The 54,867-nt window shown below is 71.8% G+C and carries 57 protein-coding genes and 1 riboswitch (1 of these 58 running past the window's edge); of the genes, 23 read left to right on the top strand and 34 right to left on the bottom strand.

Annotated features, from left to right (window positions below; all coding sequences use genetic code 11):
- The 4 genes in view from EAO75_RS40490 to EAO75_RS40475 are tightly spaced (at most 51 nt apart) and all read left to right on the top strand, a layout consistent with a single transcriptional unit that may run on beyond the window.
- Positions 1-1,212, top strand: the 3' portion of a protein-coding gene (locus EAO75_RS40490; protein WP_148000037.1) for a wax ester/triacylglycerol synthase domain-containing protein. Its footprint begins 36 nt before the window's first position; 1,212 of the gene's 1,248 nt are visible here — the last part of the coding sequence; its start codon lies off the left edge, out of view; its stop codon occupies positions 1,210-1,212.
- A 26-nt stretch (positions 1,213-1,238) separates the two neighbouring features.
- Positions 1,239-1,529 carry a phosphopantetheine-binding protein gene (locus EAO75_RS40485; protein ID WP_148000036.1) on the top strand — a complete coding sequence of 97 codons (291 nt, stop codon included), beginning with the start codon at positions 1,239-1,241 and terminating at the stop codon, positions 1,527-1,529.
- On the top strand, positions 1,526-2,734 hold the full coding sequence (locus tag EAO75_RS40480; RefSeq protein WP_148000035.1) for a beta-ketoacyl-[acyl-carrier-protein] synthase family protein: 1,209 nt from the start codon (positions 1,526-1,528) through the stop codon (positions 2,732-2,734). The genes EAO75_RS40485 and EAO75_RS40480 overlap by 4 nt, the downstream gene beginning before the upstream one ends.
- 51 nt (positions 2,735-2,785) lie before the next feature.
- Positions 2,786-4,069: a wax ester/triacylglycerol synthase domain-containing protein gene (locus EAO75_RS40475; protein ID WP_148000034.1), complete on the top strand. Its 1,284-nt coding sequence runs from the start codon at positions 2,786-2,788 to the stop codon at positions 4,067-4,069.
- On the opposite strand, the gene EAO75_RS40470 is transcribed toward EAO75_RS40475, so the two are convergent.
- The 3 genes from EAO75_RS40470 to EAO75_RS40460 are packed head-to-tail and all read right to left on the bottom strand — an operon-like array spanning position 4,066 to position 6,639.
- Positions 4,066-5,202: a DUF4037 domain-containing protein gene (locus EAO75_RS40470; protein ID WP_261989615.1), complete on the bottom strand. Its 1,137-nt coding sequence runs from the start codon at positions 5,200-5,202 to the stop codon at positions 4,066-4,068. The two genes, EAO75_RS40475 and EAO75_RS40470, sit on opposite strands and share 4 nt — an antisense overlap.
- A gap of 45 nt (positions 5,203-5,247) precedes the next feature.
- On the bottom strand, positions 5,248-5,742 hold the full coding sequence (locus EAO75_RS40465) for a GNAT family N-acetyltransferase (RefSeq protein WP_148000033.1): 495 nt from the start codon (positions 5,740-5,742) through the stop codon (positions 5,248-5,250).
- Between the two features lie 9 nt (positions 5,743-5,751).
- Positions 5,752-6,639 (bottom strand): aminoglycoside phosphotransferase family protein, encoded by an 888-nt coding sequence (locus EAO75_RS40460; protein WP_148000032.1) that lies wholly within the window; start codon positions 6,637-6,639, stop codon positions 5,752-5,754.
- 54 nt (positions 6,640-6,693) lie between these two features.
- Between EAO75_RS40460 and EAO75_RS40455 the strand changes: the two genes are divergently transcribed.
- Positions 6,694-8,100 carry an NAD(P)/FAD-dependent oxidoreductase gene (locus EAO75_RS40455; protein ID WP_187284771.1) on the top strand — a complete coding sequence of 469 codons (1,407 nt, stop codon included), beginning with the start codon at positions 6,694-6,696 and terminating at the stop codon, positions 8,098-8,100.
- A 78-nt stretch (positions 8,101-8,178) separates the two neighbouring features.
- On the opposite strand, the gene EAO75_RS40450 is transcribed toward EAO75_RS40455, so the two are convergent.
- The 3 genes from EAO75_RS40450 to EAO75_RS40440 form a co-directional block, all read right to left on the bottom strand.
- Positions 8,179-9,612 (bottom strand): MFS transporter, encoded by a 1,434-nt coding sequence (locus EAO75_RS40450; RefSeq protein WP_410092854.1) that lies wholly within the window; start codon positions 9,610-9,612, stop codon positions 8,179-8,181.
- 143 nt (positions 9,613-9,755) lie between these two features.
- Positions 9,756-10,736, bottom strand: coding sequence for a zinc-binding dehydrogenase (locus EAO75_RS40445; protein WP_148000030.1), 981 nt, complete (start codon positions 10,734-10,736; stop codon positions 9,756-9,758).
- An 80-nt stretch (positions 10,737-10,816) separates the two neighbouring features.
- On the bottom strand, positions 10,817-11,977 hold the full coding sequence (locus EAO75_RS40440) for an FAD-dependent oxidoreductase (protein ID WP_148000029.1): 1,161 nt from the start codon (positions 11,975-11,977) through the stop codon (positions 10,817-10,819).
- A 163-nt stretch (positions 11,978-12,140) separates the two neighbouring features.
- On the opposite strand from EAO75_RS40440, the gene EAO75_RS40435 reads away from it, so the two are divergent.
- On the top strand, positions 12,141-12,845 hold the full coding sequence (locus EAO75_RS40435; protein ID WP_148000028.1) for a pentapeptide repeat-containing protein: 705 nt from the start codon (positions 12,141-12,143) through the stop codon (positions 12,843-12,845).
- A 384-nt stretch (positions 12,846-13,229) separates the two neighbouring features.
- Here EAO75_RS40435 and EAO75_RS40430 read toward each other — a convergent pair whose 3' ends face one another.
- The gene (locus EAO75_RS40430) at positions 13,230-13,730 is read right to left on the bottom strand and encodes a hypothetical protein (RefSeq protein WP_148000027.1); all 501 of its coding nucleotides are present in this window, start codon (positions 13,728-13,730) and stop codon (positions 13,230-13,232) included.
- A 41-nt stretch (positions 13,731-13,771) separates the two neighbouring features.
- On the opposite strand from EAO75_RS40430, the gene EAO75_RS40425 reads away from it, so the two are divergent.
- Complete coding sequence (locus tag EAO75_RS40425; RefSeq protein ID WP_148000026.1) at positions 13,772-15,220, top strand: M1 family metallopeptidase; 1,449 nt, start codon at positions 13,772-13,774, stop codon at positions 15,218-15,220.
- Positions 15,221-15,235: 15 nt separating this feature from the next.
- On the opposite strand, the gene EAO75_RS40420 is transcribed toward EAO75_RS40425, so the two are convergent.
- The 3 genes from EAO75_RS40420 to EAO75_RS40410 all read right to left on the bottom strand — a co-directional run bounded on the left by EAO75_RS40420 (position 15,236) and on the right by EAO75_RS40410 (position 16,941).
- The gene (locus EAO75_RS40420) at positions 15,236-15,709 is read right to left on the bottom strand and encodes a hypothetical protein (RefSeq protein ID WP_148000025.1); all 474 of its coding nucleotides are present in this window, start codon (positions 15,707-15,709) and stop codon (positions 15,236-15,238) included.
- A 5-nt stretch (positions 15,710-15,714) separates the two neighbouring features.
- Positions 15,715-16,257, bottom strand: coding sequence for a GNAT family N-acetyltransferase (locus EAO75_RS40415; RefSeq protein ID WP_148000024.1), 543 nt, complete (start codon positions 16,255-16,257; stop codon positions 15,715-15,717).
- Between the two features lie 108 nt (positions 16,258-16,365).
- Complete coding sequence (locus tag EAO75_RS40410) at positions 16,366-16,941, bottom strand: TerD family protein (RefSeq protein WP_148000023.1); 576 nt, start codon at positions 16,939-16,941, stop codon at positions 16,366-16,368.
- Between the two features lie 181 nt (positions 16,942-17,122).
- On the opposite strand from EAO75_RS40410, the gene arfB reads away from it, so the two are divergent.
- Both arfB and EAO75_RS40400 read left to right on the top strand, forming a co-directional pair.
- Positions 17,123-17,560 carry an alternative ribosome rescue aminoacyl-tRNA hydrolase ArfB gene (gene arfB, locus EAO75_RS40405; RefSeq protein WP_148000022.1) on the top strand — a complete coding sequence of 146 codons (438 nt, stop codon included), beginning with the start codon at positions 17,123-17,125 and terminating at the stop codon, positions 17,558-17,560.
- An 84-nt stretch (positions 17,561-17,644) separates the two neighbouring features.
- Positions 17,645-18,577 carry a sigma-70 family RNA polymerase sigma factor gene (locus EAO75_RS40400; protein WP_148000021.1) on the top strand — a complete coding sequence of 311 codons (933 nt, stop codon included), beginning with the start codon at positions 17,645-17,647 and terminating at the stop codon, positions 18,575-18,577.
- A 60-nt stretch (positions 18,578-18,637) separates the two neighbouring features.
- On the opposite strand, the gene EAO75_RS40395 is transcribed toward EAO75_RS40400, so the two are convergent.
- Both EAO75_RS40395 and EAO75_RS40390 read right to left on the bottom strand, forming a co-directional pair.
- Positions 18,638-19,111 (bottom strand): GNAT family N-acetyltransferase, encoded by a 474-nt coding sequence (locus EAO75_RS40395; protein ID WP_148000020.1) that lies wholly within the window; start codon positions 19,109-19,111, stop codon positions 18,638-18,640.
- 67 nt (positions 19,112-19,178) lie between these two features.
- Positions 19,179-19,778 carry a flavin reductase family protein gene (locus EAO75_RS40390; RefSeq protein WP_405584584.1) on the bottom strand — a complete coding sequence of 200 codons (600 nt, stop codon included), beginning with the start codon at positions 19,776-19,778 and terminating at the stop codon, positions 19,179-19,181.
- A 338-nt stretch (positions 19,779-20,116) separates the two neighbouring features.
- Here EAO75_RS40390 and cdgB point away from each other — a divergent pair, with 338 nt between their 5' ends.
- Together cdgB and EAO75_RS40380 are read left to right on the top strand one after the other, a co-directional pair.
- Positions 20,117-21,772, top strand: a complete 1,656-nt coding sequence (gene cdgB / locus EAO75_RS40385; RefSeq protein ID WP_148000018.1) for a diguanylate cyclase CdgB — start codon at positions 20,117-20,119, stop codon at positions 21,770-21,772.
- Between the two features lie 118 nt (positions 21,773-21,890).
- Entirely contained in the window at positions 21,891-22,838 is a 948-nt protein-coding gene (locus EAO75_RS40380; protein WP_148000017.1) for a CBM35 domain-containing protein, read from the top strand.
- Between the two features lie 74 nt (positions 22,839-22,912).
- On the opposite strand, the gene EAO75_RS40375 is transcribed toward EAO75_RS40380, so the two are convergent.
- The 4 genes from EAO75_RS40375 to EAO75_RS40360 form a co-directional block, all read right to left on the bottom strand.
- Complete coding sequence (locus tag EAO75_RS40375; protein ID WP_148000016.1) at positions 22,913-23,311, bottom strand: hypothetical protein; 399 nt, start codon at positions 23,309-23,311, stop codon at positions 22,913-22,915.
- A 94-nt stretch (positions 23,312-23,405) separates the two neighbouring features.
- Positions 23,406-24,335, bottom strand: a complete 930-nt coding sequence (locus EAO75_RS40370) for a 1-phosphofructokinase family hexose kinase (protein ID WP_148000015.1) — start codon at positions 24,333-24,335, stop codon at positions 23,406-23,408.
- A 144-nt stretch (positions 24,336-24,479) separates the two neighbouring features.
- Positions 24,480-25,586 carry an N-acetylglucosamine-6-phosphate deacetylase gene (gene nagA, locus EAO75_RS40365; protein ID WP_148000014.1) on the bottom strand — a complete coding sequence of 369 codons (1,107 nt, stop codon included), beginning with the start codon at positions 25,584-25,586 and terminating at the stop codon, positions 24,480-24,482.
- A 104-nt stretch (positions 25,587-25,690) separates the two neighbouring features.
- The gene (locus tag EAO75_RS40360) at positions 25,691-26,635 is read right to left on the bottom strand and encodes an ROK family protein (RefSeq protein WP_148000013.1); all 945 of its coding nucleotides are present in this window, start codon (positions 26,633-26,635) and stop codon (positions 25,691-25,693) included.
- A gap of 110 nt (positions 26,636-26,745) precedes the next feature.
- Here EAO75_RS40360 and EAO75_RS40355 point away from each other — a divergent pair, with 110 nt between their 5' ends.
- Genes EAO75_RS40355 through otsB form a run of 3 tightly spaced genes read left to right on the top strand, consistent with a single transcriptional unit; the run spans position 26,746 to position 29,274 of the window.
- Positions 26,746-28,050 (top strand): ABC transporter substrate-binding protein, encoded by a 1,305-nt coding sequence (locus EAO75_RS40355; RefSeq protein WP_148000012.1) that lies wholly within the window; start codon positions 26,746-26,748, stop codon positions 28,048-28,050.
- Positions 28,051-28,095: 45 nt separating this feature from the next.
- Positions 28,096-28,341, top strand: a complete 246-nt coding sequence (locus tag EAO75_RS40350) for a DUF3263 domain-containing protein (protein WP_148000011.1) — start codon at positions 28,096-28,098, stop codon at positions 28,339-28,341.
- A 45-nt stretch (positions 28,342-28,386) separates the two neighbouring features.
- Positions 28,387-29,274 carry a trehalose-phosphatase gene (otsB, locus tag EAO75_RS40345; protein WP_148000010.1) on the top strand — a complete coding sequence of 296 codons (888 nt, stop codon included), beginning with the start codon at positions 28,387-28,389 and terminating at the stop codon, positions 29,272-29,274.
- 1,004 nt (positions 29,275-30,278) lie between these two features.
- Here the strand turns inward: otsB and EAO75_RS40340 are convergent.
- Both EAO75_RS40340 and EAO75_RS40335 read right to left on the bottom strand, forming a co-directional pair.
- On the bottom strand, positions 30,279-31,736 hold the full coding sequence (locus tag EAO75_RS40340) for a trehalose-6-phosphate synthase (RefSeq protein WP_148000009.1): 1,458 nt from the start codon (positions 31,734-31,736) through the stop codon (positions 30,279-30,281).
- Between the two features lie 108 nt (positions 31,737-31,844).
- On the bottom strand, positions 31,845-32,789 hold the full coding sequence (locus EAO75_RS40335) for a glucosyl-3-phosphoglycerate synthase (protein ID WP_148000008.1): 945 nt from the start codon (positions 32,787-32,789) through the stop codon (positions 31,845-31,847).
- 150 nt (positions 32,790-32,939) lie between these two features.
- Positions 32,940-33,109, top strand: a riboswitch (SAM riboswitch).
- 18 nt (positions 33,110-33,127) lie between these two features.
- Between EAO75_RS40335 and thrC the strand changes: the two genes are divergently transcribed.
- The 5 genes from thrC to EAO75_RS40310 all read left to right on the top strand — a co-directional run bounded on the left by thrC (position 33,128) and on the right by EAO75_RS40310 (position 38,713).
- Positions 33,128-34,414 (top strand): threonine synthase, encoded by a 1,287-nt coding sequence (thrC, locus tag EAO75_RS40330; protein WP_148000007.1) that lies wholly within the window; start codon positions 33,128-33,130, stop codon positions 34,412-34,414.
- Positions 34,415-34,481: 67 nt separating this feature from the next.
- Positions 34,482-34,757, top strand: a complete 276-nt coding sequence (locus EAO75_RS40325) for a MoaD/ThiS family protein (RefSeq protein ID WP_148000006.1) — start codon at positions 34,482-34,484, stop codon at positions 34,755-34,757.
- Between the two features lie 450 nt (positions 34,758-35,207).
- Entirely contained in the window at positions 35,208-35,414 is a 207-nt protein-coding gene (locus EAO75_RS40320) for a cold-shock protein (protein ID WP_007493268.1), read from the top strand.
- A gap of 328 nt (positions 35,415-35,742) precedes the next feature.
- Positions 35,743-37,365: a chaperonin GroEL gene (groL, locus tag EAO75_RS40315; RefSeq protein WP_148000005.1), complete on the top strand. Its 1,623-nt coding sequence runs from the start codon at positions 35,743-35,745 to the stop codon at positions 37,363-37,365.
- A gap of 220 nt (positions 37,366-37,585) precedes the next feature.
- Complete coding sequence (locus EAO75_RS40310) at positions 37,586-38,713, top strand: NADH:flavin oxidoreductase (protein WP_148000004.1); 1,128 nt, start codon at positions 37,586-37,588, stop codon at positions 38,711-38,713.
- A gap of 50 nt (positions 38,714-38,763) precedes the next feature.
- Here EAO75_RS40310 and abc-f read toward each other — a convergent pair whose 3' ends face one another.
- Entirely contained in the window at positions 38,764-40,461 is a 1,698-nt protein-coding gene (abc-f, locus tag EAO75_RS40305) for a ribosomal protection-like ABC-F family protein (protein WP_148000003.1), read from the bottom strand.
- 344 nt (positions 40,462-40,805) lie between these two features.
- Here abc-f and EAO75_RS40300 point away from each other — a divergent pair, with 344 nt between their 5' ends.
- Positions 40,806-42,179, top strand: a complete 1,374-nt coding sequence (locus tag EAO75_RS40300; RefSeq protein ID WP_410092852.1) for an MFS transporter — start codon at positions 40,806-40,808, stop codon at positions 42,177-42,179.
- A gap of 3 nt (positions 42,180-42,182) precedes the next feature.
- Here EAO75_RS40300 and EAO75_RS40295 read toward each other — a convergent pair whose 3' ends face one another.
- The 4 genes from EAO75_RS40295 to EAO75_RS40280 all read right to left on the bottom strand — a co-directional run bounded on the left by EAO75_RS40295 (position 42,183) and on the right by EAO75_RS40280 (position 44,498).
- Complete coding sequence (locus EAO75_RS40295) at positions 42,183-42,752, bottom strand: hypothetical protein (protein ID WP_148000001.1); 570 nt, start codon at positions 42,750-42,752, stop codon at positions 42,183-42,185.
- Positions 42,753-42,873: 121 nt separating this feature from the next.
- Positions 42,874-43,407 (bottom strand): DinB family protein, encoded by a 534-nt coding sequence (locus EAO75_RS40290; protein WP_148000000.1) that lies wholly within the window; start codon positions 43,405-43,407, stop codon positions 42,874-42,876.
- Between the two features lie 55 nt (positions 43,408-43,462).
- Positions 43,463-43,675 carry a DUF397 domain-containing protein gene (locus EAO75_RS40285; RefSeq protein ID WP_147999999.1) on the bottom strand — a complete coding sequence of 71 codons (213 nt, stop codon included), beginning with the start codon at positions 43,673-43,675 and terminating at the stop codon, positions 43,463-43,465.
- Positions 43,659-44,498, bottom strand: a complete 840-nt coding sequence (locus EAO75_RS40280; protein ID WP_147999998.1) for a helix-turn-helix domain-containing protein — start codon at positions 44,496-44,498, stop codon at positions 43,659-43,661. The genes EAO75_RS40285 and EAO75_RS40280 overlap by 17 nt, the downstream gene beginning before the upstream one ends.
- A gap of 116 nt (positions 44,499-44,614) precedes the next feature.
- Here EAO75_RS40280 and EAO75_RS40275 point away from each other — a divergent pair, with 116 nt between their 5' ends.
- On the top strand, positions 44,615-44,878 hold the full coding sequence (locus tag EAO75_RS40275; RefSeq protein WP_147999997.1) for a hypothetical protein: 264 nt from the start codon (positions 44,615-44,617) through the stop codon (positions 44,876-44,878).
- Here the strand turns inward: EAO75_RS40275 and EAO75_RS40270 are convergent.
- The 8 genes from EAO75_RS40270 to EAO75_RS40235 form a co-directional block, all read right to left on the bottom strand.
- Positions 44,875-45,720 carry an aldo/keto reductase gene (locus EAO75_RS40270; RefSeq protein ID WP_147999996.1) on the bottom strand — a complete coding sequence of 282 codons (846 nt, stop codon included), beginning with the start codon at positions 45,718-45,720 and terminating at the stop codon, positions 44,875-44,877. The two genes, EAO75_RS40275 and EAO75_RS40270, sit on opposite strands and share 4 nt — an antisense overlap.
- 9 nt (positions 45,721-45,729) lie before the next feature.
- Complete coding sequence (locus tag EAO75_RS40265) at positions 45,730-46,404, bottom strand: hypothetical protein (protein ID WP_147999995.1); 675 nt, start codon at positions 46,402-46,404, stop codon at positions 45,730-45,732.
- Positions 46,389-47,888, bottom strand: coding sequence for a hypothetical protein (locus EAO75_RS40260; RefSeq protein WP_147999994.1), 1,500 nt, complete (start codon positions 47,886-47,888; stop codon positions 46,389-46,391). Before EAO75_RS40260 ends, EAO75_RS40265 begins: the two co-directional genes overlap by 16 nt.
- A 110-nt stretch (positions 47,889-47,998) precedes the next feature.
- Positions 47,999-48,871 (bottom strand): ATP-binding cassette domain-containing protein, encoded by an 873-nt coding sequence (locus EAO75_RS40255; RefSeq protein WP_147999993.1) that lies wholly within the window; start codon positions 48,869-48,871, stop codon positions 47,999-48,001.
- A complete protein-coding gene (locus EAO75_RS40250) occupies positions 48,871-49,788 on the bottom strand; it encodes a zf-HC2 domain-containing protein (RefSeq protein WP_147999992.1) in 918 nt (305 codons plus the stop codon). The genes EAO75_RS40255 and EAO75_RS40250 overlap by 1 nt, the downstream gene beginning before the upstream one ends.
- 37 nt (positions 49,789-49,825) lie before the next feature.
- The gene (locus EAO75_RS40245) at positions 49,826-50,419 is read right to left on the bottom strand and encodes an RNA polymerase sigma factor (RefSeq protein WP_187284768.1); all 594 of its coding nucleotides are present in this window, start codon (positions 50,417-50,419) and stop codon (positions 49,826-49,828) included.
- 90 nt (positions 50,420-50,509) lie between these two features.
- The gene (murQ, locus tag EAO75_RS40240; protein WP_147999990.1) at positions 50,510-51,445 is read right to left on the bottom strand and encodes an N-acetylmuramic acid 6-phosphate etherase; all 936 of its coding nucleotides are present in this window, start codon (positions 51,443-51,445) and stop codon (positions 50,510-50,512) included.
- 114 nt (positions 51,446-51,559) lie between these two features.
- A complete protein-coding gene (locus EAO75_RS40235; RefSeq protein WP_147999989.1) occupies positions 51,560-52,462 on the bottom strand; it encodes a MurR/RpiR family transcriptional regulator in 903 nt (300 codons plus the stop codon).
- Positions 52,463-52,517: 55 nt separating this feature from the next.
- On the opposite strand from EAO75_RS40235, the gene EAO75_RS40230 reads away from it, so the two are divergent.
- Positions 52,518-52,904 (top strand): hypothetical protein, encoded by a 387-nt coding sequence (locus tag EAO75_RS40230; protein ID WP_147999988.1) that lies wholly within the window; start codon positions 52,518-52,520, stop codon positions 52,902-52,904.
- On the top strand, positions 52,901-53,164 hold the full coding sequence (locus EAO75_RS40225) for a DUF4031 domain-containing protein (protein ID WP_147999987.1): 264 nt from the start codon (positions 52,901-52,903) through the stop codon (positions 53,162-53,164). Before EAO75_RS40230 ends, EAO75_RS40225 begins: the two co-directional genes overlap by 4 nt.
- Positions 53,165-53,174: 10 nt before the next feature.
- On the opposite strand, the gene EAO75_RS40220 is transcribed toward EAO75_RS40225, so the two are convergent.
- The 3 genes from EAO75_RS40220 to EAO75_RS40210 form a co-directional block, all read right to left on the bottom strand.
- Positions 53,175-53,648, bottom strand: coding sequence for a carboxymuconolactone decarboxylase family protein (locus EAO75_RS40220; RefSeq protein WP_147999986.1), 474 nt, complete (start codon positions 53,646-53,648; stop codon positions 53,175-53,177).
- A 92-nt stretch (positions 53,649-53,740) separates the two neighbouring features.
- Positions 53,741-54,178, bottom strand: a complete 438-nt coding sequence (locus tag EAO75_RS40215) for a PPOX class F420-dependent oxidoreductase (protein WP_147999985.1) — start codon at positions 54,176-54,178, stop codon at positions 53,741-53,743.
- Positions 54,179-54,218: 40 nt separating this feature from the next.
- Positions 54,219-54,867: GNAT family N-acetyltransferase (locus tag EAO75_RS40210; RefSeq protein ID WP_148000567.1), on the bottom strand; the 649-nt coding region annotated here is incomplete at its 5' end.

Genomic DNA, 54,867 nt, shown 5'->3' with positions numbered 1-54,867 from the left:
AACGGTTGTCCGGGAGTCATCGGCCTGGCGGCGGTCCTCTCCGGCGAGCGGCCCGATGTGGAGCGGGTGCGGGCCCGGGTCGTCGAGCGGTGGGCGGGCCTGGAGCGGATGAGCTGTGTGCTCGACAGGTCGTGCGGGCGGGGCGGGTGTGCGCGGTGGGTCGTGCCGGGGCCGTTCGATCCCGTCGCGCAGGTCGCCGTGGCTCGGGCCACGCTGGACGAGCTGTGGGCGCGGAGTGTGGACCGGCCGCTCGCCGACGGGGCGCCGCCCTGGCGGCTGTTCGTGATCCCGGACGCGACGCACGGCGGTGACTTCGCCCTGGCGCTGGTGGCCCAGCACGCGCTGCTGGACGGGCGGTCGCTGGCGACGCTGATGCGGGCCCTGATGGACGACCCGGGGCCGGCGAGGGGGCCGGAACGGGCGGTGCCGTTGCCGCGCAGCGGGCTGCGCGCGGCCGGCCGGGAGCTCAGGGCGATGTCGGCCGCGGGGCAGGCCCTTCCGACGCGGGCGCCGGGGCAGACGTACACCTCCGTCGCGGTGAGCGAACTGCCCGCGCACACGGTGCGATCCGCGCGCCGGCAGCCCGCCGACGGGCGCGGCGCGACGCTGAACGAGCTGCTGGTGGCCGCGGTGGCCGGGGCAGTGCGGGCCCGGTACGGACCGGTGCCGCGGTGGCGGGAGCGGGACGAGCCCGTGTACACGGCCGTGCCGTGCGATCTGCGCGGCCGGGGGAACACGGGCGAACTCGGCAACAGCCTCACCGTGGTCCGCGTTGCGTTGCCCGTCGACGTGGACGGGCCCGTGGCGCGGCTGCGGGCGTGTCAGAACGCGCTGGCCGGCGTCCCCGACCGGGCCGCCGTGCACGCCACCGTGCTGTTCCCGGCGGCGGAGGCGGCGCGGCGCGCCGGCCCCTGGGTGACCAGGCTGCTCAACCGCCGGGGCCGCCACTCCTGTTTCGCGGCGACCGCGACCACGGCCATGAAGTGGCCCGGCGGGCCGAGCACCTTCCAGGGCCGCCGGCTCGTGCGCACGGTCGGGCTGCCGCCCTTGCAGCACCCGGGCACCGTCAGCTTCGCCCTGGCACAGGCAGGGGACGCGTTCACGCTCACGGCGGTGGGCAACGCGGGCCCGGACGATGCGAGTCGGCTCGCCGACGCGGTCGTCACGGAGTTCGAGACATGGGCTCGGACGGCGACGCCGTCAGTGCTCTGACGGCACCAGGAGATGGAGGCAGTTGCATGGAAGCCGAATGCCGGGACACAGGTGACGTATGGGAAGCGCTGCGCCCGCTGTGCGCGCGGGTGATGTCGGTGCCGCAGGAGGCAGTCGTGCCGCAGGCCCGGCTGGTCGCCGACCTGGGAGCCGACAGCCTGGACATCACCGAACTGGAGGCGGCGTCCGAGGAGTTGTTCGGGGTGTCCCTGCGGGGGACCGACAAGTCCGCCGTGGCCACCGTGGGTGACGTCGCCGAGCTCATCGTGCAGCTGCGCACCGGCACCCCTGACGCCCACAGCACCCTGGCCCGATGACTGGCCGGCACGCCGTCGCCGTCACGGGTCTGGGCGTCCGCTGTGGCGCCGGGGCGACGCCGGAGGCGCTGTGGGAGAGCCTCGTCCGCTGCCGTTCGGCGATCTCGCTGCACGCCTTCGACGACGAGGGCACCGTCGTACATCCCGCCGCTCCGATGACCGGCTTCGACCCAGCCGGGTATCTGACGGTCAAGGAGACGCGGCGGGCGGACCGGTCGGTGCAGCTGGCCGTGTGCGCGGCCGCGGACGCCGTCGAGGACGCCGGGGGGCTGCATGTCCCTTCCGCGCGGCGGGCGGTGGTCACCGGTACCGGCTACGGCGGGGTGATCAGCCAGGAGGCCGGCATCGGGCATCCCGACGTGCTCTACGCGCCCCGGCTGATGAACAACGCGGGGGCGTACTGGATCAGCGCCCGGCTCGGTGTGACCGGGCCCAGTCTGACGATCTCCACCGCCTGTGCCTCCGGAACGCACGCCGTGGGTGAGGCCATGCAGATGATCCGGGCCGGGTGCGCGGACGTCGTGGTGGCGGGCGGGCACGACAGCCCCCTGACCCCCACCACCGCACTGGCCTTCGGGCGGGCCGGTGCGATGGTCACCGAGTGCGCGGATCCCGTTGCCGCGTCACGGCCGTTCGACGCCGGGCGGCAGGGCTTCGTCCTCGCCGAAGGGGCGGCCTTCCTGGTGCTGGAGCGGCTGGACCTCGCCCGTGCGCGGGGCGCCCGTGTGCACGCCACGCTCACCGGGTACGGGCGCACCTCCGACGCCCACCACCTCACCGCACCGCATCCCGACGGGGCGGGGGCCGCCGCGTGCATGCGGCAGGCGCTCGCCGACGCCCGGGCGACCGCCGACGCCGTCAGCCACATCAACGCGCACGGCACCGGCACCGAGCTGAACGACCTCGCCGAGGCGCGGGCCATCACGGCCGTGTTCGGGTCCCGTGCGGTACCCGTGACCGCCCCGAAGGCGGTGACCGGGCACGGGCTCGGGCTGGCGGGGGCGCTGGAGGCGGTGATCACGGTGATGTCGGTGCGGGAGGGTTTCGCGCCGCCGACCGCCCATCTCACGCAGCTGGACCCCCGGTGCGAGCTGGACGTCGTCACCGGCGAACCGCGCAAGATCCCGGACGGGCCTGTGCTCAGCAACAGCTTCGCCTTCGGCGGCCACAACGCCTGTGTCGTCTTCGACTCACCCCACGTCTGAGCGGCGAGGGCGGGGACCTTGGGGGGACTTGGGAACGGGAGGCTGTGGAAGATGAGGCTGACGGCCATCGAGGAAGGGCATCTGCGCAACGGGATGCCGGGGACCATCGGTATCGCCGCGGTGTTTCCCGGAGAACCGTTCGATCCGGCGTGGGTACGGACCCGGGTGCGTGACCGATGGGGCGGGCTGGAGCGGATGAGTCTGGTCCCGGTGCCCCCCGCCGGGCCGTCGGCCGTCTCCGGCCACCGGTGGTCGGCCACCCGGCCGTTCGATCCCGCCGCGCACATCGCCGTCACCGACCAGGACGTGGACCTGCTGCTGGCCGACGGTGTCACGCACCCGCTGCCGGGCGAACGGCCCCCGTGGAAGCTGCTGGTGACGCGGCGGCCCACTCCTGCCGGCGAGCACGCCGTGGTGCTGCTCGCCCATCACGCGCTGCTGGACGGCAGGTCCCTGGAGACCCTCTTCCGGATGCTGATGGACGACGCCGCGCCGCCGCGACTGCCCGTGCCTGCCGAGGGGACGCGACAGCGGCCGTCCGTCCGGCTCGCCAGCGTGGGCGCGGAGTTGCGGCGCATCGGGGTTCCCGGTCAGCCCGTCCCGGCGTCGTCCGGCGGCGGACCGGGGCCGTCGGTGGCCGTGGTCCGGATCGACCCGGAGGTGATGCGGGCGGCCCGGCGCCAGCCGGCGGGCGGGCGCGGGGCGACGCTCAACGAGCTGCTGCTGAGTACGTACGCCGGTGCCCTGCGCGCCTGCCACGGGCCCTTGCGTTCCTGGCCGAAGGGGCCGACCCCGCTCTATGCCACGGTGCCGGTCGACCTGCGGACCCGGCACAACGCAACGCAGCTCGGCAACGGCGTCACCGCGCTGCGCGTCGCCCTGCCCGTCGACCTCGACACCCCGGTGGCCCGGCTGCGGGCCTGCCAGGACCAGGTCGCGGCGTTCGAGCACCGCTGCGAGGCGCACCGTGCGATCCTTCCCGCGCTCCAGGCGGCCGCGCGCACCCTGCCGTGGCTGGCCGGGGTGATGGCCAGGCGCCTGGCACGTCCCGAGCTGACCACCAGCCTGTGCACCGCCTTCAAGTGGCGTGACATCCCCAGCCACTTGCACGGACGCCCCCTCGCACGCGTCGTCCCGCTTCCGCAGCTCTCCCCGCCGGGCACGGCGAACCTGTGTCTCGTGCACACCGCCGACGCCTACACCCTCACCGTCGTCAGCCATCTGCGGGCGGGGGACGCCGAGCTGATCGGTGCCGCCGTGGTCCGGGAACTGGAGGCGGTCGCGGGGGCCGGGGCGCCTGCCGCGCGGGCCGTTCAGGGCTTTCGTGCGGTCTAGGGCTTTCGTGCGTCGTGGCTCAGGGCGCGGGCCAGTGCCGGGCGGGTCAGTGCGTCCGTGTTGTCGACGAACTGGTCCACCGACCCGACCGGCGGCAGGTCCTTCAGGGTCGGGTCGCTGACGCGGGCGAGCAGGGCTGTGGTGAAGCGGTCGGCGCGCAGGACCTTGAAGGGGCGGGAGTGGTACGGGCGGGTGGTGGGGGCGACGCGGTCGGTCAGCCGCAGGTCGTTGTGCTGGTGCGCGACGATCTCGTAGGCGTGCTCGAGATGGCGTTCGCGGGTGTGCCAGTCCGTCGCGGCGAGCGTGGCCGTCAGGACGGGGGTGAGGCGGGGGCCGGCGGCGGTGCGGGCGAAGGCGCTGCCGAGCCACTTGCCGTACGGCGGGTAGCGGCGGTCCATCAGCAGGCACAGCCGCATCAGGTCGCGGACCAGGCGGGCGGCGGTGACGGCGGAGCCCAGTTCGTCGCCGACCTCGCCCGCGCGGCCCACGAAGGCCTCCTCCTGCGCGATGCGCTGCCACTGGCAGGCCAGCACGTACAGCCAGACGTCGTGGGGGTACCAGCGCAGCGTGCGGCGTAACGGGGTGAGGGTGTGCAGTCCGTCGTGGAAGACGGCGCCCGCGGTGACCTCGGCCAACAGCTGGGTGGGCGTGGCCAGCCAGTCGGCCGGGGTGAGGCCCTGGGCCGGGTCGAAGCCGAGGGCGTCGGTGAACCAGGTGGACGTGCCGGTCACCTCGACGCGGTGGTGGACGGGGCCGTCGGTCGTGCGCATCACGCGGATGTCGCCGCTCTCGCCGGTCCGGGCGAAGTGCGTGGGGTGGCCCAGGAAGGTCTTCGGGAGGTGCTCGGACAGCATGTGTCTGATGCGGGCCGCGTGCCGGGGGACGTCGTGGCGGTGGAGGAAGACCTGCAGGCGCGGGCCCCATTCATGGTCGGCGGAGCGCGGGGTGTCGTGGCCGAGGACCTCGGAGCCGCTGCCGATGCGGGCCGCCGAGTGGGGGACGCCCGGGGCGGCCTCCTCCAGCAACGGGCGTACGGCGTCGGTGTAGAAGCGGCGGGAGAGTTCGAGGCCGGGGACGAACTCGGCCTCGGATGTGGGGGTGTTGGAGGGTGGGCGCATATTCGTGGGGCTCATGCCAGGAAGCCGTGCCCATTAGATGGCGGGTCATGCGCAGGACGTTCACACCGTCGTGCGCCCGGGGTCGGAGCCCAGCTTCGCCAGCGGCTCGTCGGTCAGGCGGTACACCGTCCACTCGTCCTGGGGGAGCGCGCCGAGGGACTCGTAGAAGGCGATGGAGGGGGTGTTCCAGTTCAGTACGGACCACTCCAGGCGCTGGTAGCCGCGCTCCACGCACAGCCGGGCCAGCTCGGCGAGCAGGGCCTTGCCGTGGCCGGCGCCGCGGGCGGTGGGGCGGACGTAGAGGTCCTCCAGGTAGATGCCGTGGACTCCGCGCCAGGTGGAGAAGTTCAGGAACCAGAGCGCGCAGCCGACGGTCTCGCCGGTCGCGTCGTCGGCCGCGATGTGGGCGTAGGCGGCGGGGCGGTCGCCGAACAGGGCCTCATGGAGCTGTTCCGGCGTGGCCTTCGCCTCCTCCAGCGCCTTCTCGTACTCGGCGAGCTCTCGGATCAGGGCGTGCAGAGCGGGGATGTCGGCGGGCGTGGCGGGTCGGATCATGGTGCGAGGCTAGCCGGAGTGGCTCCTCAGACGCCGCGCGATTTCCAGGTGGGCGGCGAGCGGGGCGTGGCCCTCCTCGATCTGCCACAGGGAGTTCTGCAGGACCCGGCCCAGCGTCCAGGCGCGCGCCCGGGCCCGGTCGAGGCCGAGGACCTCCGTCATGGCGTCGAAGCGCCACACCACCTCGTCCGCGTCGAAGCGGTTCCACAGCGCCGGGAAGAGGTCGAACCCGGGGTCGCCCGCGAGCGGTTTGGGGTCGATGGCGAGCCAGGGGGCCCGGTCGGCGGCGAGGACGTTCTCGAAGTGCAGGTCCCAGTGCAGCAGCCGGTCGCCGGGCGCGTCGGCGACTTCGCGCACCGCCGCCGCGCAGTCGGTGATCAGGCGGCGGGTGTCCGGGTCCGGGAGGAGCTCCAGGGCCGCGGGTGTCCGCTCCAGCATGGCCGCGGCGATGTCGCCGAGGCGGCGCAGGCCTGCCGGGGCCGGGGTGGTGGTGAGGTGGGCCAGCAGCCGGGCGACGATCAGCGTGGCCTCGCGGGAGTCCGGCAGGTCGTCCAGGAGACGGTCCGGGTCGAGCCGCTCCAGAAGGAGCGTGCCGGTCTCGTCGTCGGTCTGAAGGAGCCGGACCGCGCCGTCGCCGCCCCACGCCCGCAGCGCGACCGGCTCGCCCACGGTCTCCTCGTCGACGTCCTGGAGCTTGAGCACGGCCCGTGTCCCGTCGGCCCGCAGCACGGGCAGGACCAGCGCGCAGCGGCCGTACATCGTCGGGCCGTCGAGGCTCAGCCGCCAGTGCTCCAGGAAGCGCTCGGCCCGCTGCACCAGCGTGGCGACGTAGGCGCGGCCCGCCTCCCCGTCGTACTCCACATGCTGGGCGATGAGCTCGTCCGGAATGTCGATCACTTTGCGACCCTACCGGGGTGCCGGAATCGGCTCGCGCGAATTAACGTCCTCGCCATGAGCAGCTCGGTCAGTGACGCCGTGAACGGCGGGATCTCCTTCTGGTACGCGGACGACGGCCTCCCTGCGGCGCGGGAGCCGCTCGACGGGGACGCCGCCGCGGACGTGGTGATCGTGGGTGGTGGGTACACGGGACTGTGGACGGCCTATTACTTGAAGAAGGCGGTTCCCTTCCTGCGGATCACCGTCCTGGAACAGAAGTTCTGCGGATACGGCGCCTCCGGACGCAACGGCGGCTGGCTGTACAACGGCATCGCGGGCCGCGACCGGTACGCGAAGCTGCACGGCCACGAGGCGGCCGTACGGTTGCAGCGGGCCATGAACGACACCGTGGACGAGGTCATCCAGGTCGCCCGGGACGAGGGCATCGACGCCGGCATCCACAAGGGCGGGGTGCTCGAAGTCGCCCGTACACCGGCCCAGTTGGCGCGGTTGAAGGAGTTCCACGCGCAGGAGCTGGCGTACGGCGAGAAGGACCGGGAGCTGTACGACGCCCGCCGGACCGCCGAGCGGATCCGGGTGGCCGACGCGGTCGGCTCCACGTGGACGCCGCACGGCGCGCGCGTGCACCCGGTGAAGCTGGTCAAGGGGCTCGCGGCGGCCGTCGAGGCGCTCGGCGTGACCATCCACGAGCTGACGCCGGTCACGGAGATCCGGCCCAAGCACGCGGTCACTCCGTACGGCACCGTCCGCGCCCCCTATGTCCTGCGCTGCACCGAGGGCTTCACGGCGAACCTCAAGGGCCAGCACCGGACCTGGCTGCCGATGAACTCCTCGATGATCGCCACCGAGCCGCTGACCGACGAGCAGTGGGAGTCGGTCGGCTGGGACGGGCGCGAGACGCTGGGCGACATGGCGCACGCCTACATGTACGCGCAGCGCACGGCCGACGGGCGGATCGCGCTGGGCGGGCGCGGGGTGCCGTACCGCTTCGGGTCGCGGACGGACAACGACGGGCGCACGCAGCCGGAGACCATCGAGGCGCTGCGGGAGATCCTGGTCGGCTTCTTCCCGTCGCTGGCCGGGGTGCGCGTCGAGCACGCGTGGTCGGGGGTGCTGGGTGTGCCGCGCGACTGGTGCGCGACCGTCACGCTGGACCGGACGAGCGGGCTGGGCTGGGCGGGCGGTTACGTCGGTTCCGGCGTCGCCACCGCGAATCTCGCGGCGCGGACCCTGCGGGACCTGGTGCAGATCGACTCGGGGCAGGGCGTGCGCACCGAGCTGACCGAACTGCCGTGGGTCGGGCACAAGGTGCGCAAGTGGGAGCCGGAGCCGCTGCGCTGGATCGGCGTGCACGGGCTGTACGCCGCGTACCGGGCGGCGGACCGGCGGGAGCTCGCCACGCCCAGCGCCGAGTCGTCGCGGGCGGCGCGGCTGGCCGACCGGATCTCCGGGCGTCACTGACGGCACAGAGGGTGGGGGAGGGGCTCCGCGGTCCGAGGGGCCCCTCCCCCCGTCCGTGGGGTCGCCGGTGGGCCGTGCTCAGGTCACCGGCTCCGGTGTCGGCGCCTCCTGGGGTGCCCCGTGCCGCGGGGCCTTCGCCGTCACCATCAGGGTCGCGACCAGGCCGGCCAGGAGCATGATGGCGGCGGCCCACCAGATGGCGACCGTGTAGCCGTGCACGATGCCCTCCCTGGTGACCAGGGCCCGCCGGGCCGGGTCGGTGAGATGGGCGGTGATGTAGGCGGCGCTGCTGGTGGTGGCGATCGTGTTGAGCAGGGCCGTACCGATCGAGCCGCCCACCTGCTGCGAGGTGTTGACGGTCGCCGACGTCACGCCGGAGTCCTGCGGGGCCACGCCCGCCGTCGCCGTGGCGAACACCGGCATGAAGATCAGGCCCATGCCGAGGCCCATGAGGATCAGGGCCGGCAGGATGTCGGTCGCGTACGAGGAGTGCACCGTCAGCCGGGTCAGCAGCACCATGCCGATGGCCGCGAGCAGGGCGCCCGGGCCCATGAGCATGCGGGGCGCCACATGGTCCAGGAGACGGGCGGCGATCTGGGTCGAGCCGATGATGATCGCCGCGGTGAGTGGCAGGAAGGCCAGCCCGGTCATCACCGGCGAGTAGTCGAGGATGACCTGGAGGTAGTAGGTCATGAACAGGAACAGGCCGAACATGCCGATCACGGCGAACGCCATCGTGAGGAAGCAGCCGGCGCGGTTGCGTTCCTTGATGATGTGCAGCGGCAGCAGCGGCACCGGAGCCCTGGTCTGCCACCAGACGAAGGTCGCGAGGAGCACGACCCCGAGCACGAACAGGGCGAGCACCATCGGGTCGGTCCAGCCGCGTGGCTCCGCCTCGGCGAACCCGTAGACGATGGCGACCAGTCCGCCGCAGCCGAGCAGCACGCCGGGCACGTCGAGGCGGGCGCCCGGGTGGCCGGGGCTGTCGTGGATCAGGGCGAGCGCTCCGAAGACGGCGATCACGGCGATGGGCACGTTGACGTAGAGGCACCAGCGCCAGTTCAGGTACTCGGTGAGCAGACCGCCGACGATGAACCCGATCGCGCTGCCGCTGCCGGCCAGGGCGCCGTAGATGCCGAAGGCCTTGCCGCGCTCCTTGGGGTCGGTGAACGTCGTCGTCAGCAGCGACAGGGCGGACGGGGCCAGTACGGCGGCGAAGGCGCCCTGGAGCGCGCGGGCGCCGAAGAGCATGCCGGCCGTGGTGGCGGCGCCGCCCAGCGCGGAGGCGGCGGCGAAGCCGACGAGGCCGATGACGAAGGTGCGTTTGCGGCCCACCAGGTCGGCTATGCGGCCGCCGAGCAGCAGCAGTCCGCCGAAGGCCAGGGTGTAGGCGGTGATCACCCATTGGCGGTTGCCGTCGGAGATGCCGAGGTCCTCCTGCGCGGAGGGGAGGGCGATGTTCACGATGGTCGCGTCGAGGACGACCATGAGCTGCGCGAGCGCGATGATCACCAGACCCCACCAGCGGCGGGGGTCGGCATCCCGGGCGGATTCACCCGTTCGGGTGACGGTCACCTGGCCAGAAGACCATGGTTCGGTACGGGTCGCATCTGGGGAGCGGTGGCCGCTCGGACGGGGCGGGCGCTTGTGGCCGGTCATGGCTCCAGTACCACCTTTCCGGTGGTCGCGCGGGTTTCGAGGGCGCGATGGGCGGCCGCCGCCTCGGCCAGCGGGAAGCGCTGCACGGCCGGGGTGAGACGGCCCGCGGCGGCCTCGGCGAGGGCGCGCAGTTCGAGGGTCTGTACGGGGTTGGGGCCGCCGGCCTTCCGCATCATCGCGGGGCCGAGGACGTTCTCGGAGACGCCGTCGACGAGGTAGGGCTCGCCGTCGCGCAGCCCTGCGCCGGACCAGCCGAAGACGAGGTGCCTGCCGCCGGGCCCGAGCAGGGCGACGGACTCGCGGGCCACGTCGCCGCCGACCCCGTCGAGGACGACGGTGGCGCCCCGGCCGCCCAGGAAGGCGCGCACCTTCCCGGGCCACCCCGGGTCGGTGTAGTCGACGGCGAGGTCGGCGCCGTTCGCCTGCACGCGGGCGACCTTCTCCGGCCCGCCCGCGAGACCCACGACGACCGCGCCGGCGTTCCTGGCGTACTGCACGAGGAGGGTGCCGATGCCGCCGGCCGCCGCCGGGATCACGGCCACCGCGTCCGGGCCGAGCTCGGCGAACTGGAGGATCCCCATCGCCGTACGGCCCGTGCCGATCATGGCGACGGCCTCGGCGAAGTCGAGGCCCGCCGGGATCTCGTGGACGCGGTCGACGTCGGTGACGGCGAGCTCGGCGTAGCCTCCCGGCGCGAAGCCGAGGTGGGCGACGACGCGCTTGCCGAGCCAGAGCCGCGCGACGCCCTCGCCGAGGGACTCGACGACGCCGGCGACCTCACGGCCGGGGATCGTGGGCAGCGTGGGCGGCTCGGGCGCCGGGCCCTGGACGCCTTCGCGCAAGGCCGTGTCGAGGAGGTGGACGCCGGCCGCCGCCACGGTGATGCGGACCTGGCCGGGTCCTGGTTCGGGGGCGTCGGCCTCCTCGTAGGTGAGGTTCTCGGCCGGGCCGAAGGTGTGCAGGCGGATGGCGTGCATCGGGGTCCCCCATCTTGTGGAACTCGGTTCTGTCGGGCCGCCCGTAGCGTCACCGGAGGCGGCTCAACGATGCTCCAACCTCAAGCTTGCTTGAGGTCAAGGGCGTGCCGGCCGAGGGCCAGGGACACGGCCGTGAGCGCGCTGTTGAAGGAGACCTCGGACAGGACACCGGGGGCGGCGACCTGATCGCCCGCCAGATAGACGCCGTCGCCGCGGTCGACGGCCGGACGGTCGCGCCAGCTGGTGCCGGGCAGGTCGACGGCCCCGGTACGGCCGCCCGCCACGGCCCCCCTGCGCCAGGTGACACGCTCGCGCCAGCCGGGGAAGCCGAGGTCGAGGAGCCGCTCGGCGCGGGCGATGCCGGCGGCCCTCGACTCGTGCGGGGCGAGCGGGATCTGCCCCTGGATCAGCTGTTCGCCCGCCGGGGCCAGGGAGCGGTCCTGCGCGGTGAACCGCTCCAGCCACCCGGTCTCGTCGAGGTCGGAGACGACGAAGGCGTCCCCGCGCCGGGTGCGCACGGCGAGGTCGATGAGCGCCGTACGACCGCTGGTCCAGGTCAGGGAGTCGTCCCCGAGGAGGCGGCGGGCGGCGTCGAGGGAGGTGGCGACGACGACGGGCGTGTCGGCCGGCAGGGTGTCGACGCGGGAGAGCGTCTCCATCCGCACCCCGAGGTTCCACGCCCGGGCCGCCATCCGGTCGATGAGGTTCGCCCATCCGCCCTTCGGATAGTGGGCCTCGGGCGGCAGCTTGGTGGCCCGGCGCAGCCGCTCCTGCACGAACGCGGCGGACAGGGCGCCGGGGTCGTGGTGGAACAGGGCGACGGCGGAGTAGTGCGCGGCCGCACGGGCGCCCTCCTCGCCGGCGATGCCGGTGGCCCACGTCAGGAAGTCCATGTCGACGGGTGCCTGCGGCAGGGCGGGCCGCAGCAGCTTGAGCATGGCGAACGGCGGGGTGCGGCGCAGGACGCCACGGTGCCGCAGCCGCAGCCGGGCGGCCTCCAGCGGTGGGATCGGCGCGAGCGGGCCGATGAGGTCCCGCTGCTTGAGCCAGGCCCAGTGCGGGCCGCCGCTGTACAGGGCGTGCGGGCCCTCGTTGGTCCGGTACGGCCCCTCGGCGGTCCGGGCCCGTCCGCCGAGGGTGTGGTGGGCTTCGTACATGGTGACCTTGGCGCCCGCCTCGGCGGCGGTGATGGCTGCGGTGAGTCCGGCGAAGCCGCCGCCGATGACGGTGATGCGATGCATGGCTGGGGGTCTCCCTCTTGCTCGGGGTCGCCTGTCTTGCCTTGTTCTGTGAGTACGACGGCCGGGCGCCCCCGGAATGTGACATCGCCGGTGTTCGCGCTGGTCACGGGCGCGTCGGGGGCGGGCCCGGGTGATTGTCAGTGGCGGGGTGCAGCATGGGGGCATGGCGAGGAGAGCGATGGGTGCGGGCGGCGGCGCGGGCGGGCCCGGCAGGGGTGGAGCGAAGGGGGCGCGGCGCCCCGAGCTGCGGTTGCCGGCGCTGGAGCCGTTCCGGGACGGGGAGTTGGAGCCGGACGGGGACTACGACGGCCTGGAGTTCCGGGAGGAGGACCTCACCGGGCACGACGGCGCGGGCGCCCGCTTCATGGACTGCGCGCTGAAGGGCTGCGTCCTGGACGAGACGCGGCTTCATCACGCCCGGATCCTCGACTCGGTCCTCACCGCGCCACGGGGTGTCGGCACCGACCTCGCCGAGGCGAGCCTGCGCGATGTCGAGCTGGTCGACGCCCGGCTGGGCGGGGTGCAGCTGCACGGCGCCGTGCTGGAGCGGGTCGTGATCCGCGGCGGCAAGATCGACTATCTGAACCTGCGCAAGGCCAGGCTCAGAGACGTCGTCTTCGAGGGCTGCGTCCTGGTCGAGCCGGACTTCGGGGGCGCCCGGCTGGAGCGGGTGGAGTTCGTGGACTGCGCGGTGAAGGGGGTGGACCTCACCGGGGCGACCCTGACGGACGTGGATCTGCGCGGGGCGGCGGAGCTGGAGATCGCACGGGGCGTGGACCGGCTGGCCGGAGCGGTGATCAGTCCGGGTCAACTGCTGGATCTGGCACCGGTGTTGGCGGCGCAGCTGGGGATTCGAGTGGAGGGCTGACGACCGTTCGGTGGGGTGTTGGTGGGGTGTCGTTAGGGGCAGGGCGCGGTCGGTCAATGCGGTGAACGGACCGTAGAGGGGCGGGCGTTCGAGTCAACGGGTCCGGCGCCGGCGTGCGCGAACAGGGGCCGGTGCCGACGGCCGCCGCGCCCGGGCCGAGCTCGGCGTACTGGAGGATCCCCCGCCGTACGGCCCGTACCGGGGCCGTCGCCCCGCCCCGGCACCTGCCGGCGCGACCGTCCGGCAGCCGACGCGGCGAAGGCGTCCCCGCTGGGCCCGATCAGCGGCGACGGCGTCCCGGCTGGGCCCGATGAGCACCGGCTGAGACATCGTGTCCGGTCACCGGCCGGGCCGCTCCGAGCCCTGGCGTCGCCCCGGGTGGGTTCACGTCACCCGGGGATAGCGGGCCTGGAGTGTCCAGATTGCTGGGTTCTCGCCCAGGTCGTCGTGCAGGTCGATCAGGTCGGCGAGCAGGTCGTGCAGGAAGTCGCGGGCCTCGCGGCGCAGTTCGCTGTGGGAGAAGGTCAGCGGGGGTTCCTCGGCCGGCATCCAGTCCGCCTCGATGTCCACCCAGCCGAAGCGGCGCTCGAAGAGCATGCGGTCGGTCGACTCGGTGAAGTCGAGTTCCGCGTGCTGGGGCCGGGAGGCGCGGGACCCGGCCGGATCCCGGTCCAGCCGCTCGGCGATGTCGCACAGGGCCCAGGCGAAGTCGAGCACCGGCACCCATCCCCAGGCTGTGGACACCTCCCGGTCCTCCTTGGTGTCGGCCAGGTAGACGTCCCCGCAGAACAGGTCGTGGCGCAGGGCGTGGACGTCCGCGCGGCGGTAGTCCGTCTGCGGGGGGTCGGGGAAGCGGGTGGAGAGGGCGTAGCCGATGTCGAGCACGGAGGTGATGGTGTCACGGCCGCGCTCATAGGATCACTGACGTGTCCCGTTCCGTACTTGTTGTCCAGGCCCGTCCGACCGCACGGGTCCCCTCGGCCGCACGGATCCTGCGGGCCGGCGCCTGTGGCGCCCTCGCCCTCGCCCTCACGGCGTGCGGCGGAGTGCACGGCACCCCCGGCAGTTCCGGCGTGCGCGACCCGTACTTCCCCAAGGCCGGCAACGGCGGCTACGACGTCACCCACTACGCCCTCGACCTCGACTACGACCCCGACGACCGCCACCTCACCGGCACCGCCGAGATCACCGCACGCGCCGGCAAGGACCTCTCCGCCTTCGACCTCGACCTGAAGGGGCTGGACGTCGAGCGGGTGTCGGTGGAGGGCAAGCGGGCCCGCTGGAGCCGTAACGGTCAGGAACTGGTCGTCCGGCCGCACGACGACCTCGACGAGGGCGAGACCTTCCGGATCACCGTCCGCTACTCCGGGACCCCGCAGACCATCACCGACCCCGACGGCTCCGAGGAGGGCTGGCTGCCCACCGACGCGGGCGCGCTCGCCCTGGGGGAGCCCACGGGGTCCATGGCGTGGTTCCCCGGCAACCACCACCCGTCGGACAAGGCGTCGTACGACATCTCGGTGACCGTGCCGGAGGGGCTGGAGGCCGTCTCCAACGGGGAGTTGGCCGAGCGGAGCACGCGAGAGGGCCGTACGACGTTCCACTGGCGTACGGCGGAACCCATGGCCAGCCATGTCACGGCCCTCGCCATCGGCGACTACGACATCGCCCGCTCCACGGTCACCACGACCGAGGACGAGCTGCCCGTCTACACCGCCCTGACCCCCTCGCAGGCCGGCCCCGGCCGCAAGGTGCTCGCCCGGCTTCCCGAGATCATGGAGTGGGCGGAGTACAACTTCGGTCCGTACCCCTTCTCCTCCACCGGCGCGATCGTCTCCGGCAAGGAGGACGCCGCCTACGCCCTGGAGACCCAGAACCGTCCCGTCTTCCCGGGCGCCCCCAGCACCGAACTCCTCGTCCACGAGCTCGCCCACCAGTGGTTCGGCAACTCCGTGACGCCGAAGAGCTGGCGGGACATGTGGCTGAACGAGGGCTTCGCGACCTACGCCGAGTGGCTGTGGGAGGAGGACAACGGCGGCGACAGCGCCCAGGAGACCTTCGACGCCCTGTACGACCACGGCGAGGACGACCACGAGGAACTCTGGGACTTCCCGCCCGCCAAGCCCACGAGCGCCGCGCACATCTCCGACTCGCCCGTCTACGAACGCGGCGCGATGGTCCTCCACAAGATCCGCCGGACGGTGGGCGACGACACCTTCTACGACATCGTCCAGGGCTGGGCCGACGAGCACCGCCACGGCAACGCGGACACCGCCGACTTCACGACGTACGTGGAGAAGATGGCGCCGGACGAGGACTTCACCGCCCTCTGGAAGGACTGGCTGTACGGGGACGGACGCCCCGAACGCCCGTAGCGGCGGGCCCTGCCGTCAGCCCGCCCGCTCCAGGTCCCGCCGCATCTCCGCCCGCGCCGCCCAGACTGCCTCGGCGTGCCTGAGCCGCCGCTCCTGCAACTCCGGTGAGCCGAGCGGTGGATCACCGGCGGCGAACACCTCCAGCAGGTCCCGCAGGGTCGAGTAGACGTCCTCCAGGACGTCTGACATTTCCTGCGGAGCGCAGATCAGCGCGGTCTCCCGGGCCTCGTCGCAGCCCGACGCCCGGAACGCCTCCTGTACGGCCGTCTCCCTTGTCCCGTCCGCCCCGCGGCCGGCGGCGACGGCCGCCGCGTGCATGGCCTCGTAGGCCAGCCGGTACTTGGTCAGGACGGTCACATAGATCTGCCGGCGTTCCTGCCGGGTCCGGTCGGCCAGGTCGCGGCGCCAGCGGGCCCGGTCGGCGAGCAGGGTCGAGCCGACGCCGACGAGCGCGCCCAGGGCGGTGCCCGCCAGGGTCGTCCAGTCCACGTCGTTCAGGCCCCGTCGGCGCCCGGGGAGGGGGCTGTCAGCTGCTTCTGGAGGACCGTGCAGGGGCGGTCGCGTTCGCGGTCTCGGCCGTAGGCGATGGTTTCGTAGCCGAGGGTCGTCCAGAAGGCGAGGGCCTTGGGGTTGTTGTCGAGGACGGCCAGGCGCACGGCGGTGCGGTCCTGCGCGCGGAAGCGGTCCTCGATGAGGGTGGCCAGTCGCTTGCCGTATCCCTGGCCCTGGGCCACCGCGTCCACCATCAGCAGCCCGATCCACGGATCCGGGTCGACCGGGTCCGGATGGTCGGCCAGCGTGATCGCGATCCCGACCAGGCGGCCCTCGCTGCGGGCGAGCAGCACCTGCGCCCCGGGCATCAGCAACTCGTCGGCCAGGGCGGCGGCCACCTGCTCCGGGCGGATGTCCTCGGGGTCCGGGAACTCGCCGGTGAGTGCGAGGAAGTCGCGGTTGGAGGCGTACAGGGCGGTGAGCTCGGTGAGGACCGGGGACGGGATGTCGTGGTCCGGGGTGAGAGGGAGCGGGTCGAGGATCATTCGGGCAACCTATCGAAGGGGGTGGGGGAGGCCTGTGGCCGCCTGACGCACCCCCGAACGCCGGAACCCCCGGCCGAAGCCAGGGGTTCCGGTACAGCGCGGCGTCCGTCAGACGTTCACGCCGAAGTCCTGCGCGATGCCCACCAGGCCCGAGGCGTAGCCCTGGCCCACGGCGCGGAACTTCCACTCGGCGCCGTTGCGGTAGAGCTCGCCGAAGACCATGGCGGTCTCGGTGGCCGCGTCCTCGGAGAGGTCGTAGCGGGCGATCTCGGCGCCGCCGGCCTGGTTGATGATGCGGATGTAGGCGTTGCGGACCTGGCCGAAGTTCTGCGAGCGGTTCTCCGCGTCGTAGATCGAGACCGGGAAGACGATCTTCTCGACGTCGGCCGGGAGGCCGGCGAGGTTGACGTTGATCGCCTCGTCGTCGCCCGCGCCCTCGCCGGTGCGGTTGTCACCGGTGTGGACGATGGTGCTGTCCGGGGTCTGCTTGTTGTTGAAGAAGACGAAGTGTCCGTCCGAGTAGACCTTGCCCGTGGGGTTGACCGCGATCGCCGAGGCGTCGAGGTCGAAGTCCGTGCCGGTGGTGGTGCGGACGTCCCAGCCGAGGCCCACGGTGACGGCGGTCAGGCCCGGAGCCTCCTTGGTGAGCGAGACGTTGCCACCCTTGGACAGGCTTACAGCCATTGTTGGGAGTCCCTTCCCTCGTTGCGGTACGGCTAGAAGCTACAGCTACCCCTATGAACGCAGAGAGGGGTACCTCAAGTTCCAAGTGTCTTTACTTTCTTTGCCAAAGAGCACCCGTAGGGGAGACATGAGAACTCCGTCGGCGATATTGGGGTGACGTGGACCGGACAGACGCGGGACCATGTACGGCATGTCTGGTCCTCACGTCATCCGTGGCTCCGTCTCGCTCCCCGAGGCCGAGCTCATCTGGCGTTTCTCCAGGTCGGGCGGTCCGGGCGGCCAGCATGTCAACACCAGTGACTCAAGGGTGGAGCTGAGCTTCGACCTCGCGAGCACCGAGGCGCTGCCCGAGGTGTGGAAGCGGCGGGCGCTGGAGCGGCTGGCCGGAAAGCTCGTCGACGGCGTCGTCACCGTGCGCTCCTCCGAACACCGCTCCCAGTGGCGCAACCGCGAGACCGCCGCCGTACGCCTCGCCGCGCTCCTCGCCGAGGCGACGGCCCCGCCGCCCAAGCCGCGCAGGCCGACCCGCATTCCCCGCGGCATCAACGAGCGGCGGCTGAGGGAGAAGAAGCAGCGCTCCGACACCAAGCGGGGGCGCTCCGGGCGGGACTGGGGGTAGGTCCCTGGGCCGGCGGTCACATTCTCGCCGCGCGATCCGTCAGGCAGGTGACGACGGACGGACCGCGACGAGAGGCTGCGACAGATGAGCGCCGATGGCAACCACGGCACCGACGACACTGACGACACCGACTTCCTCGCCCGGCGCTTCGAGGCGCACCGCGGCCATCTGCGTGCCGTCGCCCACCGCATGCTCGGGTCGACCGCCGAGGCCGAGGACGCGGTGCAGGAGGCGTGGTTCCGGGTGAGCCGTTCCGACACCAGCCGGGTCGACAACCTCGGCGGCTGGCTGACCACCGTCGTCGGCCGGGTCTGCCTGGACATGCTTCGCTCCCGCAAGTCCCGCGCGGAGGAGCCCCTGGACTTCACGGCACCCCCTGCCGCCGCCTCGGCCACCGGCTCCGCCGCCTTCGCCCCGCTCCCCGTCGACCCCGAGCAGGACGCGCTCCTCGCGGACTCGGTGGGCGTCGCCCTGCTCGTCGTACTGGACACCCTGACGCCGGCCGAGCGCCTCGCGTTCGTGCTGCACGACCTGTTCGGGGTGCCGTTCGAGGAGGTCGGCGCCGTCGTGGACCGTACGCCGGCCGCCGCGCGGCAGCTCGCCAGCCGGGCCCGGCGCCGGGTGCAGGGCGCCGAGGTGCCCGAGAACGACCGGGCCCTTCAGCGTCGGCAGCGGGAGGTCGTCGGCGCCTTCCTCGCCGCCGCGCGCGACGGTGACTTCGAGGGGCTGCTCGACGTCCTCGACCCGGATGTCATCGTGCGCACCGAGGCCGGGGTGACGACCGGCGCCGCGGCGGTGGCGCGGGGCGCGTCGACGTTCGGGTCCGCCGCCCTGGCCGCCCGGCCCGCCGTGGTGTCCAGGCACGCGCTGGTCGACGGCGCGGCCGGGTCCGTGGTGCTGGTCGGCGGGCGGGTGGAACGGGCGTTGAGGTTTGCGTTCGTACGGGATCGGATCGCCGTGATCGACATCGTGGCCGACCCGGACCGGGTCGCCCGGCTGGACATCGAGCCGGTCTAGAGCCGGCCGGCCGGGAACGGGACGGCCGAGGGGCGGGGCGGGTGCCGCCGCCCGCTCCGCCTACAGTTCCAGCACGCCCACCGTCTGGTCCCCGGACGTCTCCGCGGTCACGCGAAAACCCAGGCCGGTGTAGAAGCCCTCCGGGCCGTCGGGGCCGGGGTGCCAGGTGACGTAGAGCTCGCTCACGCCCCGGCGGCGCAGCTCGCTGGCCACGGACTCGACCGCGAAGCGGCCGTATCCCCGGCCCTGCTCCCCGGCGGCGATGTTCAGCCGCCACAGGCCGGAGCGGCGGACGCTGCCGTCGCCGCGCCAGTCGATGTCGAGGAAGGCCATCAGGAAGCCGACCGGGCGCTCGCCGTCGACGATCAGGCGGGGCCAGGCGACGCCCGGTGGATGCACGTATGCCTCGGCGAGGGACTGCATCACGGGGGAGACCGCGTGTTCCTGATCGGGGCGTACTCGTATGCCGGTCGCCGCCTCGAAATTTCCAGGTGTGATGTTTTCGAGGCGCGGCGCGGAAGTCGTCGACGTCATCCCGGCACGGTATGCCGAGTGATCAAACGTCGGCCACGGGAATTGCGTTCCGTATCCGCCGCGGAGATCATCCCAACTGCCGGTAACGGCCCCGGAAATAGGTCAGTGGACGACCGTCCGCACTCGGCAGAGAGGCCGACAGGACGCGGCCGATCACCAGGGTGTGGTCGCCGGCCGGCACCCGCTGCTCGGTGCGGCACTCCAGCGTGGCCAGGGCGCCGCCCACCAGAGGCGCGCCGCTCTCCTTGCCGCGGACGTAGGGGATGTCGGCGAACAGCAGGCGGTCGCTGACGCGGCCCTTCATGGCGAAGCGCCCGGCGATGTGGCGCTGGCTCTCGGTGAGGACGGAGACCGCCCACAGCGGCTGCTCGGCGAGCAGGTCGTCCATGCGGGCCCCCTCACGCAGGCTGACCAGCACCAACGGCGGGTCCAGGGACACCGACATGAACGCCGTGGCCGTCATGCCGACGTCCTCGCCGGCCGGGGCGTGCGGGTCGTCGGGGTCCAGGGGCGGCTCCAGCGCGGTCACCAGGACCACGCCCGCGGCGAGCCGCGACATCGCGGCTCGGAACTCGTCGTTGCTCACTGACTCAGCATGCCGGGCGGCGCCGCGCGAGGCGGGGAGGTCGGCGGTCACGGGCGGAGCGGGAGGTGAAGTGTTCGGCACGGCGAAAACGCTAATGTCGGTCCTGCGCACCGCACATCGGGCCTGCGCCCGAGAACGGACCTAGGTCTCCCGACGGAGTCGTGCGGAACTGTTCGCGGTCGTTTCGTGCCATCTCCACGCGCGCACTCAGTTTGCGTTCAGTAAACACACAGGAAAAACGCAGAAACACCGCTCAATTGTTCACGTTCAGCTGTGACTTGAGTCACAAGAGCCATTAATTGTTGACCCTGTGTACCGAGTGGGCAGCGCGCTGTGATTCAGTGGCGGGGAACTAGCAAGGGAAGTTACGCCGAAGTAGAACCCTTGATTCGCTGCGAGGTCTCGGGGGGAGGGCGAGCATGGAGACCGAGTCGGAGCCGTATGTCCGCCTTGCGACCCTGCGACAGTTGCACCAGGTCATGGCTGACATGAACACGGCCCGTAGTCTGGCGGACACACTACAGACTGTCGCCGACGGTGTCGTCACCGGCCTCGGGTTCGAGCTCGCGTGCGTCAACCTCGTACGCCCCGACGGCGATCTCGTCGTCGCCGCCTTCGCCGGGAACCCCGCCGCCGAGGCCCTCATCACCGGCCGTGTCGGCTCGCGCGATTCGTGGGACCGTCGGTTGAACATGGGGCAGCACTGGGGCGACCTGGTCTTCATACCGCACACCGAAGGCTGGATCCTCGACGACGACGACGTCCCGCAGTGGTACACCGACGGGCCCGCGCCCCGCTTCGAGGACGAGTGGCACCCCTCGGACCGCCTGTTCGCGCCGATGTACACGCCCGGCGTGCAGGGCGGCGCCTGCGGTGAGCTGATCGGCGTCCTGTCCGTGGACCGGCCGCGCAACGGCCGGCTGCCGGGCGCGTGGGGGCGCGAGGCGCTCCAGATGTACGCGTTCCAGGCCGCCATCGCGATCAGCAACGCACGTCTACGCGCGAATATGCAGCGGGCGCTCGTCAGGCTCGAACGCGACCAGCAGGCCCTGCGCGCCAGCGAGGAGAGCTTCCGGCAGGCCTTCGAGTACGCCCCCTCCGGCATGGCCATCGCCGAGATGGGCGGCGACCAGCACGGCCGGATCCTGCGCACGAACGACGCCCTGTGCCGTCTGCTGGGCCGCCCCGCCTCCGCGATGCGCCGCTACTCCTTCTCCGACCTCGTCCACCCCGAGGACATCGGCACGCTGCTGCGGACCTCGGCGGAAGGGGGACGGGCGGAGCTCCGCCTCGGCCGCCGCGACGGCACGTACGTCTGGGTGTCCCTGCGCAACAGCGTCGTCGCGGACGCCGCCGACGGGCCCCGCTTCCTGCTCACCCACGTCGAGGACATCGAGGAGCGCAAGCGCCGCGAGCTCCAGCTCGCCCACCGCGCCTCGCACGACTCGCTCACCGGCCTGCCGAACTCCGCCGAGCTGCGCGCCCGCCTCGCCTCGCGGCTGTGCAGGCGCCCCGCCCACGCGGGCGCCCTGGAGTCCATGGACGCGGCCTACGGCCACCCGGCCGTCTTCGACGCCAACGGCCACGGCTTCGATTTCCCGGGCGCCGCGGCGCTGGAGGCCTACGACCACCACGTCCACAGCGTGTCCCCGGACGAGGCCGAGCGCGACGACGGCACCAAGGGGCTCGCGGTGCTCTTCTGCGACCTCGACGGCTTCAAGTCGATCAACGACCGGTTCGGGCACAACGCGGGTGACGCGGTGCTCATCGAGGTGGCGAGGCGCCTGTCCCGCCAGGTCCGCGACGGCGACACCGTCGCCCGGCTCGGCGGCGACGAGTTCGTGATCCTCGCCGACGGCCTCGGCCGCGCCGACGCCCAGGACCTCGCGGTACGCCTGCGCAACGAGATCATCCAGCCGATCCGGGCCGAGGGGCGTGCCGTGCGTGTCGGGGCCAGTTTCGGCATCGGGTGGGCACATTGTGGGATGACCGCGGACGAAGTGTTGAAGTCCGCTGACGAGCGGATGTACGTAGAGAAACGATCTCGTCCCAAACAACACAGACGGGCGGGATGAATCCCAGGTCAGCGAGCTGATGCGGTCTGAGTCACCCGTTTGGGCCAGCAGGAGCGGGTAGGCTCGCCATTCTGACCGACCTACCGCAACGCCCGCACCTGGTGAGGAGTACCAAGGGATGACGTCCGGCAACAACGGCGCCAGCACGCCTGAGGACGACGACCCGTTCGGCTACCTCTACGCCGACGGCCAGGCCAACGGGGCACAGCCGCCGTCCGGTGGCGGGGGCTACGGCTACCCGGGCTCGGTGAACCGTGTGCGAGCGGTCGGAGAGCGCCAGTACGGCCAGCAGGCACCGACGGCCGCGTACGGCCAGGTACCGCAACAGCAGGGCACGTACGGCCAGCCGAACGCGCACTACGCGGCACCGGAGACGCACCCCGGCGGCGCGACCACGGCCCAGACGTCCTACAGCGGCGGCAGCGGATCCGGTGCCGGCCGCGGCGGGGGCCCCAACACCAAGGGCCTGCTGATCGGCGCGATCGCGGTCGTCGCGGCGGTCGTCATCGGCATCAGCGTGGCCATCCTGGGCGGGAACGACGACAAGGACAAGAAGGACGACGCGGGATCTACGCCGACGCAGTCCGAGAGCGCGGAGTCGAGTCCTTCGGCGAGCAGCAGTGACGGAGCGAGCGGCGCGGATCTGCCGGCGATCGACGCCAAGGCGCTCCGCCTGGAGGGCGGAGCTGCCACGGCCTCCGACTTCAAGGGCGCCGAGGCGGACGGCGGCGTCTACGTCACGAACTTCAACCAGGTCGGCGCCAAGGTCATCTGGACTGCCAACGGCATCGAGAAGGCCGGAACCTACCGGCTGTACGTGCGCTACGGCGTCCCGGGCAAGGACGCCAACGCGACGCTGGTGGTCAACGGCACGGCCAACGCGCAGCCGCTGAACATGGAGAACTTCGGCAACACGCCCGAGGGTGACTGGGAAAAGGGCTGGAAGAGCACCTGGGCCAACGTGAACCTGAACAAGGGCACGAACACGATCGAGCTTGCCTGCAATGACGGCAACCAGTGTGACGCGGTTCTCGACCAGATGTACCTCAGCGAGGGCGAGAGCTGATCGATGCGAGGGCGGCCGTTCCCGGCTCGGTGCTGGGAACGGCCGCCGTCGTCAGCAGAGGATCAGCGATCAGATCAAGCGACGCGGCCCCACGTGAGGCAGCTCGTCGCGGCGTAAGCCTTCTTGCCGTTCCATCGCACCTCATGCCAGCGCTTCTCGGTGGGCGAGGTGCTGGTGCACTTGTAGCTGCCGCCGTCCACCGCGCTGCAGCCGGCTACCCAGCACTTGACGATCTTCCCCTTCTTCAGGGTGCCGACCTTGCGTGAGGTGGTGCTGGGCTTCTCCCGGATGCTGACGTCCCGGTCGTCGTTCGAGCCGCCGCCCCAATCCCAGCCTGCCGCACTGAAGGTCAGGGCGTCCGCAGTGGCGGCGGTCCCGACGTCCGCTGTCGCCGAGCTGTTCATGGTGACGACGAGGCCCACCGAGGCCACGCCGACGGCAGCGAGTCGCGCGAACTTCCTTGCTTTGTGCATTACTTCCCCCAATAAGGTGTGGATCCCTGGTCAGGTGGATCCGTGGTCGCCCTTGATCATATATGGGCGACAGGGGCATGCCAGGAGGGATTTCTCAGGCCGCGCTGACCTCCCCCGTCACCGCCACCCGCCCCAGCAACTCCTCGTAGGTCCCCCGGTCGAACTCCCCCGCCACGGGTGCCACGACGCTCGCCGCGCTCAAAGCCGTTGCGCGGGCCAGTCGTTCCGGCCATGGGAGCTTCTCCACCAGGCCTGACAGCAGGCCCGCGACCGCCGCGTCGCCGGCGCCGGTTGGGTTGCCGTGGAGGCGGGTCGGTGGGGTGGCTTGCCAGCGGCCCTCGGGGGTGACGGCCAGGAGGCCCGACTTGCCGAGGGAGGCGACGACCGCGCGGGCGCCGCGTCTGCGGGCGTCCTGCGTCGCGCGCAACGGCTCGTGGGAGCCGGTCAGTTCGGCCAGTTCGTCGGCGTTGGGCTTGATGATGTCCGGGCGGGCGGCGACGCCCCGGCGCAGTGCCTCGCCGCTGGTGTCCAGGAGGACGGGGACGTCGGCCGCCTTCGCGGACCGTACGAGAGCGGCGTACGCCCCCACCGGCACCCCCGGAGGCAGGCTGCCGCACAGGGCCACCGCCGATGCCGAGGTGAGGAGGTCCTCGTACGCCTCCTGGAAGGCGGACCACTCGGCGGGGGTGACTGTCGGGCCGGGCTCGTTCAGCTGGGTCGTGTCGCCGGTCAGCTCGTCTACGACGGCGATGGTGCGCCGGGTCGCTCCGGTGACCGGGAGCAGGGCGTCCACCACGCCGCGGGTGGTGGTGAGCTGTTCCTGGACCACGCGGCCCGTCGCGCCGCCCGTGAAGCCCGTGACCGTCACCTCGTGGCCGAGGGCCGCCAGCACCCGGGCCACGTTCAGCCCCTTGCCGCCGGGGCGTTCGGTCACCTCGGTGACGCGGTGGGAGGCGTGGGGGCGCAGGGATCGTACGCGATAGGTGATGTCGAGAGCGGTGTTCAGCGTGACCGTGAGGATCACCTGTACTCGACCTCCCCCGAAGAGTTCAGCATGCGTGTGCCGTCCGTCTGCCGGTTGTTCCCTCCGGCGGATGCCGATCATGCCAAACGGGCGGCAGTCGTCCCAGTCTCGCAGGACAACTGTCGCCCCCAACAGGCGGACACATCACCCCAGTTGGGGATCGATCACCCATTCTCCCCGGCGCATGACGCCCTTCACGTCGAAGTCGGAGTCCAGTACCACCAGGTCGGCGTCCTTGCCGGGCTCCAGTGAGCCGATGCGGTCGTAGCGGCCGAGCAGCTTGGCGGGGTTGGCGGACAGGGCCGCCACCGCGTCCTCGACCGGCAGCCGGTCGATCGTCACCGCGCGCTTGAAGGCGCGGTCCAGGGTGAGGGTGGAGCCCGCGATCGAGCCGCCCTCGACCAGGCGGGCCACCCCGTCGGCGACCTCGACCTCCAGCGGGCCGAGCATGTAGCGGCCGTCGCCGAAACCGGCCGCGTCCATCGCGTCCGTGATGAAGGCGACCCGGTCCGCGCCCGCGTGATGGAACGCCAGTTGCAGGGACGCCGGGTGCAGGTGCGTGCCGTCGTTGATCAGCTCGACCGTCACCCGCTCGTCCTCCAGCAGGGCCGCGATCGGGCCCGGCTCGCGGTGGCCGAGCGGCGGCATCGCGTTGAAGAGGTGCGTGGCGACCGTCGCGCCCGCGTCGATCGCCTCCATCGTCTGCTCGTACGTGGCGTCCGTGTGCCCGATCGCCGCGATGACGCCGTGCTCGGCGAGGAGGCGTACGGACTCGATGCCGCCCGGCAGCTCGGTCGCGAGGGTGACCATCGTCGCGTGGCCGCGCGCGGCGTCGATCAGCTTGCGCACGTCCGCCGGGTCCGGGTCGCGCAGCAGCTCCTCGGAGTGCGCGCCCTTGCGGCATGGGGAGATGAACGGTCCCTCGAAGTGGATGCCCGCGATGTCGCCCTGCTCGGCCAGCTCGGACAGCAGGCCCGCGCGCCGGGTGAGGAAGTCCATGTCGCCGGTGACGGTCGAGGCGACCAGGGTGGTGGTGCCGTGCAGGCGGTGGGTGTGGATGCCGGTGACCACGTCGTCTGCGGTGCCTGAGGTGAACGAGGCTCCGCCTCCGCCGTGGTTGTGGATGTCCACGAACCCCGGCAGGAGCCAGTGGCCGTGGAGGTCGATGCGGTGAGCGTTCTCCGGGGCTGTGCCGGCGATGCGCGTGCCGTCGACGATTACCTGGCCCTGTTCGAGGGTTCCCGTCGGCATGACCACGTTGGCGCCGGAGAGGATCAGGGGCGCATCGCCGGTTGCGGGGTGCGGGTTGTGGGGGGCTGGTCGCGCAGTTCCCCGCGCCCCTGGGTGGGCTGCCATCAGGGAGTTACCTCCGTACGGTCGGTGTGGTCGAGGAGATCCCATGCCAGGAGGCCGGCGCCGAGGCAGCCGGCCGTGTCTCCGAGTGCCGCGGGGACGATGGACGGCAGCTTCTGGAAAGTGACCCGCTGCCGGACGGCCTCCCGCAGCGGTGTGAACAAGGTTTCCCCCGCCTCCGCCAGGCCGCCACCGATGATCAGGGTGCGGGGGTCCAGCAGGGTGAGGGCGGTGACCAGGCCGTCGGCGAGGGCGTCCACGGCCTCCTGCCAGATCCGTACGGCGTTCGGGTCGCCGGACGCGACGGCCTTGGCGCAGTCCGCCGCGTCCGCCTCCGGGTCCCCGCAGGCGGCGGCCCACGCCTCGCTCACCGCCGCGGCGGACGCGAACCGCTCCAGGCAGCCGCGCTGTCCGCAGGGGCAGGGTGTGCCGCCCGGCCGTACGACGATGTGGCCGATCTCGCCCGCGAAGCCGTGCGCACCCGCCTCCACCCGGCCGTCGATGCCGATGGCGCCGGCTATCCCGGTGCCGAGGGGCACGAAGAAGAAGCGGTCGGCGCCCTTGCCCGCGCCGATCCGGCCCTCGGCGAGACCGCCGGTGCGCACGTCGTGGCCGAGGGCGACGGGGACGCCGCCGAGGCGCTCTGCGAGCAGCCGCCGCAGGGGTACGTCCCGCCAGCCCAGGTTGGCCGCGTAGGCGGCGATGCCCTGCTCCTCGTCGACGATGCCGGGGACGGCGACGCCGGCGGCGGCCGCGGGCTCGCCGAAGAGCCGTTCGCCGTGCGCGCGCAGCTCGGCGGCGAAGTCGAGGATGCCCTCGACGACCGCGTCCGGTCCGCGCTCGCGCCCGGTCGGGCGGCGTGCCTGGTGGAGCAGCTCGCCGCTCGGCCCCGCCAGGGCGGCCTTCATCCCGGTGCCGCCCACATCGAGGGCGATGACATGTCTCACGGGGGACAGTGTGTCTTGCGCACCCGCGAGAGGTCTAGTCCACTTACGTGGTGTAGACCTTAGGGGGCAATATGTATGACGTTTCGAAAATTCAGAACGAGAATTCGAACATGGGTGTGGTGGGGGTTCGCGTGCAGCGGCGTAGTCGGAGTCGTAGGCGTACGGGAGCGATCGCGGCGGTGTCCGCACTGGGCCTGACGGCGGCCCTCGGCGGCTGCGGGCTGACCGGTGACTCGGGCGACGTGACCCTGCGGCTGGTTGCCGCGGACTACGGCGACAACGACTCCAACGGCTCCCAGAAGTACTGGGACAAGCTCGTCACGGCCTACGAGGCCGAGCACCCCGGCGTGACGGTCGACGTCACCGTGTACTCCTGGAACGACGTCGACGCCAAGGTCAAGGAGATGGTCGACGCCGGGAACGCGCCGGACATGGCACAGATCGGCGCGTACGCCGACTACGCCGCCAAGGACCTGCTCTACCGGGCCGACGACCTGCTCTCCATCCCCGTCCAGGCCGACTTCGTCGCCCAGTTCGCGGACGCGGGCCGGGTGAGGGATGTGCAGTACGGCATCCCGTTCGCGTCCTCCACGCGGCTGCTCTTCTACAACAAGACCCTCTTCGAGAAGGCCGGCATCTCCGCGCCGACCACCTGGAAGGAGCTGGCCGCCGACGCCGAGGCGCTCAAGGCGGAGGGCGTGAAGACGCCGTACGCGCTGCCGCTCGGTGCCGAGGAGGCGCAGGCCGAGACGATGCAGTGGCTGCTCAGCGGCGGGGGCGGCTACACCGACAGCGACCTCGGCACCTACAGCATCGACTCCGCGGAGAACATCGCCACCTTCGACTGGCTCAAGGACAACCTGGTCGCCAAGGACCTCACCGGTCCGGTCGTCCCCGGCGAGCTCAACCGGGCCGACGCGTTCTCCGCCTTCGCGGCCGGTGACGTCGGCATGCTCAACGGCCACCCGTCGCTGATGCAGATGGCCGAGAAGAAGGGCGTGAAGTTCGGCATGGTGCCGATGCCCGGCCGGGAGGGGCCGAGCAAGGTCTCCATGGGTGTGGCGGACTGGATGATGGCGTTCAAGGAGAACGGCCACGCGGACCAGGTGGGCGAGTTCCTCAACTTCGTCTACGACGAGCAGAACGTCCTGGACTTCTCCCGCGAGTACGACCTCCTGCCCGTCACGAACTCCGCGTCCAAGGTGATGACGGCAGCCGACCAGGACGCCGACCTCAAGCCCTTCCTGGAGCAGCTCCCGCTCTCCGAGCTCTACCCGGTCGGGCGGACGTCCTGGGCCGCGGTCAGCGCGGACGTCAAGAAGCGCATCGGCGCGACCGTCTCCTCCAGCGGCAGCCCGGCGGCGATCCTGGGGCAGCTCCAGTCGACGGCGACGCGGGCGGAGAGCGCCGAGTAGCCGTCGGCCGTCCGGTTGTCGGTGGCGGGGGCTACGGTGCGAGACATGACCCAGGACCAGCCCGCCCCCGCTCTCGCCGACCGTGAGAGGGCCATCCTCGCTCTGGAGCGCCGGGGCTTCGCGGGCCCCGGCGCCAAGGAGCGCGCGATACGCGAGGAACTGGGTCTGGCCCCGGTCCGCTACTACCAGCTGCTGAACGCCCTGCTGGACGACCCGAGAGCCCTGGCCCACGACCCGGTGACGGTGAACCGGCTGCGGCGGATACGGCAGACGCGGCGGGCGCAGAGGTGAGGTGAGCGAGGGGTGCGTGGCGCCCTCGCTGGATAGGGTCGCCGTATGGCCAGTGACAAGGACAAGGATCTGACCGACCCCGACTCGACCGCCCCCACGACGGCCCCGCTGCCGACCCCCGTGACCCGGCCCGGCCGGGACGGGCTCGCCGCCCTCCTCGCGCGGCCCGCGCGTGCGCTGATCGCGCTGGACTTCGACGGGACGCTCGCGCCGATCGTGCCGGACCCGGAGAAGGCGCGGGCCCACCCCGACGCCCTGCCGGCGCTCGCGGCGCTCGCCCCGAAGGTCGCCGCCGTCGCGGTGATCACCGGCCGCCCGGCCGCCGTCGCCGTGCGGTACGGCGGCTTTGCCGGGGTCCCCGGACTGGAGCACCTCGTCGTGCTCGGCCACTACGGCGCCGAGCGCTGGGACGCCGTCAGCGGGGAGGTCACCGCGCCCGACCCCCACCCCGGCGTCGCCGCCGTCCGTGCCGAACTCCCCGGCGTCCTCGACGCGAAGGGCGCCGTGACCGGCACCTGGACCGAGGACAAGGGACACGCCATCGCCGTGCACACGCGCCGCGCGGCCGACCCGCAGGGCACCTTCGAGGCCCTGCGCATCCCCCTCGCCGACCTCGCCACCCGCAACGGCCTGATCGTCGAACCCGGCCGCCTGGTCCTGGAACTGCGCCCACCCGGCATGGACAAGGGCGTGGCGCTGACCGAGTACGTCCGGGAACTGGGCGCCGAATCCGTCCTCTACGCCGGCGACGACCTCGGCGACCTCCCCGCCTACGCCGCCGTGGACAAACTCCGCTCCGACGGCACCCCTGGCCTCCTGGTGTGCAGCGGCAGCGAGGAGGTCACCGAACTGTCGGAACGGGCGGACGTCGTGGTGAACGGCCCGCAGGGAGTCGTACGACTGCTACGAACACTCGCCGAGCAGACGAACTGATCGGGACGCCCCCCGGCCACCGAGAGCGGGCCACCACCGGCGCCGGCCGCTCGGGCTGGTCCGGCCGGCCGGTCGGGCTGCCTCCGGCGTCCGCCGCGCGGGCGTGCGCCACCGGGGCGTTGGCCGGGCGGTTTGGTCGGGGTGGACTGCCGGTCGGTCGGGTTGATTCGGGCGGCCGCAGGTCCGGCGGGCTGGTTCCGGTGTCTGCTCGCTCCGGCTGGTCCGGCTGGTCCGGCTGGTCCGGCTGGTCAGGCGGGCTGCTCCCGGTGTCTGCCTGCTCGGGCTGGACGGGCTGGACGGGCTGGACGGGCTGGACGGGCTGGACGGGCTGGACGGGCTGGACGGGCTGGACGGGCTGGCTCCGGCGTCCGCCGTTCGGGCGTGCGCCACCGGGGCGCTGGCCGCGCGGTTTGGTCGGGGCGGACCGCCGGTCGGGCGGGTTGGTCCGGGCGACCGCCGGTCAGGCAGGCCGCTCCCGGCGCCTGCCCGCTCGGGCTGGACGGCCTGGTCAGGCGGGCTGCTAACGGCGTGCGCCACCGGGGCGTTGGCCGGGGCGGACTGCCGGTCGGGCGGGTTGAGCCGGGCGGCCGACGGTCGGGCGGGCTGGTTCCGGTGTCTGCCCGCTCGGGCTGGGCGGGCTAGTCAAGCGGGCTGTTAACGGCGTGCGCCYCTCGGGCTGGTCGGGCCGGGCGGGCGGGCTGGTTCCGGTGTCCGCCGCGTGGGCGTGCGCCATCGGGGCGTTGGCCGGGCGGTTTGGTCGGGGTGGACTGCCGGTCGGTCGGGTTGATTCGGGCGGCCGCAGGTCCGGCGGGCTGCTCCCGGCGCCTGCCCGCTCGGGCTGACGGCCTGGTCAGGCGGGCTGCTAACGGCGTGCGCCACCAGGGCGCCGGCCGGTCGGCTTGGTCCGGGCGGCCGACGGTCAGGCGGGCCGCTCCCGGGGTCTGTCGCTAGGGCGTGCGCCGCTCGGGTGTTGGTCGGGTCTGGGCGATCCGGGTGTTCGCCGGTCAGGCCGGCCGCCCCGGCTTCTCGGCCAGCGCGTGGAGCTGGTCCAGGAACCACTGGGCGGGTGGTAGCGCGGTCGCTGCCGCCGCCAGTCGCTTCGAGCGTTCCGCCCGCTCCTCCGGCCGCACGGACAGCGCCTCGTGCAGTGCCCGTGCCGTGCCCATCACGTCGTACGGGTTGACGGGGATCGCGTCCTCGCCGAGTTCCTCGAAGGCCCCCGCCTCGCGCGACAGCACCAGGGCGCAGCCCTCGTCGGATACCAGCGGCATCTCCTTCGCGACGAGGTTCATGCCGTCGCGGATGGGGTTGACCAGCGCCACGTCGGCCAGCCGGTACGCGGCCAGCGAGCGGGCGAAGTCGTCCTTGACGTGCAGCACGACCGGGGTCCAAGTCGCGCTTCCGTAACCGGAGTTGATCTCGTCCGCCAGCCGCTGCACCTCGGCCGTGTAGTCCCGGTACACGGCCAGGTCCTGCCGCGAGGGGTAGGCGAAGGCCACGTGCACCACGCGCTCGCGCCACTCGGGGTGGTCGTCGAGCAGCTGCCGGTACGCCAGCAGGCCGCGCACGATGTTCTTGGACAGCTCGGTCCGGTCGACCCGCACGATCGCCCTGCGGGCCGTGCCGTCCGGGGCGGTGCCGATCTCGCCCTTCAGCGTCGCCATCCGCTCGTCCACGTCGGCCTGATGCGCCCGCGCCCGCAGGAAGTCCGCGTCCGCACCCAGACCGTGCACGCCGATGCGCGTGTCCCCGAGCCCTCCCACGAACTGCGCGCAGCACGCCTCGAACGCGTCCGCCCACCGCCGGGTCAGGAACCCCAGCCGGTCCGCGCCGAGCATCCCGCGCAGCACCTGACCGGCGATGTCGTCCGGCAGCATCCGGAAGTACTCCGGCGGCGCCCAGGGGGTGTGGGAGAAGTGGCCGATCCGCAGATCCGGGCGCAGCTCGCGCAGCAGTCCCGGCACCAGCGTCAGGTGATAGTCCTGCACCAGCACCGCCGCCCCCGGCGCCGCCTGCGCGGCCAGCGCCTGCGCGAACGCCCGGTTGTACGTCTCGTACGACGCCCACTGCCGCCGGAACTCCGCGTCGAAGACCGGCTCTAGCGGCGTCTGGTAGAGCATGTGGTGGACGAACCAGAGGACCGAGTTCGCGACGCCGTTGTACGCGTCCGCGTGCACGTCCGCCGGGATGTCCAGCATCAGCACGCCGTCCTCGCCGACCCCGCGCCGCACCGCCTCACGGTCGCCGTCGGACAGCGCCGAGCAGACCCACAGCGCGTCCGCGTCCGGCCCGATCGCCGACAGTCCGGAGACGACTCCGCCGCCGCCCCGCTTGGAGTGCAGCGAGCCGTCGCCCCGCACCTCGTACGAGACCGGACCGCGGTTCGACGCGACCAGCACTTTGGCAGCACCCTGCACACCCTGCACACCCGGCGCATCCTGCGCATCCTGCGTGGAAGCCATACGCCTCAACCTAGCCCGGCCCGGAAACGCTCAAACGTACGGTTCCGCTCTGTGGGGGGCTTCCGTACGCCCTGTATACGGCCGGTTTCCGGCGTTTACGCGACCGTTCTACGCGACCTTCCGCGTCGCGTACTCGGCGATCTCCACCATCGGCGGCCGCTCCTCCGTGTCCACGGAGTACGTACGCGGCTCGAAACCGTCCTCGCCCCGCTCGAACTGGGTCAGGGAGGGTCGGACCATATGCCCTCGCGCCAGCCGCAGCTGCGCCGTGCGGTAGATCGCGGCGGACATCCGGCCGAGCGCCTGCCCGTCCTGGTGCCGGTGCTTGCGCACCCCCACGTCCACCTGGGCGAGCGCGTCCAGGCCCACCAGATGCAGGGCGTCGACCAGCATGCCCAGCTCGACGCCGTATCCGACGGGGAACGGGAGCTGCTCCAGCAGGGAGCGGCGGGCCGCGTACTCGCCGCCGAGCGGCTGGACGAATCCCGCCAGCTGCGGCCAGTGCATGTTCAGCAGCGGGCGTGCCATCAGCTCGGTGACCCGGCCGCCCTGCCCGGCGGCGCCGCCGAGTGGACGGTCGTACATCGCCTTGACCAGGTCCACGCCCGGGTCGGTGAGCAGCGGGCCGACGATGCCGGAGACGAAGTCGGAGGAGAACTCCTTCAGGTCGGCGTCGATGAAGCACACGATGTCCCCGCTCGTCACGAGCAGTGAGCGCCACAGGACCTCGCCCTTGCCGGGCACGGCCGGGATGCGGGGCAGGACGTCGTCGCGGTGGACGACCCGGGCGCCCGCCGCGGCGGCCACCTCGGCGGTGCGGTCGGTGGATCCCGAGTCGACGACGACGATCTCGTCGACCAGCGGCACCTGATGCACGAGGTCATGGGCGATGATCGCGACGATGTCGCCGACCGTCTCCTCCTCGTTGAGCGCGGGCAGCACGACGGACACCGACTGGCCCGTACGCTGCTTGGCGGCCAGGATGTGGTGCATCGGGCGATCGGCGACGGACCAGGAGCGATTGCGCAGCCAGCGCTCGACTTCTTCCAGCACGATCGGCGGCTCCTCACTGTCGGGACGCGATTTGTGATCCATCTCGCGGTTCGGACGGCTATCTCAACTGTCCTGGCGTTCGGTTACAGTCTTGAACAACGCGGATGACCATCGCATGTCCGAGGTCGGCCGTCGTCAACAACCGAATACCGCTCATCCAGAGGGGCAGAGGGATACGGCCCGATGAAGCCCCGGCAACCCTCCAGTCGGTTCTCGTAGATCAGCGTCGATCGTCACCGTTGATCGTCTCCGCGAGGCTCCCGGCTTGGGAAGGTGCCAAATCCGTCTCACGGCGAGATGCGTCGTGAGGAAGATGAGGAGAAAGGGCCTCGCCTCACATGGCTGTGCAGACTGTTGCAAGCACCACCGAATCCACCGTAGACCTTGGTCCCGCCGCGGCGCTGTCCTGCCGCGAGTGCGGTCACCGGGTACCCCTCGGACCGGTCTTCGCGTGCGAGGAGTGTTTCGGCCCGCTGGAGATCGCCTACGACTTCTCGGGCTACGACGCCGAGGAGCTCCGGGGGCAGATCGAAGCGGGCCCCGCGAACATCTGGCGCTACGCGCCCCTGCTGCCCGTCCCCGCGGACGTGGCGACCAAGCCGAACATCAACCCCGGCTGGACCAAGCTCGTCAAGGCCGACAACCTCGCCCGTGAGCTGGGCGTCGAGGCCGGCAAGCTGTTCGTCAAGGACGACTCGGGCAACCCGACGCACTCCTTCAAGGACCGTGTCGTCGCCCAGGCCATCGAGGCCGCCCGCGCCTTCAACTTCACCACCCTGTCCTGCTCCTCCACCGGCAACCTCGCCGGTGCGGTGGGCGCCGCCGCGGCCCGCGCCGGCTTCCGCTCCTGCGTGTTCATCCCGCACGACCTGGAGCAGGGCAAGGTCGTCATGGCCGCGATCTACGGCGGCGAGCTCGTCGGCATCGAGGGCAACTACGACGACGTGAACCGTTTCTGCTCCGAGCTGKTCGGCGACCCCGCCGGTGAGGGCTGGGGCTTTGTGAACGTCAACCTGCGGCCCTACTACGCGGAGGGCTCCAAGACCCTGGCGTACGAGATCTGCGAGCAGCTCGGCTGGCAGCTCCCGGACCAGCTGGTCGTCCCGATCGCGTCCGGCTCGCAGCTGACGAAGATCGACAAGGGTCTGCAGGAGCTGATCAAGCTCGGGCTCGTCGAGGACAAGCCGTACAAGATCTTCGGTGCGCAGGCCGAGGGCTGCTCGCCGGTGTCGACGGCGTTCAAGGCGGGCCACGACGTGGTCCGTCCGCAGAAGCCGAACACCATCGCCAAGTCGCTGGCGATCGGCAACCCGGCCGACGGGCCGTACGTCCTCGACATCGCGCGCCGCACGGGCGGGTTCGTGGAGGACGTGACGGACGAGCAGGTCGTCGACGCGATCAAGCTCCTCGCCCGGACCGAGGGCATCTTCGCGGAGACCGCCGGCGGGGTGACCGTGGGTGTGGCGAAGAAGCTGATCGAGAGCGGTGTGCTGGACCCGAGCCTCACGACCGTCGTGCTCAACACCGGCGATGGACTGAAGACGTTGGATGCGGTGGCCGGTACGGGGCTGACTGCGACGATTCGTCCCAACCTGGACTCGTTCCGCGCGGCGGGTCTCGTCTGATGCAGCCCCGCGCCCCCTTGGGACGCCGCCTCACCCGAACCTGCACACTGACCGGAGGTCACACCGTATGAGCGTCAACGTCCGCATCCCCACCATCCTGCGCACCTACACGGGTGGCCAGGCCGAGGTCGCCGCCGAGGGTGCCAACCTCGGCGAGGTCATCGCCGACCTGGAGAAGAACCACACCGGGATCGCCGCCCGGGTTCTCGACGACCAGGGCAAGCTGCGCCGCTTCGTCAATGTCTACGTCAATGACGACGACGTGCGTTTCGAGCAGGGGCTGGAGACGGCCACTCCCGACGGTGCCGGCGTCTCCATCATTCCGGCCGTCGCCGGCGGCTGACCTGCTGACCGAATGACCGATCATTACCATCGGTAACCCAGGTCACTAAGAGTTCACCGAATTGCCCCCTCCGTGAGAGAAGCGGAGGGGGCAATTCTGTGTGGTTGAGCGAGGTACAGTTGGGGAACGTGCCGCCGATCTCCGAGTCGGTTGCCCTTGATTTTTGCCGTACGCCCGACAAGAAGTAGCCAAAGTGTGCGGGTTTTTTGCGGCTTTTGTTCCGTATGCCGGGTCCGACTTGACCTGAAGTCAGCGGAATTGTCCCCACATTCCCGACCGGTCGTGCCCGGAATTCTCGTCCGATTGACCTGTTGCAGACGGCAGTTGGGCAGATACATTCAGCCGCGGTCGACGCGTTCCGGCGCACGCCCCCGACCGATGGGGGGTGAGGTCTGACCCGGATCCGCGAAGTGTGGATCTGTGCAAGGGCCAGTAATAGGGGAGTTAGGCATGGCTCAGGGCACCGTCAAGTGGTTCAACGCGGAGAAGGGGTACGGCTTCATCGCGGTCGACGGTGGTGCGGATGTTTTCGTCCACTACAGCGCGATCCAGATGGACGGGTACCGCACCCTGGAGGAAGGCCAGCGGGTCGATTTCGAGATCTCGCAGGGCCAGAAGGGGCCGCAGGCGGACATGGTCCGTCTGGCCACCGGCTGAAGCACGCGTCGACTAACAGCAGCGACGTTCTTCTTCGAAGGGCTCGCACCTCCCGGGGTGCGAGCCCTTCGCCATGCCCGGGAGGCCGCCCGGGTCTCGTTCGCGCGCCGCGGAGTACGCCCCCCGATCCCGAGAGCCGCTTGCACTCGCATGGGTCGAGTGCTAATCATTGCGTTAGCACTCTGAAGGTGAGAGTGACAAAGAAGGACCGGGTCGGTGAGGCCCGCAGGCCGGGTGGGGCAAGGAACCACGAGGCCGGCGAGCCGTCCGTCGCGGGCGCGGGCGCGGTCCGAAGGAATCACCCCCAGTCCTGGAGGGACCACTTCACATGGCCAAGATCATCGCGTTCGACGAGGAGGCGCGGCGCGGCCTCGAGCGCGGCATGAACCAGCTCGCGGACGCCGTGAAGGTGACGCTCGGCCCCAAGGGCCGCAACGTCGTCCTCGAGAAGAAGTGGGGCGCCCCCACGATCACCAACGATGGTGTCTCCATCGCCAAGGAGATCGAGCTCGAGGACCCGTACGAGAAGATCGGCGCCGAGCTGGTCAAGGAAGTCGCCAAGAAGACGGACGACGTCGCCGGTGACGGTACGACCACCGCGACCGTTCTCGCCCAGGCCCTGGTCAAGGAGGGCCTGCGCAACGTAGCCGCCGGCGCCAACCCGATGGCCCTCAAGCGCGGTATCGAGAAGGCCGTCGAGGCCGTCTCCGCCGCTCTCCTTGAGCAGGCCAAGGATGTCGAGACCAAGGAGCAGATCGCCTCCACGGCCTCCATCTCCGCCGCCGACACCCAGATCGGCGAGCTCATCGCCGAGGCCATGGACAAGGTCGGCAAGGAAGGCGTCATCACCGTCGAGGAGTCCCAGACCTTCGGTCTGGAGCTGGAGCTCACCGAGGGTATGCGCTTCGACAAGGGCTACATCTCGGCGTACTTCGCCACCGACATGGAGCGGATGGAGGCGTCGCTCGACGACCCGTACATCCTCATCGCCAACTCCAAGATCGGCTCGGTCAAGGACCTGCTCCCGCTCCTGGAGAAGGTCATGCAGTCGGGCAAGCCGCTGCTGATCATCGCCGAGGACGTCGAGGGCGAGGCCCTGTCGACCCTGGTCGTCAACAAGATCCGCGGCACCTTCAAGTCCGTCGCCGTCAAGGCCCCGGGCTTCGGTGACCGCCGCAAGGCGATGCTGAACGACATCGCCATCCTCACCGGTGGCGAGGTCATCTCCGAGGAGGTCGGTCTCAAGCTCGAGAACACCTCCCTGGACCTGCTGGGCAAGGCCCGCAAGGTCGTCATCACCAAGGACGAGACCACCATCGTCGACGGTGCCGGCTCCTCCGAGCAGGTTCAGGGCCGGGTCAACCAGATCCGCGCCGAGATCGAGAACAGCGACTCGGACTACGACCGCGAGAAGCTCCAGGAGCGCCTGGCGAAGCTCGCGGGCGGCGTGGCCGTCATCAAGGCCGGTGCCGCGACCGAGGTCGAGCTCAAGGAGCGCAAGCACCGCATCGAGGACGCCGTGCGCAACGCCAAGGCGGCCGTCGAGGAGGGCATCGTCGCCGGTGGTGGCGTGGCCCTGCTGCAGGCCTCCGGTGTCTTCGAGAAGCTGGACCTGGAGGGTGACGAGGCGACCGGCGCCAACGCCGTGAAGCTCGCCCTGGAGGCCCCGCTCAAGCAGATCGCCGTCAACGCTGGTCTCGAGGGTGGCGTCGTCGTCGAGAAGGTGCGCAACCTTCAGGTCGGCCACGGTCTGAACGCCGCGACCGGCGAGTACGTCGACATGATCGCCGAGGGCATCATCGACCCGGCGAAGGTGACGCGTTCCGCGCTGCAGAACGCCGCGTCGATCGCCGCGCTGTTCCTGACCACCGAGGCCGTCATCGCCGACAAGCCGGAGAAGGCCGCCGCGCCTGCCGGTGGCGGTATGCCGGGCGGTGACATGGACTTCTGATCGACCTCGGGGTTTCGACTCCGGTTGATCAACGTCCTTTCCAAGGGCGGCACCTCCTGTTCCGACAGGYGGTGCCGCCCTCGGTGTTTCGGCGGCTGGAAAACCGAACCTCCTCCTCGGGAATGCGGGGGCTGTCATCCGTAGTTGCTTCAGGTGGTGCAACAATGCGTCTGCACATACCCGTCGGTTTGACCGAAGCGACTTACAAGGAGCCCCCCACGTGACCGTCACCCAGCCCGCCGCCGCCCGCGCGGCGCAGATTCTGTCCCGGCCCACCGTGATCAACGGCCTGACCGTTCCCAACCGCATAGTGATGGCGCCGATGACGCGCATGTTCTCCCCGGGCGGCGTTCCCGGCGAGGACGTCGTGTCGTACTACTCGCGCCGCGCCGCCGCGGGTGTCGGCCTGGTCGTCACCGAGGGCACGTACGTCGGTCATGAGTCGGCCGGGCAGAGCGACCGGGTGCCGCGGTTCCACGGGGAGGAGCAGCTGGCCGGGTGGGCGAAGGTCGCAGACGCGGTGCACGCCGCGGGCGGGACGATCGTGCCCCAGCTGTGGCACATCGGCATGGTGCGTCAGCAGGGCCAGCCGCCGTTCGCCGAGGCCCCTGCCGTCGGCCCCTCGGGTCTGCGCATCGGCGCCGACGAGGCCACCGGCAAGGCGATGACCCAGAGTGACCTGGACGACGTGATCGGCGCCTTCGCCGAGGCCGCCGCGGACGCCGAGCGCATCGGCTTCGACGGTGTGGAGATCCACGGCGCCCACGGCTACCTCGTCGACCAGTTCCTGTGGTCGGGCACCAACCGCCGCTCCGACGCCTACGGCGGTGACCCGGTCGCCCGTACCAAGTTCGGCGCCGAGATCGTGGCCGCCGTACGCGAGCGGGTCTCCCCGGACTTCCCCGTCATCTTCCGCTACTCGCAGTGGAAGCAGGAGGCCTACGACGCGCGCCTCGCCGAGACCCCTGAGGAGCTGGAGGCCATCCTCGCCCCGCTCGCCGCGGCCGGCGTCGACGCCTTCCACGCCTCCACCCGCCGCTACTGGATCCCGGAGTTCGACGGCTCCGACCTCAACCTCGCGGGCTGGACGAAGAAGCTGACCGGCAGGCCCACCATCAGCGTCGGCTCGGTCGGCTTGGACGGCGAGTTCCTCGGCGCGTTCGCGGGCCAGGGCTCCGCGCTCAAGGGCATCGACGACCTCCTGGACCGACTGGAGGCCGAGGAGTTCGACTTCGTCGCCGTCGGCCGCGCGCTGCTCCAGGACCCCGAGTGGGCGGCCAAGGTGCTGGACGGCCGCTTCGGTGAGCTGGCGCCGTATGACGCGGCGGCGCTGAAGACCCTCAGCTGAGCCGCGACTTCGGGCGGAGTACCCCGGGGGTGGGACGCTCCGCCCGACTGCTACATCTGCCCCGCCACCATGGCCGCGCCTTCGGCCAGTTCGAGGCGGGTGCCCGCGAACGTGGCCCGCAGACGCCGGTCGTGCGTGACCACGACCAGTGCGCCCTGGTAGGAGGCCAGCGCTTCCTGCAGTTGCTCCGCGAGCATCGGTGACAGGTGGTTGGTCGGTTCGTCGAGCAGGAGCAGGTCCACGGGCTCGCTCACCAGCCGGGCCAGTTCGATCCGGCGCCGCTGCCCGTAGGACAGTTCCCCGAGGCGCAGCCCCAGGTCGGACGGCCGGAACAGGCCCAGGGCGAGCAGGGCGTCCGCATGCTCGTCCGGACTTCCCGGACGCCCGTGCGCGTAGGCCTGCAACACGGTCCGCCGCGCCCAGCGCATGCCGTCGGTGTCGGGTTCGTCCTGCCGGAAGAACCCGACCCGGCCGGCCAGTCGTACCGTGCCCGCGTCCGGCCGTAGTTCTCCGGCGAGCACCCGCATCAGTGTGGTCTTGCCCGCTCCGTTCGGGCCGGTGACGAGCAGCCGCTCACCGGCCCGGACGGTCAGGGACGCAAGGCGGAGCCGTCCCGCCACCGCCACCTCTTCGAGCGCGGCCACCTCGTCCCCGGCGGCGGCGCCCGCGATGGCGGGGACCGTGGCGAAGCGCAGTGGCTCGGGCGGAGGCGGCGCCGGGTGGTCGGTGAGCCACCGCAGCCGTTGCCGGGACTGCCGGATGCGGCCGGCGGCCCCGTGGGTGCGCGAGCGTGCCCGCCAGGCGCCGGTGCCCATGCCCGCCTGGACCGTCTTGCGCGGGATGGCGGCCAGCCGGCCCGCGTTGGCCGCCACCAGCGTGGCATGCCGGTCCAGCTCCGTCCTCCATTCCTCGTGGGCCTGTGCCTGTGCGGCGCGTTCGGCGGCCTTGGCGGTGAGATATCCGGCGTACCCGTCGCCGTAGCGGCGCACCTGCCCGTCGGCCACCTCCAGGACGGCAGTGGTCACCCGCTCCAGGAACGTCCGGTCGTGGGTGATCGCCACGACCGTGCCCCGGTGGGTGCGCAGGCGCTGTTCGAGCCAGGCAATGGCCTGGTCGTCCAGGTCGTTGGTCGGTTCGTCGAGCAGCAGCAGTTCAGGTGCGGACGCCAGTGTGGCGGCCAGGGCGAGTCTGGAGCGTTCGCCGCCGGAGAGCGTGCCCAGCGGGCGGCTCCGGTCGAGCGCGGGCAGCCCGAGCCCGTGCAGCGCGACCTCTACACGGATGTCGGCTTCGTAGCCGCCCCGCGCCTCGAACTCCGCCACCAGCTCCGCGTAGGCCTCCAGGCCCGCGCCTGCCTCCGTGCCCGCCGAGCCGAGCGAGCGTTCGGCCGCCCGCATCCGTGTTTCGAGTCCGCGCAGGTCGGCCAGCGCCAGGTCGACGGCGTCGGCGACGGTGGCGTGCGGCGGCAGCGCGAGCGACTGCGGCAGGTATCCGACGCCGCCGGGCGCGACGACCGCGAGCTCGCCGTTGTCCGGACGCTCGACCTCCGCCATGAGCTTGAGCAGGGTGGACTTGCCCGACCCGTTGTCGCCGATCACTCCGACCCGCTCGCCGGGCTTGACGGTGAGCGACGCGCGGTCCAGGACGAGGCGGGTGCCGTAGCGCTTGGTGATGTGGGTGAGTGCGAGTTGAGCGGGGGTGCGCAGAGCGCCCCACCTCCTGTTGTCAGTGCGGGCGGAGCATCCGGTCATCCGAGCCGAGCCGAGACGGTTCGTCTCGGCTCGGCTCCACTCGGATGAGTATGCGACGGTGCTGTCGATGTGTCAAGACGGACCGTCTCGTCTCGTTAAGCCTCGCCTCGCGGCCCTCAAGTGGCGCTTGAGTAAGTCAATCAACTGACTTAAGGTTGCCTCGGTCAATTACGCACGCGTCATGCTTGCTCGTACGCCGACGGAGGCCCCGCCATGTCCCACCCCCCTGCCCCTTCGGCGGGGAGCCGCCCCCTGCCCCTCCCGCCGAGGCCGGGGGCGGCTCCCCGCCGAAGACGAATGCCGTGGTGGCGGTGCTGGCCTTCGCCGGGATCGTCGTCTCGCTGATGCAGACCCTGGTCATCCCGATCGTCCCGGAGCTGCCGAAGCTGCTGGACGCCCCGGCCTCGGACACCGCATGGGCGGTCACGGCCACGCTGCTCGCCGCGGCGGTCGCGACGCCCGTGATGGGGCGGCTCGGCGACATGTACGGCAAGCGGCGGATGCTGCTGGTCAGCGTCGTCCTGTTGGTCGGCGGCTCCGTGGTCTGTGCCCTGAGCGACGTGCTGGTCCCGATGATCGTCGGGCGGGTGCTCCAGGGCCTGGCCTCCGGTGTGATCCCGCTCGGCATCAGCATCATGCGGGACGAACTGCCCGCCGAGCGCCTGGGCTCCGCCACCGCCCTGATGAGCGCCTCCCTCGGCATCGGCGGGGCGCTCGGGCTGCCCGCCGCCGCGCTCATCGCGGACAACTTCGACTGGCACGTCCTGTTCTGGACGTCGGCCGGCATGGGTGTCGTGGCGCTGGTGTGCGTCCTGCTGTTCGTGCCCGAGTCGCGGGTGCGGACCGGCGGGCGCTTCGACCTGGTCGGCGGCATAGGCATGGCGGCCGGGCTCGTGTGTCTGCTGCTGGGGATCTCCAAGGGCGCCGACTGGGGCTGGGCCAGTGGTACGACGCTCGGTCTGTCCGTCGCGGCCGTGGTGATCCTGTCGGCCTGGGGCTGGTGGGAGCTGCGTACCGAGCAGCCGCTGGTCGATCTGCGGACGACCGCCCGCCGTCAGGTGCTGGTCACCAACCTGGCCTCGATCGCGGTGGGCTTCGCGATGTTCGCGATGAGCCTGGTCATCCCGCAGCTCCTCCAGCTCCCCGCCCAGACCGGCTACGGCCTCGGCAAGTCCATGCTGGTCGCGGGCCTGTGCATGGCCCCGTCGGGCCTGGTCATGATGGCGACGGCCCCGGTGTCGGCGGCCATCTCGCGGGCCAAGGGGCCGAAGGTCACGCTGATGATCGGCGTCCTGATCGTGGCCGCGGGCTACGGCCTCAACATCGCCCTGATGTCCGAGGTCTGGCACTTCGTCCTGGTCGCCTGCGTCATCGGCGCCGGTGTCGGCTTCGGCTACGGCTCGATGCCCGCCCTCATCATGAGCGCGGTGCCCGCGTCGGAGACGGCCGCCGCGAACAGCCTCAACACGCTGATGCGCTCTCTCGGTACGTCCACGGCGAGCGCCGTCGCGGGCGTCATCCTCGCCCAGATGACGACGAACCTCGGCGGCTACGCCCTCCCGTCCGAGAACGCCTTCAAGGTGGTCCTGGCGGTCGGCGCCGGGGCGGCGCTGCTGGCGTTCGTGGTGGCGTCGTTCATTCCGCGGCAGGGGTCGGCCACCGCCGGAAAGCCGGTGGCGGAAGCGGCGGCGGAGCCGGCGGGAGCGACGGCCAAGTAGTCGCTACAGGTTGCCCAGCGGCTCGATGTCGACCTTCACCGGGGTGCCCCACACCCGCAGCACCTCGTAGTCGGTGAACTCGTGCACGAGCCGGTAGGCCATCGCCGGGCGCGGGCCGCGGCGCTGGGCGGCGAGATACAGCTCGGCCTCCCGGCGGTCGCGGCGCGGCGTGCCGCACAGCTGCCACTCCTGTCCGTTCCACAGCTCCGGCAGCCAGCGCTGCTGGGGCTGCGGGCGGTCGCCTCGGACGCCGTAGCGGGAGGGGGCGGTCTCGGTGGCGTTCGGGGGTACGGGACCGCCGTTGTACTCGGCACGGCGGGCGGCCCGGCGCCTGGTCTCGCAGAGCAGGCACAGGTCGTGTGCGTTCTCGTCGACCGGGCCGTTCGGGTGCTCCGGGCAGCGGGTGGTGGGGGCGGCACCGGTGACGCTCTCGTCGAGGAGGTCCAGGGCGCGGCGCAGATCGGCCTTGACCTCGTGCAGCTTGGCGTCCGGGGTGGCGGGCGTGAGGGCCTCGCCGTGTTCGCCGAGGAGGCGGAGGGCTCGGCCGAGGGCGGTCAGCTGGGCGTGGTTCATGGGCCCAGTCTGCGTCGTTCCTGAGCTCTTCGGTATCGAGGGTGGCCGACTGTGCTCGTGGGCCGGCCCCCGCAGGTGRCGRGGCYCGGCACCTGCGGGGGCGCGGTGACTTCCGGGCCGGTCAGCCCATGCTCTTCTGGCCGTCCAGGGACTCCCGGATGATGTCCGCGTGGCCGGCGTGCTGGGCCGTCTCCGCGATGATGTGCAGCAGCACCCTGCGGGCCGACCAGCGCGCCCCGGGCTCGAACCACGGGGCCTTGGGGAGCGGGTGGGAGGCATTGAAGTCGGGCAGGGCAGCCACCAACTCGTCGGTTCGGCGGGCCACTTCGGCGTACTCGGCCAGGACGGCCTCCAGGGTGTCGCCGGGCAGCATGCGGAAGTCGTCCGCGCGGCGGGCGAAGTCCTCCTCGGTCATGGAGGCGAAGTCGGGCATCACCGACGTGCCCTTCTCGATGAAGTTCGCCCAGTTCCGCTCCGTCGACGTGACGTGCTTGATCAGGCCGCCGAGGCACAGCTCGCTGGCCGTGGTCCGCTGCCCCGCCTGCTCGTCGGTGAGGTCCTGGGTCGTGAACCGCAGGAACTGCCGGTGCTTGGCCAGCGTCTCCAGCAGGTCGGCGCGCTCGTCCGTGACGGTGTTGTGCGTGGTCTCAGTCATGACAGCCACGGTAGGAGGCAATGAGGTCAGATTCTGTCCTCTATGCCGCGAGCGGTCAGATCGAGTCGCGCTTGAGGTTTTCTACGAAGGCCGACCAGGCCGGGGCCCGGAATATGAGCTTCGGGCCGTGGGGGTTCTTGGAGTCGCGGACGGGGAGGAGGGTGGGGAGGTCGGGGGTGACTTCCAGGCAGTCGCCCCCGCTGCCGCCGCTGTAGCTGGACTTGTGCCAGGTGACGCCGTCCAGGTCGGACTCAGGGATGTTCCTCATGGGCGTAATCCTGCGCCATCGCCTCGAACAGGACCAGGGACTTCTGCGGCGAGAGTGCGCAGGCCGTGAGGAGTTCGTAGGTGAACCGCTGGTGCCTGACGGTCGCTGGGTCGTCCTCCAGCCGTCCGGTGCCGACCCCTTCGAAGTAGACCATCGGAGGGGCGTCCTCGAAGTCCATCAGCTTGATCGAGCCCTCCATCGCCGCGTGTGCTCCCGCCTCGAACGGCAGCACCTGCACGATCGCCCGGCCCCTACGGCTCAAGCGGGCGATGTGACGCAGGACCTCGGCCATTACCTCGGGCCCGCCCGTCACCCGTCGCAGGGCTGCCTCGTCAATCACCGCCCACAACAACGGATCTGTTGGATCGTCGAGGAGTCGGGTGCGCTCCATCCGGGCCGCCACCAATTCCTCGATCCTCTCCTCCGGGGCCGTCGGCTGGTACGCACGGATCACAGCCCTCGCGTACGAGGGCGTCTGTAGAAGCCCGGGGATCAGGAGCGGCGCGTACTGCCTGATCGCTGTGGCTTGAGCCTCGGCCTCGGCCGCTTCCGCGAAGTGCTCCGGATACTTCGACCTGGCCGCAGCGCTGCAGTTCCGTTGGAAGAATTCCCCCGTCCCCAGCACCTCGTCCAACACCCGGGCATGTTCGGCCTGAATCCGCCGCGTGCCCGCCTCCAGTTGCCCCACGAACGAGCCGCTGGCGAACAGCAGTTGCCCCAGCTTCTCCTGACTGAGTCCGGCCTTCTCGCGGGCGTGCCGTAGCTCGGCGCCCAAGAGCGCGCGCGGCGATGACGAAGGATCCAGATCCTTGGGTCCCGGCATGGCAACTCCCGGTTGGACAGCAGAGGTTGTTGGGGCACCCCCTCTGGCCAGGTTAAAGCCGCACCGGACACGCTGTGTTGTGAATTGCAAACTCTGCGTAGAGAGGTGGAACCAGCGTGCGGTCGACCGAAGAAGTGGTGGTGTCCCTGCGGGAGGCTCTCGCGGGCGTAGGGCTCGTGCTGCCGTCCCTGCGGGTGGATCCAGTCACCGGTGCCAGTAAGGAGCCGTTCGCTCTCGTCGAGCTCGGGCGCTGCAATGTGCGGACCGCCGAGCGGCTGGCGGCGGCGTTGCGGGGCCGGCCCATGGACCCCTCGCCGACGAACGAGGAGCTGTTCGCGCGGGTCCGGCAGGCCAACAGGGAGAGCAGACTGCCGCGTTAGGCGTCCGCCGCCAGCGCGGTCAGGCGGTCGTACTGGTCCCGGGTGAGCTGGACGGCGTCGGCTCCGAGGTTCTCCTCCAGGTGCGCGACGCTCGCCGTCCCCGGGATCGGGAGGATCACGGGGGAGTGGGCGAGGAGCCAGGCGAGGACAACCTGGGTCGGTGTGGCGCCGACTTCCTTCGCGACCGCGGCGATCTCCGACGACCGTGCGCCGGACTGCCCCGCCGCCACCGGGCGCCACGGCAGGAACGCGATGCCCGCCTCCTCGCACGCCGCAAGGACGGGCTCGTGCTCACGGTCGAGCAGGTTGTACCGGTTCTGGACGCTCGCGATGTCCACGACGGCACGCGCTTCGGCGAGTTCGGCGAGGGTCACCTCGGACAGGCCGACATGGCCGATCTTGCCCTCGTCGCGCAGGTCGCGCAGCGCGCCGAGCTGGTCAGGAATGGGCACGCCCGGGTCGAGCCGGTGGAGCTGGAGCAGCTCGATGCGGTCGAGGCGGAGGCGGAGCAGGGCCTCGTCGACCTGGTCGCGCAGGTCGGCCGGCTCGCCCGCGTGCCGCCAGCCCTCGCCCGAGGTGGTCTGCCGGATCCCGACCTTCGTGGCGATCAGAAGCCCTTCCGGGTACGGGTGTAGCGCCTCGGCGAGGAGATCCTCGTTCGCTCCCCAGCCGTACAGATGCGCCGTGTCGATCAGTGTGACGCCGAGCTCGACGGCTCGCCGGGCGACCGCGACGCACGCGGCGCGCTCCTCGGCGCTCTCCGGCCGCAGATGCATGGCCCCGAACCCGAGCCGCCGTACTTCCAGATCGCCACCGATACGGAACGTCGTCGCTGCCGTCATGTGGCCACGCTAACAGGGGAGTTGGTCACGGCAGGGTGAGGTAGGGCGGTGTTCCCGCAGGAGCAGGGCCGTGAGTCCCGCCGCGACGGCCAGGGCCGAGGCCCATGCCCATCGGGACGCATCCCAGGACGTGCCGTACGGCACGGGGAACAGCCGCTCGCGGGCCGGGCTCAGGGCGAGGACGAGGGGCAGCAGCACGCTGCCGGGCGCGGCCAGGGTGCTGCCGCGCCCGCCGTCGGACAGGCGCAGGCCGACCACCGACAGCAGGACCGTCGTCGCCGCCAGCCCTGCCGCCTCCAGGGAGAGTCCGGCCAGGGGCAGGGCGACCCGGTCGTCCGGGTTCATCGCGGCTGTGAGCAGGAAGCCGCACGTCGTCCAGATCACGGCGAGCGGCACGCAGAGCAACGCCAGCCGCAGGAGCCGTCGTACCGCCAACGGGTATGGCAGTGCCGCGGTGGTGGTGGCCGCCGGATCGTCCAGGGCGAACGCGACGGGGACGACGCACAGCACCGCCGCTACGCGCAGCAGCAGGGCCGCGTTACCCGGTTCGGGGTGCGTCGAGAGAGCCGAGGGCAGTGCGCAGACCGCGAGGGCCGGTCCGGCGCCCAGTGCCATCGTCACCCGTGGCAGGACGCGGACCAGGTGTGGCACGAGGGCCGTGTGCAGGGTCAACGGGCCGCGCATGACGTGCCCTCCGACCCCTGCTCGGCGTCCGCGGGTGCGGACACCCCCAGCAGCCGTGCCGCCTGCGCGGTGCTCGTGCGGTCGTCGGACAGGGCGGGCCAGGACGCCTCCAGACGGTCGCCGACCTCGGTCGCGGGCCGGTCGAGCAGGTCGAGGACGACCTGGACCTCGGGGTCGTTCACGGAGAGCGCCTGGGCCGAGTCGAGCGTGGTGAGGGCGATGCCGCCCACGCTGCGCCGGTTCAGGGAGCGCAGCGCGTCGGCCGTCTGCGGGGTCGCCTGCGCCGCGAGCCACAGCACCGTCACCGCGCGGGCACGGCACAGCATGTCCGCGACCGGTTCGTCCTCCCGGCGGGGTCCGGCGACCGCGCGGTCGGCGAACCGCACCGCGAAGGCGAGCATTTCGCCGCCGCCGACATCGTCCGTACCCCACTCGGTGCCGACGGTGACGGCGCCGGCTGTGTCGTGCCGGGTGTCGTCCCGCGCCCATGCCTCCAGCGGCGGCGCGCCTACGACCCCCTCGCGGTCGCCGCCGAAGAAGAGCCGCTGGCGTACCGCGTACGGACCGGTCCGCTCGTCGGCCGGGACCTTGCCGAGGATGCCGTCGGTCACCTGCTGCCAGTCCTTGGTACGGCCCAGGAACTCGGGGAACGCGCAGAACGTGACCTGGTCGGCGGCCCGGCAACGCTGCCGGTCTCCCGGGTGCTTCTCGGCGTCCGCCCGGCGGGCCACCAGATCGTCGGGGAGCGGCCGGTACTGCACGGCGCCGACCACGACGGCCGTGACGGCCAGGAGGACCAGGGCCGCCCGGGTCGGCAGGGTGCGCGCTCCGGCCCGGACCAGGGCGAGCAGGACCAGTACGCCGGTCACGGCCGCCAAGTAGGCGAGATGCGTCAGGGCGGGACGGTGCATCAGGTCGGTGGGCCGCGGGGCCGCGAACTCGCTCTCCACGCCGACCGGGCCCACCCACTTCATGCCGCGTACGCCCAGCGCACCGGCCAGGACCAGAGCTCCGAGGAGCAGGGCGGCGAAGGGGCCCGCCGTGGCCGACGGGGTGAAGCGGGCGAGGGTCACCCCGGCACACCCGGCGGCAAGGACCACGAGCGGTCCGGTGGCCAGTTCGACCGGGGACGGGCTGCCCACGGCGGTGGGAGCCGACGCCTCGTAGGCGATCCGGGCCGCCGTGAGCACCGCCCCCACCGCGGCCGGCGGCAGGGCGGCGACGAGGTGGGCCGACGTTCGCCGCCACAGGGGCAGGGCGAGCACCCCGCAGAGCGGTTCGGCTCCGTGCCGGTGCATGCGGGTGGCCGCGAAGTTCGTCGCGATGAGCGCCCCTGCCGCCGGCAGGAGCAGCGGGATCTGGGTGTACCGGTCCTCGTCCTGGAGCACCGGGTACCGACCGCCCGGACCTTCGCTCCATGCCTCGTACGCCCAGAGGGCGGCGTAGAGAAACACGGCGGCCAGGAAGGCCGGGTGCCGCAGCACGTGCGTGCACTCGAAGCGTGCCAGGGACCACTGGGCCCGTAACGCGCCCCGGGCCGGGGGAGGGAAAGGGTGAACGGGGCCGGGCTCCGGGGCCAGGACCCGGTGCCCGGTCATGGCGAGCCCGCCGGTGTGCGGTCGCCGTCGAGGAGCAGGAGGTATCCGTCCTCGATCGTCGGTGCGACCAACGGGGCGTCGGGCGGCGGGACTCCGATGTTGCGGAAGGTGCCGACGCCGGTGCGCCAGGCCGCGAGGGCGCCGGGTGCGCGTTCGCCGCTGCTCCAGACCCGGCCGTGCGCCAGCAGGGCCAGCTCGGCCGGGGTGCCCTGGAACCGCACGGTGCCGTGGTCGAGCACGACCACCTTGTGGCACAGGGCCGCCACGTCCTCCGTCTGGTGCGTCGAGAGCAGCACGGTCCTGCCCTCGCCGAGTCCGGCGACGAGTTCCCGGAAGCGCAGCCGCTGCTCGGGGTCGAGTCCCACGGTCGGCTCGTCGAGGACGAGCAGCTCCGGGTCGCCGACGATCGCGGCAGCGAGGCCGACGCGCTGTCGCATGCCGCCCGACAGCTTCCGGATGCGTCGGCCGCGGTCGGCGGTGAGACCGACCTCCTCCAGCACTCTGAGAGCCTCCGCGCGCCGGGCGTCCCGGTCGCTGATCTCCTTGAGGATGCCCACATAGTCGATGAAGTCGAACGCCGTGAAGTGGGAGGGCAGTCCCGGGTTCTGCGGGAGGTAGCCGAGCCGCCGCCGCAGGGCCTGCCGGCCCGAGGGCGTCAGGGGGTCGAGGCCCAGGAGCGACAGGGTGCCCGTGTCCGGGGTGCTCGCGGTGGCCAGGGTGCGCAGCAGGGTGGTCTTGCCCGCGCCGTTGGGCCCGAGCAGGCCCGTCACGCCCCGTCCCAGGGACAGGGAGACCTCTTTGAGCGCCGTGTGGCGCCCGAAGCGCACGCTGACGTCGTTCAACGTGACCTGTTGTGCAGCGGATCCCATTACGCCAGTCCCCTCGTCCCCGTCGTCGGCCCCTCGTGGGCGGCTGCCCGGCGGCCCTGCCTGTCGAATCCGTCGCGCAGCACGACGAGCGCGCCGAGGGCCAGCAGGGCCACGGCCGCCATGGCCAGTTGGGTCCCCGGCAGGAGGATGCGTGTCGCCGCGGGCAGGGCAGAGTTGTAGGCGGCCACGAGCCAGACGGCCCAGGCCGTGAGCGTCAACGTGATGGCCGGCAGGGCGTCCATGCGACTCGACAGGGCGAGACAGACCGCCGTGAGCATGAGCGACGGGACGAGCCAGCCGAGCGTGTACGGAAAGGCCAGCGGGAGCCCGGCGGCGCCCGCGGCGCTCAGCACCAGGCTCAGCACCTGCACAGCGGTCGCGCGCAGCAGTACGACGCGGAACCCGCCCAGCGGGGAGACCGCCAGCCAGACGTACGCCGGGTCGAAGCGCTGCCCGGTGACCGCGACGACGCCGACGGCCGACAGGGCCGGTACCAGCGCGAAGAACAGCAGGGGCGCCGACGTCGATTCGCTCAGGCGCGCGGCGGCCACACTCAGCATGAGCAACAGGGCCGCCCCGCCCCACCAGGACCAGCGCAGCGCGGGCATCGCCGCGCACAGCCGGGCCGCGTCCTCGGGGACACCGAGGCGCAGCGCACACCGTTCCAGCAGGCTCCTCGTCGGCTCGTCGGTGGCGCGGTCGACCCGCTCCCACAGGGAGGTCAACTCCGCCTCGTCCGCCAGCAGCGGGGACAGCCGGGCACGGCAGCCCGCGCACCGGTCCAGATGGGCCTCGGCGGGTCCCCTGACCTCGCCGGGGAGCGGCCGGGTCGCGTACGCCCGGAGCACATCGGTGCCGAGGTGCGCCGAACCGCTTCCCGGATCATGGGTGCGGCCGGCCGGTTGCGCCCCGCTCATCGGCTTCTCCTCCCACCCGTGTCGTCGGTCGCCGCCCTCACCGCGCTCGTCCCCCTTCGGCGCCGGGCCGGGGCAGCAGTCGTTCCCTGAGCAGCCTTCTGGCCCGGGAGGCCCGGGACTTGACCGTTCCGGCCGGGATGCTCAGGCGCTCGGCGGTCTCCTGGACCGTCAGTCCTTCGAGTGCCGTGGCGTGGACCACCGCCTTGAGGTCGGCGGGCAGGAACTCCACCGCGGCCAGAGCGCCGTCGCCCAGCTCCGCCATGAGCTCCTCCTCCGCGGACACCGCGTGACGTCCCGGCAGACCCGCCAGGCGGCGCAGGAGACGGCCCCGCCGCTCCTGCGCCCGCTGCGCGTCGATCAGCCGACGCCGGCCGACTCGCCATAACCACCCGCTCACGTTGTCGACTTGACCGGCGCGTGGGCCTCCCCGGCGTTCCCGGCGCCGCCAGACCTCCACGAAGACGTCCTGGACGACCTCGTCCACGAGGACGGGGTCGGCGCACCGCTGCCGCAACCGACCCCTGAGCCAGGGGGCGAACCTGCGGAAGAGCTCCTCGAACGCGGCCCGATCCGACTCGGCCACCGCGTCCAGGAGTTCGGCATCGGTCTGCGCACCCCTTCGTTCGGACATCACACCCCCTCGTCGAATCGAGGGCCCCACCCGGTTCACACCGGGACTGTGATCCGCCCCACAGTCAATTCGGAGGTGCGCGACCCGCCGTCAGGACTCGTCGGTGCTCATCGCCGCCCGGAGATGGCCGTTCGCCGCGGCGAGGCGCCTGGTGGCCGTGGGCCCGTCCACGTTCGCCAGCAGGACGAGGATCGCCGTCTTCACCTCGCCGCCCGCCTCGGTCAGGGCGCGTTCGATGTCGGTGTCGTCGGCGCCGGTGGCGAGGGCGACGATGCGGCGGGAGCGGGCCCGTAGCTTGTCGTTGGAGGCGCGGACGTCGACCATCAGGTTCCCGTAGGTCTTGCCGAGCCGGATCATCGTGATCGTCGACAGCATGTTGAGCACCAGCTTCTGGGCGGTGCCGGCCTTGAGGCGCGTCGAGCCGGTCAGCAGCTCCGGGCCCACGACGACTTCGATGCCGTGCTCGGCGGCCGCGGCGAGGGCGCTGTGGGCGTTGCAGGACAGCCCGATCGTCAACGCGCCCTGCTTCCGGGCGTGTTCGACCGCGCCGATCGCGTACGGGGTGCGGCCGGAGGCGGAGATGCCGACGACCGTGTCGGCGGGGGTGAGCGCGAGGGCGTCGAGGTCGGTGCGGGCCAGGTCCTTGGAGTCCTCGGCGCCCTCGATCGAGACGACCATCGCTTCCGGCCCGCCCGCGATGAGCCCGACGACCTGGTCCGGGTCGGTGTTGAAGGTGGGCGGGCACTCGGAGGCGTCGAGGACACCGAGGCGCCCGGCGGTCCCGGCGCCGGCGTAGATGAGGCGCCCGCCGCGTGCCATGCGCTCGGCGATGGCGTCGATGGCGGCGGCGATCAGAGGCAGACGCGACGCGACGGCGGCCGGCACGGAGGCGTCCTCGCCGTTCATGAGCCGGGCGATGTCGAGGGTGGGGAGCTGATCGATCTCGGCGAGCTCGGGCCGGAATGCCTCGGTGGTCAGGGAGTCCAACTCGGTGCGGAGATCACGGGGGGTGGATGCAGAGGTCATGAGGGGGGCGGCTCTTTCCGGTTTCCGGTGTGCTGTCCGACCCAAGGGGCGCGGGGAACTGCGCGACCAGCCACGATGATCCCGCAGACAACCCGCAGCCGTCAGGCCTACGGTCTAACGACGATGCCGATGCGCCAGCGCCTCATAAGAAGCCGCCAGCGCAGGCCCCGCAGTCTCATAAGTCCGCTGCGCCACCCCCACGAACAGGCAGTCCACCACCAGCAACTGACTGGTCCGCGACGACATCGCCGCCGGCCGCAACTCGCTCTCCCGGGCCGTCGACGTCGTGAGGATGTGATCGGCGTACTGGGTCACGGGCCCGTCCGGCCGCCCGGTGATGGCGACGGTCGTAGCCCCGTGCTCGAAGGCGACCCGCAACGGCTCGATGACGTCGCCGGTCGACCCGGAGTGGGTGATGGCGATGGCCACGTCCCCGGCACGCAGTTGCACCGCGTTCGTGACGGCGAGATGCGGATCGCTGTGCGCGTGGGCTATCACCCCTATCCGCAGCAGCTTCTGAGCCAGATCCTGCGCGACCAACCCCGACGCCCCGACGCCGTACACATCGATGCGCCGGGCGGTGGCGGCAGCCGATACGGCCGCTCCGAGCTGGACCGTGTCGAGGCCGGCCGCCGTGTCGGCGAGGGTCTGCTGCTCGTCGTAGGCGAGCTTGGCGACCACGTCCGCGATCGGGTCGTCCACCGCGATGTCGGTCGTGATGGCCGGGGCGCGGCCCGACTGCTGCTGGGCGGCGAGGCCGGCGAGGGCGAGGCGCAGGTCGCGGTAGCCGGGGTAGCCGAGCAGGCGGGCGGTGCGCACGACGGTGGCCTCGCTGGTGCCGGTGAGTTCGGCGAGGCCGGTGACCGTGAGGGCCGCGCAGCCCGCCGGGTCGTTCGCGACCGCTTCGGCGACGCGTTGCATGGAGCGGGTCATCGACGGCGCGAGCGTGCGCACCTTGGCCGCGAGGGCGGCGGGCGCGGGCGCGCGGTCGAAAGTTTCCTTCACTTCATGGGGCACTCTTGAAAGGTATTTTCAGAACCGTGCCGTGGTCAAGAGTGCGCACAATAGGAGCATGGAACCCGTCACTCCGCTGGAACAGGCGCTGCACACCGCCCGCGCCCTCGTGCTCGCCGACCTGGTCGCGGGCGAGGTCGCGGAGGCGGACGTCGTGTCGCTGGTCGAGGAGGCGGTCGTACAGCGGCGCTGGTGGGTGGAGCAGTGGCCGGACGGCGTGGAGTACGTGGCGGGGCTGGTCGCCCAGGACGTACAGGACGCGCTGCTGGACCGGTACGGCCGCTGGCCGTTGTGCCCGGTGTGCCGCACCGGGGACCCGCACGCGCTGGAGGTGGAGCCGGAGCTGGGGCCCGATCCGCACTGGGTGTGCCACCAGGCGGGAGTGAAGGTCGCGGCGGTGGGCGCGCTGGCGCCGGCCACCGGGGGCGGGGCGTCCCCGTCGTGACGATCTACATCGACCCGCCGACCTGGCCGGGACACGGCCGGATGTGGTCCCACCTCGTGAGCGACCTGTCGTACGACGAACTGCACACGTTCGCCGAGGGGTTGGGCGTGCCACGGCGGGCCTTCGAGCGGGATCACTACGACGTCCCGTCGCACCGCTACGCCGACGCGGTACGCGCCGGCGCAGTGGAGGTCAGCAGTCGTGACGTGGTGCGGTTGCTGCAGGGGGCAGGGCTGCGGAGGCCGAAGGGGCGGCCCTAGGCCCTAGGCCCTAGGCGAACTGGCCGGGCTGGTAGGAGCCGGCCGGCTGCCGGACGATGACGTTCAGCCGGTTGTAGGCGTTGATCAGGGCGATCAGCGACACCAGCGCGCCGAGCTGCTCCTCGTCGTAGTGCTTGGCGGCGTTCTCCCAGACGTCGTCCGGTACGCCGCCGGCCGCGTCGGCGATACGGGTGCCCGCCTCCGTCAGGTCCAGCGCGGCGCGCTCGGCCTCGGTGAAGACGGTGGCCTCGCGCCACGCGGCGACCATGTTGAGGCGGACGGTGTCCTCGCCGGCGGCGACGGCGTCCTTGAAGTGCATGTCGGTGCAGAAGCCGCAGCCGTTGATCTGGCTGGCGCGCAGCGTGACCATGTTCTGCGTCGCGACGGGCAGCGACGAGTCGTGGAGCACCTTGCCCGCCGAGCCGATGTACCTCACGAACTTGCCGACGGTCGGGATCTCGAAGGCGTTCAAACGGGCGCTCATGGCGAACTCCTCAGTCATTGGCTGTTGTCGGTGGTTACACAGCAATGACGGAGCGGGGCGACCCGATGTGACGTCAGCGGATGTGACGTGGGTCACTCGGCGTTCGTGTCGCGGGAGTGCTCGGCCCGTCGCATGGGGTACCAGGTATCACCGGCCGGGCGGGGCGGGTCCGACAGGTTCCAGCTCCACGAGAGCGTGGGGGTGATGCGCAGGTAGTGACCGGGGCCCACCATGCCGACCCGCTCGACGGGGCCGTCCGCGACGCCGTACACCCGGATGCCGCGGGCGACGAACGGCTCGACGGAGACCAGGTCGTCCACGACGAAGGCCACCTTGTCGCGGCCATGGCCGACATTGCGGAACTTGCGGGTGCCGAGGACCTCCGCACGGGGGCCGCCCACCCAGAAGCGGCTGCCGTCGAACTCCAGGGCCACCGGGACCACGTCGGGCTGCTCACCCGCGCAGAGGCTGGCGAAACGGGCGAGCGGGTGCGAGGTCAGGTAGGCGATCTCCTCGGCCGTGAACGACATGACGGCTCCCTGTGGCGGCGCGGGTCGGCTCCGCCGCAGCCTAGGCCGCCGTGGGCCGCCCTCTGCGGACGTACAGCCTGAGGTCCCGCTCCATATCGTGTTCCTCGTACGCCGTGCGCTCCTCCTCGACGCTCGCCCGTACGAAGCCCGCGCGCGTGGCGACGCCCTGCGAGGGGACGTTGTCCACGTGGATGGCGGCGATCAGCGCCCCTACCTCGTCCGCGGCCAGCGCGTGGTCCGTCAGGGCGCGCAGGGCCTCGGTCGCGTAGCCGTGGCCGCGGGCGGTTCCGGCGAGGTCGTAGCCGACCTCGGCGAGGCCCTCCTCGTCCGGTACGCCGTGGAAGCCGATGCCGCCGACCGCGCGGCCGTCCTCGCGCCGTACGAGAACGAACAGCCCCCACTCGGGCCGGTGCACCCCCTCCTCGTACGCCTTCACCACCGTGCCCGCGGCCTCCCGTGTGCCATGGAACGGCCCGCCGTCGATCCACTCGAAGCCGCCGTCGCCGCCGGTTTGCAGATCGGTGGCGGCCGCGGGGGTCACGCCCTGGAGCGTGAGGCGGTCAGTGGGCAGGACGAGGTTGTTGTGCCAGCGCCACTCGGRGACGGCGGCTTCGAGTGGATCGACGGCGGGCCGTTCCATGGCACACGGGAGGCCGCGGGCACGGTGGTGAAGGCGTACGAGGAGGGGG

Origin of the sequence: Streptomyces sp. UW30 (assembly GCF_008042075.1) — a bacterium.
GTDB lineage: Bacteria > Actinomycetota > Actinomycetes > Streptomycetales > Streptomycetaceae > Streptomyces.
Note: the sequence above shows the minus strand (reverse complement) of the source record. Positions and strands in the feature narration are given on the sequence as shown.

Coding starts and splice junctions, on each gene's coding strand:
- EAO75_RS40295 (WP_148000001.1), bottom strand. CDS start 42,752: ATGAACCACGCCCAGCTGACCGCCCTCGGCCGAGCCCTCCGCCTCCTC.
- EAO75_RS40340 (WP_148000009.1), bottom strand. CDS start 31,736: ATGGCTTCCACGCAGGATGCGCAGGATGCGCCGGGTGTGCAGGGTGTG.
- EAO75_RS40410 (WP_148000023.1), bottom strand. CDS start 16,941: ATGGCTGTAAGCCTGTCCAAGGGTGGCAACGTCTCGCTCACCAAGGAG.
- EAO75_RS40280 (WP_147999998.1), bottom strand. CDS start 44,498: ATGCCGGGACCCAAGGATCTGGATCCTTCGTCATCGCCGCGCGCGCTC.
- EAO75_RS40300 (WP_410092852.1), top strand. CDS start 40,806: ATGCAGACCCTGGTCATCCCGATCGTCCCGGAGCTGCCGAAGCTGCTG.
- EAO75_RS40220 (WP_147999986.1), bottom strand. CDS start 53,648: ATGAGCGCCCGTTTGAACGCCTTCGAGATCCCGACCGTCGGCAAGTTC.
- arfB (WP_148000022.1), top strand. CDS start 17,123: ATGTACGGCATGTCTGGTCCTCACGTCATCCGTGGCTCCGTCTCGCTC.
- EAO75_RS40380 (WP_148000017.1), top strand. CDS start 21,891: ATGACGTCCGGCAACAACGGCGCCAGCACGCCTGAGGACGACGACCCG.
- otsB (WP_148000010.1), top strand. CDS start 28,387: ATGGCCAGTGACAAGGACAAGGATCTGACCGACCCCGACTCGACCGCC.
- cdgB (WP_148000018.1), top strand. CDS start 20,117: ATGGAGACCGAGTCGGAGCCGTATGTCCGCCTTGCGACCCTGCGACAG.
- EAO75_RS40465 (WP_148000033.1), bottom strand. CDS start 5,742: ATGATCCGACCCGCCACGCCCGCCGACATCCCCGCTCTGCACGCCCTG.
- EAO75_RS40455 (WP_187284771.1), top strand. CDS start 6,694: ATGAGCAGCTCGGTCAGTGACGCCGTGAACGGCGGGATCTCCTTCTGG.
- EAO75_RS40285 (WP_147999999.1), bottom strand. CDS start 43,675: ATGAGGAACATCCCTGAGTCCGACCTGGACGGCGTCACCTGGCACAAG.
- EAO75_RS40400 (WP_148000021.1), top strand. CDS start 17,645: ATGAGCGCCGATGGCAACCACGGCACCGACGACACTGACGACACCGAC.
- EAO75_RS40475 (WP_148000034.1), top strand. CDS start 2,786: ATGAGGCTGACGGCCATCGAGGAAGGGCATCTGCGCAACGGGATGCCG.
- groL (WP_148000005.1), top strand. CDS start 35,743: ATGGCCAAGATCATCGCGTTCGACGAGGAGGCGCGGCGCGGCCTCGAG.
- nagA (WP_148000014.1), bottom strand. CDS start 25,586: ATGCCGACGGGAACCCTCGAACAGGGCCAGGTAATCGTCGACGGCACG.
- EAO75_RS40230 (WP_147999988.1), top strand. CDS start 52,518: ATGGAACCCGTCACTCCGCTGGAACAGGCGCTGCACACCGCCCGCGCC.
- EAO75_RS40270 (WP_147999996.1), bottom strand. CDS start 45,720: ATGACGGCAGCGACGACGTTCCGTATCGGTGGCGATCTGGAAGTACGG.
- EAO75_RS40485 (WP_148000036.1), top strand. CDS start 1,239: ATGGAAGCCGAATGCCGGGACACAGGTGACGTATGGGAAGCGCTGCGC.
- EAO75_RS40480 (WP_148000035.1), top strand. CDS start 1,526: ATGACTGGCCGGCACGCCGTCGCCGTCACGGGTCTGGGCGTCCGCTGT.
- EAO75_RS40325 (WP_148000006.1), top strand. CDS start 34,482: ATGAGCGTCAACGTCCGCATCCCCACCATCCTGCGCACCTACACGGGT.
- EAO75_RS40355 (WP_148000012.1), top strand. CDS start 26,746: ATGGGTGTGGTGGGGGTTCGCGTGCAGCGGCGTAGTCGGAGTCGTAGG.
- EAO75_RS40395 (WP_148000020.1), bottom strand. CDS start 19,111: ATGACGTCGACGACTTCCGCGCCGCGCCTCGAAAACATCACACCTGGA.
- EAO75_RS40215 (WP_147999985.1), bottom strand. CDS start 54,178: ATGTCGTTCACGGCCGAGGAGATCGCCTACCTGACCTCGCACCCGCTC.
- EAO75_RS40435 (WP_148000028.1), top strand. CDS start 12,141: ATGGCGAGGAGAGCGATGGGTGCGGGCGGCGGCGCGGGCGGGCCCGGC.
- EAO75_RS40250 (WP_147999992.1), bottom strand. CDS start 49,788: ATGAGCGGGGCGCAACCGGCCGGCCGCACCCATGATCCGGGAAGCGGT.
- EAO75_RS40290 (WP_148000000.1), bottom strand. CDS start 43,407: ATGACTGAGACCACGCACAACACCGTCACGGACGAGCGCGCCGACCTG.
- EAO75_RS40375 (WP_148000016.1), bottom strand. CDS start 23,311: ATGCACAAAGCAAGGAAGTTCGCGCGACTCGCTGCCGTCGGCGTGGCC.
- abc-f (WP_148000003.1), bottom strand. CDS start 40,461: ATGACCGGATGCTCCGCCCGCACTGACAACAGGAGGTGGGGCGCTCTG.
- EAO75_RS40440 (WP_148000029.1), bottom strand. CDS start 11,977: ATGCATCGCATCACCGTCATCGGCGGCGGCTTCGCCGGACTCACCGCA.
- EAO75_RS40265 (WP_147999995.1), bottom strand. CDS start 46,404: ATGCGCGGCCCGTTGACCCTGCACACGGCCCTCGTGCCACACCTGGTC.
- EAO75_RS40415 (WP_148000024.1), bottom strand. CDS start 16,257: ATGATCCTCGACCCGCTCCCTCTCACCCCGGACCACGACATCCCGTCC.
- murQ (WP_147999990.1), bottom strand. CDS start 51,445: ATGACCTCTGCATCCACCCCCCGTGATCTCCGCACCGAGTTGGACTCC.
- EAO75_RS40320 (WP_007493268.1), top strand. CDS start 35,208: ATGGCTCAGGGCACCGTCAAGTGGTTCAACGCGGAGAAGGGGTACGGC.
- EAO75_RS40245 (WP_187284768.1), bottom strand. CDS start 50,419: ATGTCCGAACGAAGGGGTGCGCAGACCGATGCCGAACTCCTGGACGCG.
- EAO75_RS40445 (WP_148000030.1), bottom strand. CDS start 10,736: ATGCACGCCATCCGCCTGCACACCTTCGGCCCGGCCGAGAACCTCACC.
- EAO75_RS40350 (WP_148000011.1), top strand. CDS start 28,096: ATGACCCAGGACCAGCCCGCCCCCGCTCTCGCCGACCGTGAGAGGGCC.
- EAO75_RS40255 (WP_147999993.1), bottom strand. CDS start 48,871: ATGGGATCCGCTGCACAACAGGTCACGTTGAACGACGTCAGCGTGCGC.
- EAO75_RS40470 (WP_261989615.1), bottom strand. CDS start 5,202: ATGAGCCCCACGAATATGCGCCCACCCTCCAACACCCCCACATCCGAG.